We start from the raw sequence: 56168 nt of genomic DNA, 5'->3' as shown, positions 1-56168 counted from the left end.
TCCTCCTCGGCCTGTGGGCCGTGATCGCCGCGGTGATCGTCCTCTACTACGGCGTGCTGGTCGGGTTCTCGTGGGGTCGGGTCGCGGTGGTGATCGCGTTCAGCCTCATCGGCATGGCCGGGTCCTACTCGGTGGCGTGGTTCGGCATCCGCGTCAACACCTACGCGAACTCGCGCACGTCCTTCGCGGCGCTGCGCGGCCGCCCGCTCGCCGTCCACCGGATCCCGCTGCAGGCGGGCATGAGCATCGGCATGGTGCTCATCAGCCTCGAGCTCCTGATGATGCTGGTCATCCTGCTGTTCCTGCCCCGCGACATCGCGGGCGCGTGCTTCATCGGCTTCGCGATCGGCGAGTCGCTGGGCGCCGCCGCGCTGCGCATCGCGGGCGGCATCTTCACCAAGATCGCGGACATCGGCTCCGACCTCATGAAGATCGCCTTCAAGATCAAGGAGGACGACGCCCGCAACCCCGGCGTCATCGCCGACTGCACGGGTGACAACGCGGGCGACTCCGTGGGGCCCTCGGCGGACGGCTTCGAGACGTACGGCGTCACCGGCGTCGCGCTCGTGACGTTCCTGCTGCTCGCGGTCCACGACCCGGGCGTGCAGGCGACCCTGCTGGTGTGGATCTTCGCGGTACGCGCCGTCATGCTCATCGCGTCCGTGCTGTCCTACCTGGCGAACGATGCGTGGGCACGCCGGCGCTACGCGGACGCCGACCGCATGAACTTCGAACACCCCCTCACGTCGTTGGTCTGGCTCACCTCGGCGGTCTCGATCGCGGCGACCTACGCGAGCGCCGCGTGGCTCATCTCCGACCTGGGCGACGGCCTGTGGTGGAAGCTCGCGACCATCATCAGCTGCGGGACCCTGGCCGGCGCGCTCATCCCCGAGCTGGTCAAGGTGTTCACCTCGACCACCAGCCGCCACGTGCGCGAGGTGGTGAAGAGCTCGCGCGAGGGCGGCTCCTCGCTCAACATCCTGTCCGGCCTGGTGGCGGGCAACTTCTCCGGCTACTGGCTCGGCATCGTGATCGTCGCCCTCATGGGCGCGGCGTACCTGATCTCCGGGCTGGGCCTGGACCAGATCATGCTCGCCCCGGCGGTGTTCGCCTTCGGCCTGGTGGCCTTCGGCTTCCTGGGCATGGGGCCCGTGACCATCGCGGTCGACTCGTACGGGCCGGTGACGGACAACGCGCAGAGCGTCTACGAGCTGTCCGTCATCGAGGAGATCGAGGGCATCTCCGCCGAGCTCGAGGAGGACTTCGGCTTCGTCCCCCAATGGGACAGCGCGAAGCGGATGCTCGAGGAGAACGACGGCGCGGGCAACACCTTCAAGGCGACCGCGAAGCCCGTCCTCATCGGCACCGCGGTCGTGGGCGCGACCACCATGATCTTCTCGATCATCATCTCGCTCACGGACGGCCTGACCACGGGGATCGAGAACCTGTCGCTCATCCACCCGCCGTTCCTGCTGGGCCTCATCACGGGCGGTGCGACCATCTACTGGTTCACCGGGGCGTCGATCCAGGCCGTCACCACGGGCTCCTACCGCGCGGTCGAGTACATCAAGGAGACCATCAAGCTCGACGGCGAGACCAAGGCCTCGACCGAGGACTCCCGCAAGGTGGTCGAGATCTGCACGCAGTACGCGCAGCAGGGCATGCTCAACATCTTCCTCGCGGTGTTCTTCGCGACGCTCGCCTTCGCGTTCGTGGAGCCGTACTTCTTCATCGGCTACCTCATCTCGATCGCGCTCTTCGGCCTCTACCAGGCGATCTTCATGGCGAATGCGGGCGGGGCGTGGGACAACGCCAAGAAGATCGTCGAGGTCGACCTCCACGCCAAGGGCACCCCGCTGCACGACGCGACCATCGTGGGCGACACCGTCGGCGACCCGTACAAGGACACCTCGTCGGTCGCGCTCAACCCGGTGATCAAGTTCACCACGCTGTTCGGGCTGCTCGCGGTGGAGCTCGCGGTGGGCCTCGCCGAGCAGGGCAGCCACGCGCTCGTCTACTCGCTCGCGGCCGTGTTCTTCGTGGTCTCCGCCTTCTTCGTCCACCGGTCCTTCTACGGCATGCGGATCAAGGCCTCGCTCGAGGGCGACGAGCCCGAGCCCGTCGAGCGGGCGGACGATGCCCCGGTCGCCCCGCGCGCCGCGGCGAAGGTTACGGTCGGCTGATGGCCGCCCTCGCGATCCTCTGCGACGGCGTCACCGTCGCGGAGGGTCGCGTCGCGGGGCACGATGCGGGCGCCACCCTGGTGCGCCGCCTCCAGCGGCTGTTCCCCGGGGCGGCGCTGGTCGGGCCCCGCGCGCAGCGCGCGGACGGCTTCGACGTGGTGCCGCTCGAGCTGGTCGACCCGCGCGAGACGGTCGTGGTGAACATGGACGTGCTCGGCTCGCCCGCGGTGTGGCGCACGCTCGCCGCGGGCGGCGCGGAGCCGCGCCTCATGAACTTCGTGTGGTGGAACACGTCGCAGTTCACGCATCCCGTCCAGCGCGCCTCGCTCGCGCTGTCCTGCGCGCTGTTCCCCACGTTCGCGAACTCGCTGCGCACGGCCACCGAGGTGCGGGAGATCATCTCCTCGCTCACCGTGCCGCAGCTCGCCGAGCGGGCGCGCATCGACTGGGCGAACCTGGGCATCCGGCTCGAGCACGTGCAGCCGCGCGAGGAGCCGGCGGTGCCCGTGGTGCTCTACCCGGCGATCCGCCTGTCGGAGCGCAAGCAGCCCCAGCTGTTCCTCGACGTGGTCGAGCGCGTCCGCCGGCGCACCCCCATCCAGGTGGAGATGCGCCTGCAGGAGTCGCACCTCATCTCGGAGATGGCGATCCGGCTGTCGCGCAAGGACTGGGCGTGGGTGGGCCCGCTCACCGCGACCCGTGAGGACTACTACTACCGGCTCGCCCGCACCACGGCGTTCCTCGCGACCGCGCGGGACGAGTCATACGGCCTCGAGTACGTCGAGGCGATGGTCGCCGGCGCGATCGGGGTGCTGCCCGATCGGCCCTGGGCGCGCGCGATCCTTCCCGACGGCTACCCGTACCTCTACCGCGACGCCGCCGAGGCGGAGGAGCTGCTGGTGCGCGCCGTCACGCAGCCCGCAGCGTGCCGCGCCGAGCTGGACCGCATCGTCGGAGGCGACTTCGTCGGCTGGCTGCGCAGCCGCCACGACGACACGGAGTTCGAGGACCGCTTCGAGGCGGCGGTGCACCGGTGGTTCCGCGCGGGATGACCTGTCGCGATCAGACGCACTCGTAGTAGCGCATGCCGGCGAACGAGTCGATCCCCAGCACCCAGGCCCCATCGCCCCGCTGCCATGTGAAAAGCGAGCGCGTGTCGAGGAACTCCTGGAACGTCTCGTACGGGTAGACGTAGATCGGGTCGACGAGCTCGCCGTAGGAGCGGTCCCGCTCGAACTCGAAGATCCGGCGCGCGAGCTCGTTCGAGGAGTCCGCCGGCACGTAGACGTCCGTGCCCGCGGAGCTCTCGCCGGCGAGGGTCCACCGGGACGCGTCATGCGCGGCATCGAGCATCTCGTGGCCGCCCCAGCAGGGTTCGTTCGGGCGGGCCACGCCGTCGACGCCCCAGCCGTCCGGGTGCGCGAACGTGTCGACGCCATCGGTCCAGGTCACCGCGCCGGCGCCGTAGCCGGCCGTCGCGGGGCCCACCTGCACGCGGGTGCCCAGCGGGGTGTCGATCGCGTAATGCACCTCGACCGTGCCCTCGACCTCTCCCGGGGTCTCGAGCGCGACCAGCGTCGAACCGCCGAGCTCGGCGATCTCGGTGCGCGTCTGGTCCGTGCGGACGGACGTGGAGGCGGTGCCGTCCGGCAGGACCGCGTACGCGCCGGCGGCCAACGACGCCCAGCCGAGCGCGGTCCCCCCATGGGTGCTCGGATCCAGGGTGCCGGTCGCGATGGTCCACGCCGCCGCAGGCGTCACGCTCCGGGGGTAGGTGAGGCTGTCGTAGTGCGTCTCGCGGTCCTCGGCGGCACCCGCGATCTCGGTGTCGCCGACGCACATGTCGTCCGCGCGGGTGCTGGGGCACACGATCTGACGCGTGCCCGACCCGTCGACCTCGAGCAGCGCCACCACCTGGAAGCCCTCGGTCGTGTAGAACGAGTCATACGTGGTGACCGCCGCCACGATGGCCGCGTCGGCGCGTGCGCCCACCTCGAGGTAGATGCGGTGGTCGGTCGCCTCGACTCCCGCCGGGACGTCGACCTCGACAGGCTCGTGCCACGTCTCGCCCGTCGTGGGGTTCATGAGCCGCTCGAGCACCGCGACGTCGTCGCCGGTCACGAGCGGCACAGACGGGTCCGCCTCGGACTCAGCCGTTCCCGACGGCGAGGCGGAGGGCTCCGGGGCGGGCGAGGCGGGCGAGGTCGGAGACACCGACACCGAGGGGGAGGGCGACGGGGTCCAGGCCGGCGCGACCACCGGGTCCGCGGGAGCGAGCAGCAGCCAGGTCCCGGAGGCGATGACCGCGGCGGCGGCCAGCGAGCTCGAGCTCATGACCACCACGCGTCCGCGCCGATGCGTGCGCACCGCGCGGGTGGCGGCGGCCTCGTCGAACTCGGGGGCGTCGCGCAGGGACGCGGCCATCTCGTGGTGACGCTGGTGGAGGATGTCGCGGAGCTCGCTCATCGGGCGCCCCTCTCGGTCATGGGGGCGGTCTCGGTCTCGACGTCCCGCAGCTCGGTGCCCAGGTAGGCGTTCATGGTCCGCAGGCCGTCCGAGACGTAGCGCTTCACGGCGCCCTCCGACAGACCCAACGTGTGCGCGGTCTCGCGCACGGACAGGTCCTCGAGGTGCCTCAGCACCACGCAGGCCCGGACCCGCGGGGGGAGCTGCGCCAGCGCATCGTCCACCGCGTCGGCGGACGCGACGCGGTCGGTCGGATCGGGGAGCAGCTCCCCGGCGGCGTAGCGGCGCATGCGCTCGCGGTCGGCCTTGTCCTTGCGCAGCGAGTCGATGTAGCGGGTCGCGATGGCTCGGCGCACGTACTGCTCGGCCTGCGGGAGGCTGTCGAAGCGGCGGTTCCTCGAGAACACCGCGACCACGGCGTCCTGCACCAGGTCGTCCGCGAGGCTCGGTCCGGCCAGCATGGTCGCGAACGCGAGCAGCCGGCCCATGCGCTGGCTCGCGAGCTCGTGGAGCATCGGCTCCCACGTGACGGTCATCGTCGTGTCCCCCAGGTCATGCCCTCAGAACGAGGCCGTGGCGCGTTCGGTTGGGAGGAGTCTGGCAGACGCGAGCGGCGCCCCCGGGTGGGCGCGCGCCGCCGACTGGCGCATCGTCCCGTGTCCCAGGTACAGTTGTCCGGTTCCTCGGCGAGGGAGGCCCTCGGGCTCTCCGTGATCGACGCGGCAGATGCGTGTCGCCTGCCTTGCCTTGGCCCCATCTGACGTAAGAGGAGAACAGCATGTCCGACCAGATCACGCTCGCCGCCGAGAAGCGCACCGAGTTCGGCAAGGGCTTCGCCCGCCGCGCGCGCGCCGCCGGCAAGATCCCCGCCGTCATCTACGGCCACGGCAACGACCCGGTGCACATCTTCCTGCCCGGCCACGACACGATGATGGCGCTCAAGCACTCGAACGCCCTCCTCACCATCGAGCTCGACGGCAAGTCGGAGATGGTCATCGCCAAGGACGTCCAGGTCGAGCCCGTGCGCCGCATCATCGAGCACGTCGACCTGCTCATCGTCGCCAAGGGCGAGAAGGTCACCGTCGACGTCCCCGTGCACGTGACGGGCGAGTCCTTCGCCGGCACCATCCACGTGGTCGAGCACGCTTCGATCCAGGTCGCCGCCGAGGCCACCCACCTCCCCGAGTCGCTCGAGGTCTCCATCGAGGGCCTCACCGAGGGTGCGGTCGTGCACGCCAAGGACGTCGTCCTCCCGAAGGGCTCCGAGCTCGTGACCGACGGCGACGTCACCATCGTCACCATCTCGGTGCCGCGTGGCGCCGGCGCGGCCGACGAGGCCGAGGCCGAGCCGACCGAGGCCGCCGCGGAGTAATCTCACCGATGCTCGCCCGGCTCGCCCGACTGTGGGCGAGCCGGGCGTCGTCGTCTGCGGGACAGGGAGAAGAGGGAGCGCACGTGGAGAACCTGGTGATCGGCCTGGGCAACCCGGGTCCCGAGTACGCCGAGACGCGTCACAACATCGGCCAGATGGTGATCGACGAGCTCGCGAGCCGCGGCGCCTCGTCCCTGTCCGTGCAGAAGAAGACGCACACTCGCAACGCCACCGTGCGCCTCGCGGGCCGGCCCGTGGTGATCGGCGTGCCGATGTCCTACATGAACGTCTCCGGCGGTCCCACGTCCTCGCTCATGAAGTACTGCTCCGTGCAGCCGACCGACGTGATCGTGGTCCACGACGAGCTCGACATCCCGTTCGGCACCGTGAAGATCAAGCGCGGCGGCGGGTCCGCGGGCCACAACGGGCTCAAGGACGTCACCAAGGCGCTCGGCACGCCGGACTACATCCGCGTCCGCGTGGGCATCGGCCGCCCGCCGGGTCGCATGGAGGCCGCGACGTTCGTGCTCAAGCCGTTCTCCGCGGCCGAGCGCAAGGAGCTGCCGTTCCTCGTGGACGATGCGGCGGACGCCGTCGAGGCGATCCTCGGCGACGGCCTCGAGGCCGCGCAGATGAGGTTCCACACCAAGGGCTGAGCCCTCAGGCCGCCCCACGGGCGCCGCCCGCGATCAGCGCGGGAGCAGGACGTGGCGCCGCCCGGTCCGACATGGGGGCTGCCGTCGACCCGCATGTCGGAACGAGCGAGTCGCGACCCGATATCGGCGCCGGCCGCTGAGCCCTCAGTCGACGACGGTCGCCCCGAGATGCGCGGCGAGGTCGGGCCCCAGCGTCATCGCCTGCGCGGCCGAGAGCGTGAGCCCCCGCATCCCGCCGGGCTCGAGGATCCGTCCGAGCGCGGTGCGCGAGACGTCGCAGGCCTGGACGTCGCCGCGGGACGGGAGCAGCTCGGCGATGGACCCGCCGTCGACGGTGAGCTCGCGGATCTTCGCGCCGCCGAGGTCGAGCAGCCCGATCTGACAGTCGGAGATCTCGAGGCGGCGGACCTTGGCGTCGCGCAGCGACAGGACGTCGATGCGCGACGAGACGATGCGGTGCACGGACACGTCGGCGCCGTCGAGCAGGAGCGCGCCGATCCGGACCCCCTCGAGCCGGCCCGCGACCACCGTCGCGCCAGGCGCGGCGAACATCGCGACCGAGGAGCCGAGCACGGTGGTCCCCGTGATCCGGAGGTTCGGAAGGCGGCACTCGCGGGCCTGCGTGTCGCTCACCACGCACTCGAGGAGCTCGACGTCGGGCGCCTCGACATCGCCGAGCACGCCGCCGTCGAGGTGGCGCTGCTCGAGCACGGCGCCCGGCACGAGGTCCTCGGCGCGCATCGGCTCGAGCGCTGTGCTGTCCATGCCCTCACTCTAGGTGGGGCCCGGCGGGGTCGACCGGGCGCATCGTCCCGTGGGCGGGACCTTTCTCGACACCGCCGCCGCCCGCGTGGCTACTATCGAGGGGACGTGCCGCGCGTGCCGCCGAAACAATCCTCGGGGTGCGCGCGTTCGACCGAGTGCCTGGCATTCGACCGATCCCACGAGCTGGAGGGAGAACCGTGACGACCACGACCGGCCCCTGGCGCCTGCCGCAGGTGCCCGACGCGAGCTTCGCCGCCGCGCTGTTCGACCTGGACGGCGTGCTCACGCCGACCGCGGACGTGCACATGGACGCATGGCGGCGGATGTTCACCGACTACTTCGAGTCGCACGGGGTGACCCCCGCCTACACGGACGCCGACTACTTCGCGTACGTCGACGGCAAGCCGCGCTACGACGGCGTGCGCTCGTGCCTCGCGTCGCGCGGCGTCACTCTTCCGGAGGGGACGCCGGACGATGCGGCGGGCACCGAGACGGTCTGCGGGCTGGGCAACGAGAAGAACGACATGTTCGCGGCGATCCTGCGCGACGAGGGCGTGACGCCGTACCCCGGCTCGGTCGCGCTCATCGACCACCTCGAGTCCGTCGGGTGTGCGATGGCCGTGGTGTCGAGCTCGCGCAACGCTCCCGCGGTGCTCGCGGCGGCGGGGCTCGCGCACCGCTTCGAGGTGGTGGTCGACGGCCAGGTGGCCGCGGACACCGGCCTGCCCGGCAAGCCCGCCCCCGACACCTACCTCAGGGGTGCCGAGCTGCTCGGCGTGCCCAAGGAGGGCGCCGTGGTGATCGAGGACGCCATGTCCGGGGTCGCCGCCGGGCGCGCGGGGGCGTTCGGGCTCGTGGTCGGCGTCGACCGGGGAGCGGGCGCCGAGGACCTCAAGGAGGGCGGCGCGGACATCGTGGTGCAGGACCTCGAGGAGCTGGTGCAGCGATGAAGGCCGCGCAGCGCGCGCTCGACGACATGAGCGCGCCGGACTACGTCGACCGGCTGCGGTTCCCTGCCGACCCGTGGCGCCTGGTCGAGAGCGAGTTCGACGAGGACGACCTGGGCACCACGGAGACGCTGTTCTCGGTGGGCAACGGCTACCTGGGGCTCCGCGGCAACATCGAGGAGGGGCACGATGCGCACGCGCACGGCACCTTCATCAACGGCTTCCACGAGACGTGGCGCATCCGTCACGCCGAGGAGGCGTACGGCTTCGCGCGGACCGGTCAGACCATCGTCAACGTGCCGGACCCCAAGATCATCCGGCTGTACGTCGACGACGAGCCGCTGCTGCTGTCCGTCGCGGACCTGCCGGAGTACTCGCGCACGCTCGACATGCGCACCGGCGTGCTCACGCGGGACCTGCTGTGGCGCACGCCGGCCGGCAACCGCGTGCGCGTGCGCTCGCGCCGCATGGTGTCGTTCCGTCAGCGCCACCTCGCGATCATGCAGTTCGAGGTGACCCTGCTCGATCACGAGGCGCCGGTCGCGATCTCGTCGCAGCTGCTCAACCGCCAGGCCGGTGCCGACGAGTACCGCTCGAGCCCGGGCGCCACCGCCGGCTTCGACCCGCGCAAGTCGGAGGCGTTCGACGAGCGCGTGCTCGAGCCGCGCCTGCATCGTGCCCACGACGACCACCTGCTGCTGGGCTACCAGTGCGTGAACTCGGGCATGACCCTCGCCGTCGCGATGGAGCACACCTACGAGTTCGACGGCGACGTGGACCACGAGACGGAGATCCAGCCGGACTACGCGAAGGCGGTATACCGCTTCCGCGCCGCGCCCGGCCGGACGTTCACGCTCACCAAGGTGGTGACCTATCACACGTCCCGCGCGGTGCCGGCGCGCGAGCTCGGCGACCGGTGCCACCGGACGCTGTCGCGCGTGCGCGAGGAGGGCGTCGAGAAGCAGTTCGCGGACCAGGAGTCGTGGCTCGAGGACTTCTGGGCGCGGTCGGACGTCGAGGTGGTCGGGGACGACCGCATCCAGCAGGCGGTGCGGTGGAACCTGTTCCAGCTCGCGCAGGCGGCGGCGCGCGGCGACGGCCAGGGTGTCGCGGCGAAGGGCGTGACGGGCTCGGGCTACAGCGGCCACTACTTCTGGGACACCGAGATCTACGTGGTGCCCTTCTTCGTCTACACGTCGCCGGGCATCGCCCGGAACGCGCTGAGGTACCGGTATCGGATGCTGCCCAAGGCCATCGAGCGGGCGGGGGAGCTCGCGCAGCACGGCGCGCTCTTCCCGTGGCGGACCATCAACGGCGAGGAGGCCTCGGCCTACTACGCGGCGGGCACCGCGCAGTACCACATCGACGCGGACATCTCCTTCGCCATCGACAAGTACGTCAAGGCCACGGGCGACGACGAGTTCCTTGCGCGCGAGGGCATCGACATCCTGGTGCAGACCGCGCGCATGTGGGCGGACCTGGGCTTCTGGCGCAACATCAAGGGCGACGGCTCGAGCTTCCGCATCCACGGCGTCACGGGCCCGGACGAGTACACCACCGTGGTGAACGACAACCTCTACACGAACGTCATGGCGCGCTTCAACCTGCGTGCCGCCGCCGCGTCCGTGCGCAAGCTCGCCTCGATGTGGCCCGACCAGTACCGCCGCATGGTGGCGCGGCTCGGGCTCGAGGACGCCGAGGTCATCGAGTGGGAGTCCGCGGCCGAGGCCATGGCCATCCTGTGGGACGACGACCTGGGCATCCATCCTCAGGACGCGCTGTTCCACGAGCGCGAGCTGTGGGACCTCGAGAACACCCCGCCGGAGCAGCGGCCGCTGCTCCTGCACTTCCATCCGCTGGTCATCTACCGCTTCCAGGTCCTCAAGCAGGCCGACGTGGTGCTCGCACTGTTCCTCCAGGGCGACCAGTTCACGTTCGAGGAGAAGCAGGCCGACTTCGACTACTACGACCCGATCACCACGGGGGACTCGACGCTGTCGGGCGTGGTGCAGTCGATCATGGCGGCCGAGGTCGGCTATCACGAGCTCGCCCTGAGGTACTTCTGGGACGGGCTGTTCGTCGACATCGCGGACCTGCACTCGAACACCGCGGACGGCGTGCACGTGGCCTCGGCCGGCGGCGTGTGGTCGGCGCTGGTGCACGGCTTCGGCGGCATGCGCGACTACGGAGGCGTGCTGTCCTTCGACCCGCGCCTGCCCGAGCCGTGGCCCGAGCTGCGCTTCCGGCTCACGCAGAAGGGCACGCGGCTGCGCGTGTCGGTGCGCCCCGAGGAGATCGCCTTCACGGTCGAGGAGGGCCAGGGCCTCACCGTGATGGTGCGCGGCCAGCGCGTGAGCGTGCTGCGCGGCGAGGACGTGGTGGTGCCGCTGCCCGATCAGGGACCGCGCCTGCCGGGAGCCCCGGACGCCGCCGCCTTCCACGGCACGATGCGCGCGGACGGCTCGGTGGTGACGGCCTCGCTCCCGGCGGTGGTGGACCAGGACGTGGACCTGGACTGACCCGCGCCCCGCCAGATTCGCTCCGCACGGTCTGAACGGCGACACGCCGGCCCAGGCCGTGCATCGTGCCCGTTTCCTCGGTGTGTCGGATCTGAGACCGTGCGGAGCGGACTGTGACGCGGTCGCGGTCGGGTCAGCGGTGCGTGACGCGCGCGAGGAACTCGCGCGTCTCGGGGCGCTGCGGGTCGCCGAAGATCTGCTCCGGCGGGCCCACCTCGAGCGGGCGGCCGCTGTGCATGAAGACGATGCGGTCGGCCACCGAGCGCGCGAAGCTCATCTCGTGCGTCGCCATGAGCATGGTCGAGCCCTGCGCCTTGAGGTCGCGGACCAGGTCGAGCACCTCGCCCACGAGCATGGGGTCGAGGGCCGACGTGATCTCGTCGAGCAGCAGCAGCTCGGGATCGGTCATGATCGCGCGCACGATCGCGACGCGCTGCTGCTGACCGCCCGACAGCCGGTCGGGGAAGTCGCGCACCTTCTCGCCCAGGCCGAACTTTTCGAGCAGGCCGATGGCGCGATCACGGGCCACCTCGGGATCGGTGCCGTGCACCTTGCGGGCCGCGAGGGTGACGTTGTCGATCACGCGCATGTGCGGGAACAGATTGAAGTGCTGGAACACCACGCCGATGCGGGCCCGGACCTTGTCGACGTCCACCGCGGGGTCCGTGATGTCGTCGCCCGACAGCAGGATGCGGCCGTCGTCGACCCGCTCGATCAGGTTGATGGTCCGCATGAGGGTCGACTTGCCGGAGCCGGAGGCGCCGATGACCACGACCACCTCGTGCGAGTCGATCTCGAGGTCGACGCCCTTGAGGACGTGGTTGTCGCCGAAGAGCTTGTGGATACCGTGGAGCTCGAGGACGCTCATACGGTCCCTCCCATCTGCTCGCGCTTGGCCATCCGCGCGGACACCGCGTCCGTGAGGCGGATCATGGGGAACGACAGCGCCACGAACATGAGGCCCGCCACCACGTAGGGCGTGAAGTTGTAGGTCTGGGCCTGGACGATCTGCGCCGCGCGGACCGCGTCGACGGCGCCGAGGACCGAGATGAGGCCCACGTCCTTCTGCATCGACACGAAGTCGTTCATGAGCGCCGGCACCACCTTGCGGAGCGCCTGCGGGATCACCACGAGCCGCAGCGTCTTGGCGTGGGACAGGCCCAGCGACCGCGCCGCGATGCGCTGCGACGGATGCACGGCCTCCATGCCGGCGCGCAGCACCTCGGCCACGTACGCCGAGTAGCACAGCGAGATGCCGATGGTGCCGAGGAGAGCGACCGGGACGCGGTCCTCGGGGTTGAGGGCCGGGATGCCGAAGCCCACGAGGTACAGGACGATGAGCACCGGCAGCCCGCGAAACAGGTCCGTGTAGCCGGTGGCGAGGGCACGCAGCGGGAACCACACGGGCCCCCGCAGCGATCGCATCACCGCGAGCAGCGTCGCCACCACCGCGACCGCGATCGTCGCGAAGAACAGCACGCGGATGTTGAGCCACAGGCCCTCGAGGATCTTGGGGAAGGACTTCGCCGCGATCCCGGGGTCGAAGAACGTCTGCTGGACGTTCTCCCAGCCGGGGGAGGTCAGCACCGTCCAGCCGACGACGCCCGCGAAGACTGCCGTCGAGACGAGGGCGACCAGGACCGAACGGCGGGACGCGCGGCGACGCTGCAGCCTACGGTCGAGCTCGAGCTCGCTGGGCTGCCAGGCCTCCACGTCCGTGCCCGCCGTCCGGTCCGTCATCGTCGCTTAGCCGAGGACCGGCACGTCGACGGCCTCGGACAGCCACTCGGACTCGAGCGCGGTGAGGGTGCCGTTGTCGCGGAGCTCGTCGACCGCGGCGGTGACGGGCGCGGTCAGCGACGAGCCCTTGGGCAGCACGAGGCCGAAGTCGTCGCCGCCCTCGGAGCCCGCGAACTGGCCGACGATGGTGCCGTTGTCGACCTCGACGTAGGCCGAGTAGAAGGCGCCCGGGAGGTCGGTCACGAACGCGTCGATCTGGCCGGCGTTGAGCGCCGCGACCACGTCGGCGACGTTGTTGAACACCGCGAGGTCGTCGTCGCCGAGCTTCTCGACGGCGACGTCGTACGAGGTGGTCCCGACCGCGACGCCGACCTTCGCACCCGCGAGGTCGCCGACGCTGGTCGCGTCCGCGAAGGCGGAGCCGTCGACGGCGACGAGCGCCTGGGTGGTCGTGTAGTACGGGCTCGAGAAGTCGACGGCCTGCGCGCGCTCGGGCGTGATCGAGAACTGCTGGATGTTGAGGTCCCAGTCCTTCGCGCCCGGCGCGATCGCCTCGTCGAAGCCCGTGCGGACCCACACGACGTCGGACTCGGCGAAGCCGAGCTCCTCGGCGACCGCGTACGCGACGGCGGACTCGAAGCCCTCGCCGGTCTCGGGCGCGTCGCCGATGACCCACGGCTCGTAGGCGGGCTCGCCGGTCGCGATGGTGAGCTTGCCCTCGGTGACGGTCTCGAGCGGCGCCTCGGCGGCGGTCGAGGTCGCGTCGGTCGCGGCGGCGGTGGGCTCGGCCTCCGGGGAGGAGGAGCAGCCCGCCAGCATCATCGCCGAGACGGCGGTCGTCGCGAACAGGCCTGCGCGCACACGTGTGCTGATCATGATGCTCCTCGAAAGAGTGAAAGGGGGGAGTCTGGGGCCGTCGTCGGCCTCGCGCGCACAGTCTACTCGTGCGCCGCGAGCCTCCAGTCGGCGAAGTCGAAGCCGGGGGAGACCGCGCAGCTCACCAGAACCTCCTGGTCCGTGGCCGGTCGGGCCGCCTGCCAGGTCCCCGCGGGGACGAGCGCCTGCGCGACGTGACCGGCGGCGAGGTCCGGGCCGAGCGTCACCGCGACCGCCGCATCGTCCGGCGCGTCGCCCGCGCCGCCGAGCCGCAGCTCGAGCGCGCCGGGGCCGTGCCACAGCCAGACCTCGTCGGAGCTGACCACGTGCCACGCGCTCTCCTCGTCGGGCGTGAGGAGGTAGTGGATGATCGTCGCGGCGGGGCGGGGGCCGCCCGCCGTGTCGACGGCGGACGATGCGGTGTAGGTGCGGCGGAACCAGCCGCCCTCGGGGTGCGGCTCAAGGCCCAGCAGCGCGGCGGTCGCGGGGATGGCGGTCATGAGAAGGCGGCTCCGGTCCTGTCGGTGAAAGCCCCCGCCGCGTGGCGGAGGCGCCCGGCGATGACGGTGGCGACGGCACGGCCCTCGCCGTGGCGAGCGAGGTCGTCGACGGTGGTGGCGACGTCCGCGACGGGGACGTCGAGGAACGCGAGATCGGCGCGCGCGCCCACCGCGAGGTACCCGGTGCGATCGGCGCCCATGTGCAGGCCCATCGCGCGCGACCCGCCGAGCGTCGCCGCGGCGAGGAGGCGCTCGGCCAGGTCCGCTCCGGAGTAGCCCTGGCCGCGGGCGAGCCGGTGCAGCGCGGCGACGTCGCCCATGAGGTCGAGCGACGGCGCGCTCGACAGGGAGTCGGTGCCCACCGAGATCGGGCTGCCCTCGGTGAGGTAGGCCGCGACCGGCGGCTCGTCGAGGCCGATGACCGCGTTCGAGCGCGGGCACAGCGCCACCGAGGTGCCGCGCGCGCGCAGGAGCGCGCGATCGTTCGCGCTGAGGTACACGCCGTGCGCGATGTGGCAGTCGGGGCCGAGCACGCCGAGGTGGTCGACGTAGTCCGTCGCGGAGGTGCCGTAGCCCGCCGAGCGCAGCTCGGACAGCGAGCCGAGGTTCTTCGCCTGCCACGGCTCCGCGACGGTGTGCGAGAACTCGCGCTCGATCGCGGACTCGCCCAGGTGGATGTGGATGCGGCTGCCGCGCTCGCGGACGATGTCGGGGATGTCGAGCAGAGGCACGATCTCGAGGGAGTACGGCGCGTGCGGGCTGAGGCCCGTCCCCGGCGGCGTCGGGAGCGCGTCCAGCGCCGCCTCGACCTGCGCGCGGCCGCGCTCGCGCCAGGCCGCGTTGGTCCAGTCCATGACCTCCCAGTACGTGATGCCGTGCAGCCCGGCATCGGCGAGCGCGTACATCGCCTCGAGATCCGTGACCACGTCCGCGACGGACGTGGTGCCCGCCTCGAGCGCCATGCGCGCGCCGGCGGCCGCGGCGCCGCGCCAGTCCTGGCCGCGGTCGTACACCGGGTTGAACGCGCGCGCCCAGTCCTCGAATCCCTGGTAGCTGCCCTGGCCCACCTCGGCCATGCCCGTGTACTGCAGGTGGGTGTGGGCGTTGATGAGCCCGGGCATGAGCACGCCGTCCCAGTGCACCTCGGTGAAGGCGTGGCCGCTCTCGCGAAGCGCCTCGACCACCCACGCGCGCTCGCCCACGTGGACGATGCGGCGGCCGCGCACGGCGATCGCGCCGTCCAGCACGGGCGGCGCGGTCATGGGCAGCACCAGGGCCGCGCTGTAGACGACGGTGCTCATGCGCCGACGCCCCGGTAGCGGCGCGAGCGCCAGTCCGGGCCCTCGGCGGGGGACGATGCGCGGCTTGCGTCGAGCGCGAGGCCGCGGGCGGTCGCGGCGGTCGCCGCGACGTGCGCCACCGCATCGTCCGCCAGCGCGTGCACGCCGATCGCGGGGCGCGTCTCGACCAGCTGCCGGATGGCGGCGAGCTGGGTCGCGAAGCTGAGGTCCATGATCTCGATGGGGTTGCCCTCGGCGGCGGTGACGTTGATGCAGCCTCCGCGGTCCAGCACGAGCGTGCCGTGGGCGGTGTCGACGTCGAGGTGAGGCACGGGAGCCCCGGCCACCTCGATGGGTTCGAGCACGGCGGCGTCCAGCTCGACCTCGCCGGGCACGCCGCCCGCGACGGCGACCGCGGCCGCACGCGCGAGGATCTCGGTGGTGACCGTCGCGGCCACGCCGGTGCAGGACACCACGAGCGCGCCGTCGGCGAGGTCCTCGGCCTGGCCCACCTCGTAGCCGTCGTGCGCGGCGAGCAGCGCGCGCAGCGGATCGATCTCCGCGACGCGCACCTCGGCGCCGAGCGCGCGCAGATGCGCCGCGACGCCCACGCCGACCGGGCCGTAGCCGATCACGAGCACCGGCATGTCGCGCACCGTCGCGTCGACGTGCTCGAGCAGATCGGCGATCGCGAGCACGCACGACTGCCCGGTGCCGTAGCGGTTGTCGAAGCCGGTCTTGGTCGCCGCATCGTTGACCGCGACCACGGGCGTCGCAAGCAGGCCCGCCGCCGCCATCGCGCGCAGCGGCGTGAGGCCCGAGGTGGTCTCCTCGGTGACGCCGATCCAGCCGCCGACGATCTCGGGAGCGGCCTCGTGCGCCAGGCGGACCAGGTGCGAGCCGTCGTCCACCACGACGTCGAAGCCGCGCCGCAGCCACGCGAGGGCCGCATCGCGCTCGGCGTCGCCGGAGAGGGTCGCGTCGGCGTCGACCGGCACCCCGCGCTCGCGGAGGACCTCGGCCACGGCCGGGTCGGTCTCGTCGGGGTGCGCGTACACCGCCACGTCGGCGCCCGCGTCGCGCAGCAGCAGCGCGAGGTTGGCAGTCTTGGGCTCGAGCGTCATCGAGACGCCGATGCGCAGCCCCGCCACCGTGCCCGCGGCGGCGAGCTCCGCGGCGAGCGCGGTCGAGACCGGCATGTGGGCGCGGGCGAAGTCGAGCCGTCCGCCGGCGTCGCCGCGGCCGGCCAGGGGCCGTCCGCCCAGGGCGAGGGTCGCATCGTTCCCGTGGACGTCGATGTCGAGCACGTCGGGCCCGGTCGCATCGTCCTCGACCAGACGCGCGCCGAGCGCGCGGGCCATGCCCGCGACGGCGAGCGCGGTGGCGGTGTCCTCGGCCTCCGCGGACACGCGGACGGGCCGTCCTGCGATGAGGAGGTTGGTGTCGCTGGCGAAGCGGCGGAGGATCCGCTCGGCCGTGGCGTGCGGGTCGGTCATGAGGAGAAGTCTAGGAGCGCGCACGCCGAGGACCGCCCGCCACCTCCGCCCCTCCGCTGGACACTTCCAACGGAGCGAGTCCCGGGTCGGCGGCGTGTCGCACGGATATCGCCTCGGATCGCCCGCGTGTCGCTCCGAGATCCGTTGCCAGTGTCCGGGAGGCGGGAGCCGGGCGTGCCTAGGATGTCTGTGCCGGAATCTCCGGTCCGTCGTCATGCCCTGGGAGGACCCCCGTGACCGCTCGCCCGCTCGCCCCCCTGCTCGGAGACTGGGCCGACGCGCGCCTCGGGGACGCCGCCGCGATCCAGGCCCCCGGGGCGGCCGCCGCGCCGCTCCTCGCGCGCGCCGCGGCCACGGACGATGCGCCCATCGTCGTCATCGCGGCCACCTCGGGCGACGCCGAGCAGCTCGCGCGCGCGCTCACCGCGTACCTGGACCCGCTCGAGGTCGCCACGTTCCCCAGCTGGGAGACGCTGCCCCACGAACGCCTCAGCCCGCGCTCCGACACGGTCGCGCGGCGCCTCGCGACGCTGCGCCGCCTGGTTCACCCCGCCGAGGCCGCCGAGGAGTCGGGCCTGCCGGCGCCGCGCGTCGTGGTCGCGCCGCTGCGCGCGATGCTGCAGCCGCTGGTGCCCGGCCTCGCGGACCTCCAGCCGGTGCTCCTCAAGAAGGGCGACGAGCGCGACCTCACCGACCTCACTCAGGCGCTTGGCGCCGCCGCGTACACCCGCGTCGACATGGTCGAGCGGCGCGGCGAGTTCGCCGTCCGCGGCGGGATCGTCGACGTCTTCCCACCCACGGACCCGCACCCGATCCGCGTCGAGTTCTTCGGCGACGAGGTCGAGAGCCTGCGCTTCTTCTCCGTCGCGGATCAGCGGTCGCTCGAGTCCGTGGGCCGACTGTGGGCCCCGCCGTGCCGCGAGCTGCTGCTCACCGAGGACGTGCGCGCGAGGGCCGCGAGCCTCGCCGAGCAGATCCCCGCGGCCGGCGACATGCTCGCCCGCATCGCCGACGGCCACGCGGTCGAGGGCATGGAGTCGCTCATCCCGGTCCTGCTCACGCGCCTCACCCCGGTGACGGACGTGCTGCCCCGCGACGTGCGCATCGTCGCCCTCGAGCCCGAACGCCTCGCGCGCCGCGCCGAGGACCTCCAGCACACCGCGCAGGAGTTCCTCCAGGCCGCGTGGGTGAGCGCCGCCGCAGGCGCCGACTCGCCCATCGAGGCGCAGGGACCGGAGGGTCATGGCGGCTTCCTCTCCCTCGAGGACGTCGAGGTCTCCGCCGCCGAGCGCGGCCTGGGGTGGACGGCCATCGGCCCGTTCGGCACCGCCGCCGCCGAGGTCCCCGGCATCGGCGAGATCGAGGACTTCCGCGGCCGCCTCGCCGCGGTGCTCGACCTCATCAAGGCGCGCCTGGGCGAGGGCTGGCGCGTGGTCATCGCGGCGGCCGGCACCGGGTCCGCCCACCGCATCGTCGAGCAGTGCGGCGAGCGGTCCATCCCCGCGCGGGTCGCGGCGACGGCGGACGATGCGGACGCCGGCGTCGTCGCCGTCCTCGCCGGCGTCGACGCGCGGGGCTTCCAGGTGCCGGACGCGAGGCTCCTGGTGCTCCACGAGAGCGACCTCACCGGTCGTTCCGCGAGCGCCGCCGGCCCCAAGGTCAAGGTCCCCGCCCGACGTCGCACCGCGGTGGACCCGCTGCAGCTGCGCCCGGGCGACTTCGTGGTCCACGAGACCCACGGCGTCGGGCGCTTCGTCGAGCTCACCAAGCGCACGGTGCGCGGCATCGAGCGCGAGTACCTGGTGATCGAGTACGCGGCGTCGAAGCGCGGCGGGCCGGCCGACCGGCTCAGCGTCCCCACCGACCAGCTGGACCTCATCACCAAGTACGTGGGCGGCGAGGCCCCGAGCGTCAACAAGATGGGCGGCGCCGACTGGTCCAAGACCAAGGGCAAGGCCCGCAAGGCCGTCAAGGAGATCGCCGCCGAGCTCATCCGCCTGTACAGCGCGCGCATGGCGACCAAGGGTCGCGAGTTCGGCCCCGACACCCCGTGGCAGCGCGAGCTCGAGGAGTCCTTCGCGTACGTCGAGACCCCGGACCAGCTGTCGACCATCGACGAGGTCAAGGCCGACATGGAGAAGGCCGTCCCCATGGACCGCCTCGTCTGCGGCGACGTCGGCTTCGGCAAGACGGAGATCGCGGTCCGCGCCGCGTTCAAGGCCATCCAGGACGGCACCCAGGTCGCGATCCTTTGCCCCACGACTCTCCTGGTGAAGCAGCACGTCGACACCTTCTCCGAGCGCTTCGCGCAGTTCCCCGTCAAGGTCGCGGCGCTGTCGCGCTTCCAGACGGACAAGGAGGCGAAGGAGATCATCGACCAGCTGGGCAAGGGCGAGATCGACCTCGTGGTCGGCACGCACCGCCTCATCACGGGCTCTGTGCGGTTCAAGAACCTGGGCCTCATCATCATCGACGAGGAGCAGCGGTTCGGCGTCGAGCACAAGGAGACGCTCAAGGCGCTGCGCACCGACGTCGACGTGCTCGCGATGTCCGCGACGCCCATCCCGCGCACGCTCGAGATGGCCGTCACCGGGATCCGCGAGATGTCCACGCTCGCGACCCCGCCGGAGGAGCGGCACCCGATCCTCACGTACGTGGGCCCGCATGAGGACGCCCAGGTGATCGCCGCGATCCGCCGCGAGCTGCTGCGCGACGGGCAGGTGTTCTACATCCACAACTCCGTCAAGACCATCACCCGCGCGGCCCTCAAGATCGGCGAGCTGGTGCCGGAGGCGCGCGTCGCGGTCGCGCACGGTCAGATGAGCGAGAAGCAGCTCGAGCAGGTCATCGTCGACTACTACGACAAGAAGTACGACGTGCTGGTGTGCACCACCATCGTCGAGACCGGCCTGGACATCTCCAACGCCAACACGCTCGTCGTCGAGCGCGCGGACACGTTCGGCCTGTCGCAGCTCCACCAGCTGCGCGGACGCGTGGGCCGCGGCCGCGAGCGTGCCTACGCCTACTTCCTCTACCCGCCGGAGCGCACGCTCACCGAGACCGCGCACGACCGCCTCCAGACCATCGCCGCCAACACCGACCTCGGCTCGGGCATGGCCGTCGCGATGAAGGACCTGGAGATTCGCGGCGCCGGCAACCTGCTGGGCGCCGAGCAGTCGGGCCACATCGAGGGCGTGGGCTTCGACCTCTACATCCGGATGGTCGGCGAGGCCGTCGCGGGCTTCCGCGGCGAGGAGGTCGAGGACCGGGCGCCGATGACGGTCGACCTGCCGATCGACGCGCACCTTCCCACGTCCTACATCGAGCACGAGCGGCTGCGCCTCGAGGCCTACCGCAAGATCGCGGACGCGGACACGCCGGAGACGCTCGCCGAGGTCGAGGAGGAGCTCGACGACCGCTACGGGCCGCTGCCCGAGCCCGTCGCGAACCTCGTCGCCGTCGCGCGCCTGCGCCTCGAGCTGCGCGCGGCCGGGATCCACGACGTGGTCAGCCAGGGCCGGCTCATCCGCTTCAGCCCGCTCGAGCTGCCCGACTCGGCGGCGATGCGGGTGACGCGCCTGTTCCCGGGCACGCTCATCAAGCCCGCGGTACGCCAGGTCCTGGTGCCCGCGCCCATGACCGCACGCGTGGGCGGCAAGCCCGTCGAGGGCCTCGAAGTGCTCGACTGGGTCCGCACCGTCATCCAGGCGACGCGCGCACCGGCGCCGGCGTGAGCGACATTAGGATGACGCCCATGCGCTCGTCTCGACTCGCCGTCCTCGCCGCATCGTCCCTCCTGCTCGCCGGCTGCGCCGTGCCGGGCCAGGCCGCCGCCCCCGGCGTCGCGGTGCAGACGGACGATGCGACGCTCACCTCCGCGGACCTCGACGCCATCGCGGCGGCGTGGGAGGCGGACAGCGACGGGGCGATCGTCCCGGACCGCCAGTCGCTCGCGACGGCCGCGCTGCTGGGCCCCGGCCTGGTCGACGCCGCGGCCGAGAACGGCGCGCAGATCAACGAGGGCGTCGCGACGACGTTCGCCACAGAGTGGCTCCGGTACGCGGGCGTCGAGGACCCCGAGCCGAGCGAGGCCGTGGTCGAGTCCGTCGAGAACGTGCTCGCGCTCTACGTCGCGACCTACGCCGACACCACCGGCACGGTGCTGCGCGCCGCGGTCGACGGGCTCCCGGAGGACGTCGCCGTGTCGCCCCGCCTGGGAGAGCTCTCGGCCGATGCGCTGGTCACCTCCGCGCAGGCCGCGGTGGGCGACGCCGAGGTCCAGGGCCTCGGCAACTACGCCTTCACCGCGTTCATCGGCGTGAGCGGCTTCGCCGACGCGTCGCCGTCCTGGGCGGCGCGTGGCTGACGGTCTCGACCGCTTGGTGGAGGTGATGGATCGCCTCCGCTCACCCGGGGGCTGCGACTGGGACGCCCAGCAGACCCACGAGTCGCTCGCGCCGTACGCCATCGAGGAGGCGCACGAGCTGGTCGAGGCGATCGAGACGGGCTCGCGCGATCACCTTCGCGAGGAGCTCGGCGACGTGCTCCTCCAGGTGGTGTTCCACGCGCGCGTCGCGCAGGAGCATCCGACCGAGCCGTTCGGGCTGTCCGAGATCGCCGACGCGTGCGCCGACAAGCTCGTGGCGCGCCACCCGCACGTGTTCGGGGACGAGTCCGCGGGTGACATGGACGAGCATCTGCGCCGCTGGGACCGCATCAAGGCGGAGACCTCGGGCCGCGAGAGCGCCTTCGACGGCATCCCCGCGACGTTGTCCGCGCTCGCGCGGGCGCAGAAGGTGCTCGGCCGCGCCGAGCGCGCCGGCCTTCCCGGCGCCCCGGCCACCGGTGCCCCCGCCGCCGACGCATCGTCCGACGCCGCCGTGGGCGACGCCCTGCTCGCGCTCGTGGCCCGCGCGCGGGCCGAGGGCGTCGACGCGGAGACCGCGCTGCGTGCCTCCGTGCGCCGGGTCGAGGAGGCCGCTCGCGCGGCTGAGCAGGCAGGACGCCCCGATACCGAAGGTTCACCGGCGTAGGACGTACGTCGCTCAGCGCACCCCCGTGCGCATCGTTAGACTCCCAAGAGGTCCATCCATTCCAAGCGAAGGAGCATCATGGCCAGCATTGAGGCCGTCGGCGCCCGCGAGATCCTTGACTCGCGCGGCAACCCCACCGTCGAGGTCGAGGTAGCGCTCGAGGACGGCACGTTCGCACGTGCAGCCGTCCCGTCCGGCGCATCGACCGGCGCGTTCGAGGCAGTCGAGCGCCGCGACGGCGACAAGGGCCGTTACCTGGGCAAGGGCGTCGAGCAGGCCGTGGACGCGGTCATCGACGAGATCGCCCCCGAGATCGTCGGCCTGGACGCCACCGAGCAGCGCATCATCGACCAGATCATGCTCGACCTCGACGGCACCGACAACAAGGGCAAGCTCGGCGCGAACGCCATCCTCGGCGTCTCGCTCGCGGTCGCCAAGGCGGCTGCGGACTCGTCCGACATCGCGCTGTTCCGCTACGTGGGCGGCCCGAACGCCCACGTGCTTCCCGTCCCGATGATGAACATCCTCAACGGTGGGTCGCACGCCGACTCCAACGTCGACATCCAGGAGTTCATGATCGCCCCCGTCGGCGCGCCCACGTTCCGTGAGGCGCTCCGCACCGGTGCGGAGGTCTACCACTCGCTCAAGTCCGTGCTCAAGGAGCGCGGCCTGGCCACCGGTCTGGGCGACGAGGGCGGCTTCGCGCCGAACCTCGGCTCGAACCGCGAGGCGCTCGACCTCATCCTGGTCGCGATCGAGAAGGCCGGCTTCACCCCCGGCGACGACGTCGCGCTCGCGCTCGACGTCGCCGCGACCGAGTTCTTCAAGGACGGCGGCTACCAGTGGGAGGGCGGCGTGAAGACGCCCGAGGAGATGATCGCCTTCTACGAGGGCCTCGTCGCCGACTACCCGCTGGTCTCCATCGAGGACCCGCTGTCCGAGGACGAGTGGGCATCGTGGACCGAGCTCGTCGCGAAGGTGGGCGACAAGACGCAGATCGTCGGCGACGACCTGTTCGTCACCAACCCGGTCCGCCTCAAGCGCGGCATCGACGAGAAGGCGGCCAACGCCCTGCTCGTGAAGCTCAACCAGATCGGCACCCTGTCCGAGACCTCGGACGCCGTGCAGATGGCGCAGCGCGCGGGCTTCGCGGCCATGGTGTCGCACCGCTCGGGCGAGACCGAGGACGTCACCATCGCGGACCTCTCCGTCGCCTACAACGCGGGTCAGATCAAGACCGGTGCGCCCGCCCGCGGCGAGCGCATCAACAAGTACAACCAGCTGCTCCGCATCGAGGAGGAGCTGGACGACGCGGCGCAGTACGCCGGCAAGTCGGCCTTCCCGCGTCGCTACGGCTTCTAAGCCCCACGACGCTCGACGGACGGGCGCGTCTCCCTCGGGAGGCGCGCCCGTTCCGCATTCCCCGGGTGTTCTGCGCGACTCGCGGGGCCCGGCGTCCGGGGGACGGGCCGCGAGCCTGGACAATAGCCACGTGACCGATCCGACCCGCCGCGAGCCGCGCCCGGCCGCCTCGCCCGCGGGCGGGGCGCGTCGCCCGCAGGCTCCAGGCGTGCGCGCGGCGACGGGGTCGGTCCCGACGGCCGCCCCGCGGGTCCGGTCGACTCCGCGTCGCCGCGCGGCGCCCTCCACGGGCGGCGTGCGGATCCCGAAGGCGCGCGCGTCGAGCAGGCCCGGGCCCAGCACGCGTGCGACGCGGACCGCGGCCACGCGCAACCGCATCGAGCCCGTCCAGCTGCGAGGATCGTGGTTCTCGGCGTTCTCGTTGCGCGTGCTCGTGCTCGTCGGCGTGGTGGTGCTCGCGGCGGCCGTGGTGCTGCCGTCGCTGCGCGCGTACTTCCGTCAGCAGGAGGACCTCCTGCAGCTGCGCGCCGATGCGGTCACCGCGCAGGAGTCGGTCGACGACCTCACGGCAGAGGTCGCGCGCTGGGACGATCCGGCCTACGTCGAGGCCCAGGCGCGTGAGCGCCTCGCCTACGTGTACCCGGGCGAGACCCCGTACCGCGTCATCGACCCGGAGACCGTCGAGGGTGCGGCGGAGGGCTCGCCCGCGGCCGAGACGGACCAGGCGATCGAGGAGTCGGGGACCTGGTACACGCGGCTGTGGGGCTCCGTCGAGGAGGCGGGCGAGGCCGACGTCGACGCCGGCGGGGGCAAGCAGGGCCCCGCATCGTCCGCCGAGGACGCCGACTAGACTCTCAGGGTGACCGACACCCCCGCGACCGAACGTGACGTCGCCGTCCTCGCCGCCCAGCTGGGACGCGAGCCGCGCGGCATCGTGGCCATCGCCGCCCGCTGCGTGTGCGGCAACCCGACCGTGGTCCACACGGCGCCGCGGCTGCCGGACGGCACACCCTTCCCCACGCAGTACTACCTCACGCATCCCGATGCGGTGGCCGCGGTCTCGACGCTCGAGGCCAACGGAGTGATGAAGGACATGCAGGCCCGGCTCGAGTCCGGCGAGGAGCCCGAGCTGGTCGAGGCCTATCGCGCGGCGCACGAGCGCTACCTCGAGGAGCGCTACGCGCTCGGCGACGTGCCGGAGATCCACGGCATCTCGGCCGGGGGCATGCCCGACCGCGTCAAGTGCCTCCACGTGCTGGTGGGCCATGCGCTCGCCGCCGGTCCCGGGGTGAACCCGCTCGGAGACGAGGCGCTCGCGCTCATCGCGGACTCGTTCCGCCCCGACCGCTGCACGTGCGCGGTCGACGTGGCCGGATAGTCTGCAGCCATGCGTGTAGCCGCCATCGACTGCGGGACCAACTCGATCCGCCTGCTCATCGCCGACGTCGACCTCGCCGCCGGCACCCTGACCGACGTGGTCCGCACCATGACCGTGGTGCGGCTGGGTCAGGGCGTGGACCGCACGGGCGAGTTCGCGCCCGAGGCGCTGCAGCGGACCTTCGCCGCCACCGACGCCTACGCCGCGCAGTGCCGCGAGCACGGCGTGGAGGCGATCCGGTTCGTCGCCACGTCCGCCACGCGCGACGCGCGCAACCGCGACGTCTTCCTCGCCGGTATCTCGGACCGACTCGGCGTGGTCCCCGAGGTCATCTCGGGAGCCGAGGAGGCCGCGCTGTCCTTCAGGGGTGCGACGGGCGCGCTCGACGCGGCGCACGATGCGCCGTTCCTGGTGGTCGACCTGGGCGGCGGCTCCACCGAGGTGGTGCTCGGCGTCGAGCAGCCCGAGGCGGCGCACTCGATGGATGTCGGCTGCGTCCGCATGACCGAGCGTCACCTGGCGGGGGACCCGCCCAGCCGCGAGCAGGTCGCCGCCGCCGAGCGCGACGTCCACGAGGCGATCGACATGGCCTTCGCCGGTGTGCCCGTGGAGCGGACGCGCACGCTCGTGGGGCTCGCCGGCACCATCACGACCGTGACCGCGCACGCCCTGGGCCTGCCCGAGTACGACCGCGACGCGATCAACGGCGCCGTCGTCGACATCGACGACGCGATCCGTGCGTGCGACGAGCTGCTCGCGGCCTCGCGGACCGAGAGGGCGGCGCTCGGGTTCATGCACCCGGGCCGCGTGGACGTCATCGGCGCGGGCGCGCTCGTGTGGCGCACCGTGATGACGCGCGTGCGTGACGCGGTGGTCGCCGCGGGAGGCACGTTACCCCACGTCGTGACGAGCGAGCACGACATCCTCGACGGCATCGCGTTCTCGGCGGCCGAGCGGGCCTGAACCCGCGCATCGTCCGCGAGGAAGCCGCCCCCGTAGCCCAACTGGCAGAGGCAGCCGGCTTAAACCCGGCCCAGTGCGGGTTCGAACCCCGCCGGGGGCACGTGTCCGGCATCGGCCGCGCGCGGAGGGCATCGGTGCACGTCTACCGCCGTCCTCGGCGAATTCATGCGAGTCGCGACGCGCCCGCGAGGCGGCGCGGGCGGCGCGGGCGGGCGGCACGTCGAGCCGTCGCGATCTGCATGAATTCGCGGAGCACCGGGGCACGCACCACCGCGAGCAGCGGTGCGCCGCCACCCCGCGCAGGCGGGCCGACCAGGACGTCGTAGGCTGGTGCGCCATGGCTGCCGGCGCGACTGTTCACACGTTCGACATCACCCTCGCGGACGTCGACCGCGGCGTCTACGAGGACCTGTCGCTCCGCGTCGCGCGGCACCCGTCCGAGACCGCGGCGTTCATGATGACGCGCCTGTTCGCCTTCTGCCTCGAGCACGAGGACGGCATCACGTTCTCCGAGGGCATCTCGACCACGGAGGAGCCGGCGGTGCTGGTCCGCGACCTCACGGGGCTCGTCACCGCGTGGATCGAGGTGGGCCAGCCGGAGGCGGAGCGCCTCCACCGCGGGAGCCGCCTCGCATCCCGGACCGCGGTCTACACGCAGCACGATCCGGCCAAGGTCCTCGCGCGCTGGGAGAGCAAGAAGATCCACCAGCGCGAGCGGATCCTGCTCCACAGCTTCGATCCCGGCTTCGTGGAGGCGGCCGCGGCGCTGCTCGAGCGGCGCAACGCGCTCACGGTCTCCATCACCGAGCGGCATCTCTACCTCGAGCTCAACGGCTCGTCGCTCGACTCGGCGATCCACACCGTGCCCCTGGGCTGAGCTCCGCCCGCCGCGTCCCCGCAGGTCTCCCGTGCTTCGGGCGCCGCGCCCTTGACGGATCACTTGCTTATTGCAAGTGTGAGAGGCGTCGATGGACCTACGAAGAGGGGGTCGCGATGACCGCGATGTTCGTCAACCTGCCGGTGACCGATCTGGAGCGCGCGAAGGCGTTCTACACGGCGGTCGGGTTCACCATCAATCCGCAGTTCACCGATCACAACGCCGCGTGCGTGGTGGTCGAGGACGGCCACAGCTACTTCATGATCCTGGTCCGGGAGTTCTTCCAGACCTTCACCGACCTGCCGATCGGCGACCCGAAGGAGGCGGTGTCGGCATCGACCGCGATCTTCCTCGACAGCCGGGAGGAGGTCGATGCTGCGGTCGCGCAGGGCGTAGCGGCGGGCGGCAGCGAGCCGGGCCCGCCCACGGATCTCGGCTTCATGTATCAGCGCCAGCTCGCTGACCCCGACGGCAACGTCGTCGACTTCGGGTACATGGACCCGGTCGCCGCGGAGCAGGGGCCTGAGGCCTTCATGAGCCAGCAGGCCTGAGGTCGATGGCCGCACGCGAGTACGGGCAGTACTGCGGGGTCACCCGGGCCCTCGAGCTGGTCGGCGAGCGCTGGGCGCTGCTCATCGTCCGCGACCTGCTCGTGGGGCCGCGCCGCTACGGCGAGCTGGCGACGGGGCTGCCCCGCATCCCGAGCAACATCCTGGCCGCGCGGCTGAAGGAGCTGCAGGCCGCAGGCGTCCTGCGGCGCGTGCCGCACTCGCGCACGGTGGTGTACGAGCTCACGCCGTACGGGCGCGAGCTCGAGCCCGTGGTGCTGGCGCTCGGCGCCTGGGGCTTCAAGGCGATGGGGGAGCCCCGCGCGGAGCAGGTCATCACCCCCGACTCGATGACCATGGCGCTGCGCACCGCCTTCAGGAGCGAGGTCGCGAGCGCGCTTCCGCCCACGGCCTACATGGCGCATCTGGGTCCTGCGGCGCTTCACGTGCGCGTCGACGGCGCAGCGCTCACTGTCGCGCGGCGCGAGGCGCGCGCGGACCTCGTCTTCTCCGCGGGGCCCGACATCCGGCGCCTCGTCTCGGGCGAGCTCTCGGCCGACCGGGCGATCGCCGCCGGGGTCGTCCAGGTGCTGCGCGGCAGTGATGACCTCGTCGGACGGTTCGCGGACACCTTCCATCTGGCGGCGTGAGGTCGTCAGCGCCCGGGTCCGGCGATCTCGGGCAGTGAGGACCTCCGCGGGATCGGAGCGAGGATGCCACCTTGCGCTTCCAGTATTCAGCGTTACTATGTAGTGGTAGTCAGCAACACTGAGTAGCACGAGGAGACCCGACGTGGGCAAGCAGATGACGGAGATGCTCAAGGGCACGCTCGAGGGCATCGTCCTGGCGCTCCTCGCCCTCGGCCCGGCCTACGGGTACGAGATCACGGCACGGCTGCGCGACCAGGGCTTCGCGGACATCGCGGAGGGCACCGTGTACGCGCTGCTCGTCCGCATCGAGCAGCGGGGCCTGGTCGACGTCGAGAAGGTGCCGTCGGAGAAGGGTCCGCCGCGCAAGGTGTTCACCCTCAACCCCCAGGGCCGCGAGGCTCTGGACGATTTCTGGAGCAGCTGGGGCTTCCTCGCCGACCGGCTCGCCCACCTCAAGACCGAAGGAGGGCAGTGATGCCCTGGATCGAGAAGCTCACGGGCTCGCTCGCGGAGAAGAAGCAGTACAAGGCCGATGTGCGCCGCATGGCCGAGCTGCCCGCGCCCTACATGGAGGCGGCGATGGCGATGCATCGGTACTTCATGTACTACGGCGGCCTCACGGACGGCGACGTGATGATCACGATGGTCGGCGACCTGGCCGACCTGTGGGAGCGCGCCGCCGCGGACGGCACGCCGGTGCGCGACATCGTCGGCGCCGACCCGGTCGACTTCGCAGAGCAGTTCGCCGAGGCCTACACCGGGCGCCGGTGGATCGACAAGGAGCGGGCGCGCCTGGTCAAGGCGATGGACCACGCCGCAGGCGACGCGCCATGACCGCCGCGGCGATCGAGATCAGCGGCCTCCGGCACGCCTACGGCGACCTCGAGGTGCTGCGCGGGGTCGACCTCGACGTCGCGCGCGGCAGCATCGTCGCCCTGCTAGGCTCCAACGGAGCAGGGAAGACCACGCTCATCCGCATCCTCAGCACCCTGCAGAGGGCCGATGCGGGGCGTGCGTCGGTCGCCGGGCACGACGTCGCCGCGGCACCGGCGGGCGCGCGCGCCGCGATCAGCCTCACCGGCCAGCTCTCCGCGGTGGACGAGGTCCTCACGGGCCGCGAGAACATGCTCCTCGTGGCGCGGCTGCGGCGGGTCCCGGACCCGGGCGCCGCCGTCGATCGGCTGCTCGCGCGCCTCGACCTCGCCGGGGCGGCCGAGCGTCGCGCCGGCACCTACTCGGGAGGCATGCGCAGGCGCCTCGACCTCGCCATGAGCCTGCTCGGCGACCCGCCGGTGATCCTCCTGGACGAGCCCACCACGGGCCTCGACCCCGAGGCGCGTCGCGAGGTGTGGGCGGCGGTGCGCGAGCTCGCCGCGGGCGGCACCACGGTGCTGCTCACCACCCAGACGCTCGACGAGGCCGAGCATCTCGCCGACCGCATCGCGATCCTCCACGAGGGCCGCATCATCGTCGACGGGACGCTCGCCCAGCTCCGGGCGCTGCTCCCAGCCCCCACCGTCGAGCTCGTCGAGAAGCAGCCGACGCTCGAGGAGGTCTTCCTCGCGGTGATCGGCGCGAAGCCCGCCAAGGAGGCGTCATGACCGCCCTCGCCGACACCCGGATCCTCACCGGGCGCTCGCTGCGCCACATCACGCGCAGCCCCGACACGATCATCACCACGGCGCTCATGCCGATCGCCTTCCTGCTCCTCTTCGTCTACGTGCTGGGAGGCGCGATCGAGGTCGGTGCCGACTCGTACATCACGTATCTGCTTCCCGGGATCCTGGTCATCACCATCGCGTCGAGCGTGTCCTACACGGCCTTCCGCCTGTTCATGGACCTGCAGGGCGGGATCTTCGAGCGCTTCCACTCGATGCCCGTGGCGAGGCCGGCGATCCTGTGGGCGCATGTGCTCACCTCGCTGCTCGCGACGTACGTGTCGCTCGCGGTGGTGGTCCTCGCGGCGCTCGCGATGGGCTTCCGGTCGGGTGCGGGGATCGGTGCGTGGCTCGCGGTGGCGGGGATCCTCGGGCTGCTCACTCTCGCGCTCACCTGGCTCGCGGTGATCCCCGGGCTCACCGCGACCTCGGTCGACGGGGCGAGCGCGTTCGCCTACCCGCTGATCCTCCTGCCCTTCGTGAGCTCGGCCTTCGTGCCGACCGACACGATGCCCGGGCCGGTGCGATGGTTCGCCGAGCACCAGCCCGTGACGGCCATCGTCGACTCCGTGCGGGGACTGCTCGCCGGTGAGACCGCCGGCTCGGAGCTGTGGGTCGCGCTCGCATGGGTGGCGGCGATCCTGGCGGTCGCCTACGCGCTCGCGATGAAGGCCTATCGCGCGCGCATCGCGAGGACCCGCTAGGCCGGCTTGGTCGCCTCGAGCGGCAGGGTCCGCTCCGCGGCGCTCGCGATCCACGCCGAGGCCGCCTGGACGTCGCCGAACGCGTAGACGTGCAGCCGGATGTCGCCGTGGTGCGCGAGGTCCAGACGCCCGGCGAGCTCCGCGACGAACCGGTCCGGCGTCGCCGTGCCCATGAGGTTGGCGAGCGAGAAGCCGTACTTGCGGGCGATGCCCGCGCTCGAGCCCACGCCGCACCGGCGCGCGAAGGCGAGCAGGCGCCCGACCCCGGCGGGCCCGGGCACGCCCACCCGGATCGGCACGTCGATGCCGGCGGCGCGCACGCGCTCGATCCACCGGATCACCGCGTCGGCGTCGAACGAGAACTGTGTCGTCAGCGTCGCGGTCATGCCTCGCTCCTGGACCGCCGCGACCTTGGCTTCGAGGGCCGCCCACAGCGCATCGTCCGCGATGGCGGGGTGCCCCTCCGGGTAGCCGCCGATCCCGACCTCGCGCACCCCGTGCTCGGCGAGGATCCCGGTGCGGATGAGGTCCTCGGCGGACACGTACGGTCCCGCCGGGGTGCGCGGGTCGCCCGCGACGATGAAGACGCGCTCGTGGGCGCCGCGCTCGCGCAGCCCCGCCAGCGCCTCGCGTGCGCCGCTCGCGTCGGCGAACCGGCGCGCGGCGAGGTGCGGGACGGGTGCGAACCCGGCGGCGCGCGCGGCCGCGGCGGCGTCGAGCCGATCGTCCGCGCTCTCGGTGCCCAGGTGGGTGATGCTCACCCGCGTGCCGCCGCGGAGCGCGGCCCCTGACAGGGACGCGCGGTCGCGGGCGGTCACCTCGAGCGAGATGTCATGTACGAGCGCGGTGGTCCGGTGCAACGACGGGCCTCCTTCGGTCCGTTGAAGCGGGAGTGCGCGACCATTCTAGCGAGCGCGTCGGACCGGTGCCCGGCACCCTGCCCCCACCGGACACTGGCAACGGATCTCGCCGCGACGCGCCGTGCGTGCGCCGCCCGGAGGCGGCGACACGCCGGCGACCCGGGACCACGTCCGTTGGCAGTGTCCGGGTGGGGGAGGGGCTAGAGGATCGCGGCGAGCTCCTCGCTCGCCGCCGCGCGCACCGCCTCGCGGGCGTCCGCCGCGGAGCGCGCCTCACGTGCGACCCCGGCGAGCGCCCGGCACTCCTCGAGAGAGTGCCGCGATAGCGCGAAGCGCACCGCCGGCACCTTCGTGGGCGCCATCGACAGGCTCGACACCCCGAGCCCGGCGAGCACGAGCGCCAGCAGCGGATCACCCGCCGACTCGCCGCAGACCCCCACGGGCTTCCCGGTCTCGGCGCCGCCGGAGCAGGCCGCCGCGACCACGTCGAGCACGGCCGGCTGCCAGGGGTCGAGCAGATCGGACAGCTCGCCCTCCATGCGGTCCGCGGCCATCGTGTACTGCGCGAGATCATTGGTGCCCAGGGACCCGAAGTCGACCTCCGCGAGCACGTGCCGCGACCGCAGCGCCGCCGCGGGCACCTCGATCATCACGCCGGCCTTCGGCAGCCCCGCCGCGGCCACGCGGGAGGCGAACCACGCCGCCTCCTCCGCCGTGGCGACCATCGGCGCCATCACGCGAACGTCCGCGCCGGTCTCGCGCGCGGCCTGGGCCAGTGCGGCGAGCTGCGAGTCGATGAGCTCAGGCTTCGCCTGGCACAGCCGCAGCCCGCGGCGCCCGAGCGCCGGGTTCTCCTCCTCGCCGAGGTCGGCGAACGCGAGCGGCTTGTCGGCGCCCGCATCGAGCGTGCGCACCACCACGCGGCGGTCGCCGAACGGCTCCAGCACCTTGCGGTAGATCTCGGCCTGCTCGTCGACGCTCGGCAGCGCCGCGGCGGACAGGTAGAGGAACTCCGTGCGGAACAACCCGACGCCCTCGACGTCCTGGGCGCCCGCGGCCACCGCATCGTCCACCCCGCCGATGTTCGCGAGCAGGGCGACGGCGTGGCCGTCGCGCGTGGCACCCGGCCCGGAGACGGCGGCGAGCGCGGCGGCGCGGCGCTCGCGGCGCACGCGCTGCGCCTCGAGCAGGTCGAGGTCGGGGTCGAGCGTGACGGCGCCGGCGTCGCCGTCGACGGCGACGGTCGTGCCCGCCGGGATGTCGGTGGCGCCGTGCAGCTGCACCACGGCGGGGATGCCCATCTGTGCGGCGAGGATCGCCGTGTGGGAGGTCCGGCCGCCGGCGGCGGTGACGATGCCCACCACGCGGGCGCGGTCGAGAGTCGCCGTCTCCGCGGGGGCGAGGTCCACGGCGACGATGACGGACGGACCCGACAGCGGCGGCACGCCCGGCGCGGGCACGCCGAGCACCGCCGCGATCGCGCGGTCGCCGACGTCTCGCAGATCCGCGACGCGCTCGGCGAAGTACCCGCCCAACGCCTCGAACTGCGCGGCGTAGTCGGCGACCGCAGCCTCGATCGCGTGAGCCGGGCCCAGCCCCGCGCCGAGGTGCTTGCCGGCGGCCTTCGCGAGGCCCTTGTCGCGAGCGATCATCGCGGTGGCCTTGAGGATCGGGGCCGCGTGCTCGTCGGCGGCCGCGACGCGGGCGTCGAGGTCGACCGCGACCGCCTCCAGGGCCTCGAGCACGTGCGCGAGGGCGGCGCCCGCATCGGCCGGTGCGGGCTCGTCGGCCGGGGGCCGGACCGGCGGCGCGACCTGCACCACCGGTCCGACGGCCGTGCCGGGGCTGACGCCGACGCCGTGACGGGTGTCGCCGGACATGTCAGCCCTCCTCGGCGTCCAGGTCACGCGACAGGAGCGCGACCAGGGACTCGAGGGCGGCGTCCGCGCCGTCGCCCTCGGCGGTGAGGATGACCTCCTCGCCGTGCTTGGCGCCCAGGGCCATGACGCCCAGGATGCTGGTGGCGTCGACGGCCTCCTCGCCGGCTCGGCCGATCTCGACGTCGAGCCCGGTCTCCTGGGCCGCCTCCACGAAGAGGGCGGCGGGGCGGGCGTGGAGCCCGACGGAGGAGGCGATGGTGACGGTGCGCTGGGACATGAGAGTTCTCCTTGGTGACGGGTTCAGACGGTCGCGACCGCGTCGACGGTGTCGAGCTTCTTGTCGCGGGACTTGAGGGTGAGGACGATGGCGGTCATCACCGCGACGCCGGCGGCGAGGGCGACCAGGAACCACAGGAACCCGCCCATGAGGGGGAGCACCCAGATGCCGCCGTGCGGGGCGCGCAGCGTGACGCCGAACACCATGACCAGGCCGCCGGTGAGGGCGGAGCCGATGACCGACGAGACGATCACGCGGAACGGGTCGGCCGCCGCGAACGGGATCGCGCCCTCGGAGATGAACGAGGCGCCGAGCAGCCAGGCCGCCTTCCCGTTCTCGCGCTCCGGCTCCGAGAACAGCTTCGGACGCAGCGTCGTGGCGAGCGCCATCGCGAGGGGCGCGACCATGCCGGCCGCCATGACCGCGGCCATGATGGTGAGCGCCGGCGCATCGGTCGCGGTGCCCGCGGCGGCGAGCCCCGCAGTGCCGAAGAAGTACGCGACCTTGTTGACTGGACCGCCGAGGTCGAAGCCCATCATCGCGCCGAGCACCAGGCCCAGGATGAACGCCGAGCCGCCCTGCAGGCCGGTGAGCCAGTCGTTGAGGCCGTCGGACAGCGCCTTGATGGGCGTGCCGAGCAGCGTGATGAACAGGCCCAGGGTGATGAGGCTCGACAGCAGCGGGATCACCACCACCGGCATCACGCCGCGCACGCCCTTGTGGACCTTCCAGCTCGCGATCCAGCGGGCCGTGAGGCCGCCGAGCACGCCGGTGACGATGCCGCCCAGGAAGCCCGCACCCATGGTCGCGGCGATCGAGCCGCCCACGATGCCGGGCACCAGCCCGGGCCGGTCCGCGATCGCGAACGCGATGAAGCCGGACAGGATCGGCACCAGGAACCCGAAGGCCGCGCCGCCGATGACGAACAGCAGCGCCGCCCAGCTGGTGAGCGACAGCACGTCGAAGTGCTGCGCGACGTTGTACGCGTCGTCGGACGTGAGGTTGTACTGCGTGATCTCGATCGCGCCGCTCTCGCCCAGCGCGATCTGCGCGAGCATGAAGGACAGCGCGATGAGGATGCCGCCCGCGGCGACGAACGGGATCATGTAGCTCACACCCGTCATCAGCCACTGGCGGATCTGGGTGCCGATGCCTGCCTTGCTGTCGACCTTGGTCGCCAGGCCGGACGATGCGGCGGGCACCGTGGCCTCGGCCTGCGGGTTGGTCCTCCACTCGGAGGCCTTCGCGACCGCCTGGGAGATGAGAGCCGGACCGTCGGAGATCGCCTTCTTCACGCCGACGTCGACGATCGGCTTGCCGGCGAAGCGCTCGGCGCTCCGCACCTCGACGTCGTGGGCGAAGATCACGGCATCGGCCGCCGCGATCTCCTCAGCGCTCAGCGGCGTCGCGCCGGCGGAGCCCTGCGTCTCGACCTTCATGGTGTGCCCGGCGTCCTTCGCCGCGCGCTCGAGCGCCTCGGCCGCCATGTAGGTGTGGGCGATGCCGGTGGGGCAGGAGGTGACGCCCACGAGCGTGAGGCTGGACGATGCGGCGGTCGGGGGAGCGACGGACTCCGGCTGCGCCGGCGGGACGGGCGCCACGACGATGTCGCCCACCTCGGCCTCGACGATGGCGACGACCTCCTGCGCGGTGGTCGCGGCCCGCAGCGCGCCCGTGAACTCCTTCTTCATGAGCGCCTTGGCGAGCTTGGGAAGCACCTGCATGTGCGCCTCGGCGGCGCCCTCGGGGGCGGCGATGAGGAACACGAGCGAGGCCGGTCCGTCCTTGGCGCCCCAGTCGATGCCGTCGGCGCGCCCGAAGGCGAGCGTCGGCTCGGTGATGGCGGCGCTGCGGGCGTGCGGGATCGCGATGCCGCCGGGGAGCCCGGTCGCCATCGTCTCCTCGCGCTTGCGGACGTCCGCGACGAAGGCCTCGACGTCCGTGCAGCGCCCCGTGGCGGCAAGCGTGCCGGCCAGCGCGCGGGTGGCCGCGTGGCGGTCCTCCTCGGCGAGGTCGAGGATGACCTGATCTGCGGTGATCAGTGACATGGGGGTGTTCCTTTCGGGGTCAGCGCTGACCGAGTGCCAGGGCGGCTGAGGGGGAGTGCGTGAGGTCCACGGGGATGCCGTGGAGATCCGCGGGGGTGGGGACGCGGCTGCCGGGAAGGGTCACGGCGGCGGCGCCCCAGAGGACGCCCTCCGAGAGGGAGTCGGCGGAGGGCAGGCCTCGCGAGAGGCCGTGGAGGAGCCCGGCGAGCATGCAGTCGCCCGCTCCTACGGTCGAGACGGGCGCGCCGATGGTGGCGCGCGCGTGGACGGCGTGGTCGCGGTCGACCAGCAGGGCGCCGTCGGCGCCGAGGCTCACCGCGACCGTGGCGATGCCGTGAGACACCAGGTCTCGCGCCGCGGCGAGGACGTCGCCCAGCGTCGGGAGCGGATGGCCCACCAGCTCCGCGAGCTCCTCGTGGTTGGGCTTGATGAGATCGGGCGTGGATGCGACCGCGGCGGCGAGCGGGGCGCCGGAGCTGTCGATCGCGACGCGCACGCCCGCACGTCGGGCGTCGGCGATGAGCCGCGCGTAGAGGTCCTCGGGGGCACCCGGCGGAAGGCTCCCGCAGCCGACCACCCACGTGGCCCCCGCCACCGCCGCGGCGGTCGCGAGCAGCTCGGCCGTCTCGTCGGCGTCGAGCACGGGGCCGGGCTCGTTGAGCTTGGTGGTGGTGCCGTCGGGCTCGAGCACGGAGATGTTCATGCGCGCGGAGCCGCGCACGGGAACCGAGCGGCGCGGCACGCCCGCGGCGTCGAGCAGCTCCTCGAGCAGGTGGCCCTCGGGGCCGCCCACGGGGAGCACGGCGATCGCCTCGCCTCCCTGCGCGGTGATGGCCCGAGCGACGTTGACGCCCTTGCCGCCCGCGTCGACCCGCACGTCGGTGGCGCGGTTGACCTCGCCGCGCTCGAGGGCCGCGAGCGTCACGGCGCGATCGACGCTGGGGTTGGGGGTCAGCGTGACGATCATGCGGCCACGACCTCGGTGCCGGCGGCGCGGAGCTCGTCGGCGACGTCCTCGGCGAGCTCCGCGTCGGTCACGATGAGGTCGACCTCGTCCAGCGCCGCGAAGCGGTGGAGGTGGTCGTCGCCCGCCTTCGACGAGTCCGCGGCGACCACGACCCGGCGCGCGGCGGTGACCATCGCCCGCTTCACCCGCGCCTCGTCCTGGTCGGGCGTGGTGAGGCCGCGCGCCGCGGAGAAGCCGTTGGTGCCCAGGATCGCGACGTCGGCGACCAGGCCGGCCAGGGCATCGGTCGCCCAGTCGCCCACGGCCGCGGCGGTGAGCCCCCGCACGCGCCCGCCCAGCATGTAGAGCGAGATCCCGGGACGGGTCGACAGCGCGGTGGCGGCCGGGAGCGAGTCGGTGATGACGGTGAGGTCGAGGTCGATCGGGAACGCGTCGACCAGCGCCTGCGTGGTCGAGCCCGCGTCAAGGATGACCGTGCCGCCGACGGGGAGCTCCGCGAGCACCCGTGCCGCGATGCGGCGCTTCACGTCGGGGCGGTGGGAGGAGCGCGAGGCGAGGGTCGGCTCGAGCTCGAGCCGCTCGACGGGGATCGCGCCGCCGTGGACCCGGCGCAGCGATCCGCGGCGCTCGAGGGCGGTGAGATCGCGGCGGATGGTCTCGGTGGTGACCGCGAGGGCCTCGGCGAGCGAGGCCACCTCGACGCGGCCCGCGGCGCGTGCCTCGGCCAGGATGCGCTGCTGTCGCTCCGTCGCGTACATGGATGACTCCTTTGTCCGGATTCCCACATCACAACACATAAACAAAGGAAAAGCAACACGAACAAAGAAAAACGGGCACCCTCCCCTCTGACACTGGCAACGGATCTCGCCGCGACACGCCGGGCCCGCCCGCGCATCGTGCCCACCGCGACGGCGTGTCGGACCCGATTCCGTTGTGACTGTCAGCGGGGCGGGAGCGTGGCCGCTGCCTGGCGCGTTGTCCTCTCGACGGTCCCGCCGGCGCGCGTAGGCGCGCGTCTAGACTGGGGCGGTCACCCACTGAGGAGGAAACGTGGCAAGTCCGGTGTTCAGCAACGCCCAGGAGTTCAAGGCCGATCCGCTGCTCGCGCAGCCGACCGCGACGGAGCTGGACCAGCAGTTCCAGGCGCCGTCGGCGGCCCCGGGCTACGTGACGGCCGAGCGCATGAGCTACCGCGGCGTCATCAACAAGACCGCCGGGCTCGGCATCGTGACGCTCGGGCTGGGCGCGGCGTCGTACGTCTACGTGGCCCAGCAGCCGTCGGCGCTGCTGTTCGCGATCGGCGCGGGCTTCGTCGCGATGATCGTCGGTCTGATCGCCGCGTTCAAGCGCACGCCGGGCCCCGCGCTCGTCGGCACCTACGCGGTGGCCGAGGGCCTGTTCCTCGGCGCGATCACCGTCGCGATCGAGACGTGGGCCAACGTCCCCGGCGCGGGTGTGCAGGCGCTCGCCGCGACCGGCATCACCTTCATGGTCTGCCTCTGGCTCTACCGCTCGGGCAAGGTCCGCTACACCGCGAAGCTCAACAAGATCTTCATGATCGGCGCGATCTCGTACCTCGTGTTCAGCCTCGTGAACCTGGGCTACATGATCTTCAGCGACTCGAACCAGATGTTCGGCCTGTACTCCGTGGAGATCGCCGGCATCGGCGTCCCGCTCGGCGCGATCATCGGCCTCGTCGCGATCCTGCTCGCGTGCATCTCGCTCATCGGCGACTTCGACTTCATCGACAACGGCGTCAAGCGCGGCCTCGACAAGAAGGTCGAGTGGAAGGCCGCGTTCGGCCTCATCGTCACGCTCGTGTGGCTGTACACCGAGTTCCTGCGCCTCATCGCGATCTTCTCCGGTCGCGACTAGCGCGTCACGCACGAACGCCCCGACCGGACGGTCGGGGCGTTCGTCGTTCCCGAGGACGATGCGCGGGCTCGGCCCTACGCGAAGCTCACCTGGCAGAACCCGTGGTTGCAGTAGCCGTCCGGGTTCTTGTGCAGGTAGCCCTGGTGGTAGTCCTCGGCGTAGTAGAAGACGCCGTCGCCCGCCTCGTCCGCGCGTGCGATCTGCGTGGTGATGGCTCCGTAGCCCTGCTCCGTGAGGCGGGCCTGGTAGCGCTCGCGTGAGGACTCGGCGGCCGCGAGCTGGGCGTCCGTGGTCGCGAAGATCGCGCTGCGGTACTGCGTGCCGATGTCGCCGCCCTGGCGGTTCGCGGTGGTGGGGTCGTGGTTCTCCCAGAACGCCGCGAGCAGCGTGTCGAGGTCCACCGCAGCGGGGTCGTACACCACCTCCACCGTCTCGGTGTGACCCGTGAGCGAGGTGCAGGTCTCCTGGTAGTTCGGGTTGCGGGTCCAGCCGCCCATGTAGCCGACCGCGGTGACGTGCACGCCGGGCAGCTGCCAGAAGATGCGCTCCGCACCCCAGAAGCAGCCCATCGCCACGTAGAGCACCTCCGTGCCCTCGGGCCACGGTCCCTTGAGCTCCGTGCCGAGCACCACGTGACGGTCCGCGATCTGCATCTCCGCGTCGCGGCCGGTCAGCGCCTTCTCCGCGGAGATCATCCTGGTCTTGTCGATTCCGAGCATCCGTTGCTCCCTTCCCCTGTGACGAACGTCGCCGCGCCTCGCCGTGTTCCGCGCGTCCGCGGACCGGATGCCCGGGGCGGCTAGGCTCCGAAGCATGGCAGATCGGCCCGACCCCGCGGAGCACGAGGGTGCGCGTCACGGCGACGGCAGCGCCGACTACGTGCCGCTGTGGCTGCGCGTGTCGGCCGCGTGGTCCTGGCGCCTCATCGTCGTCGGGATCATCGCGTGGATCCTGTTCACGGGATTCACCAGCTTCGCGTCGATCGTCCTGCCGCTCGCCATCGCGATGCTCATCGCGGCGCCGCTCGAGCAGGCCGTGAGCCGGCTCCAGAAGTGGGGGGTCCCGCGCGCGCTCGGGGCGGCGCTCGCGATCATCGCGCTCGTCACGGTGGTGCTCGGGCTGATCTTCGCGGCCGGCAGCTCGATCGTCGCGGGCTTCGGCGACCTCCAGGAGGCCGCGGTCAAGGGCTTCGACCAGTTCCTCGACTGGCTGGTCGACGGCCCGATCCACATGTCGCGGGAGCAGATCGACGAGATCCTGGGCAACGCCACCAAGACCGTCCAGGACAACGCCTGGGGCGTGGCCACCGGCGCGTTCTCCGTGACCGGCACCATCGGGTCGCTGTTCGCCGGGTCGATCGTCGCGCTGTTCTCGCTCTTCTTCTTCATGAAGGACGGGCGCCGGCTGTGGCTGTGGTTCGTCGGGCTCGTGCCGGCGTCGCGCGGCGAGCGCGTCGACCACGCCGGCATGACGGCGTGGCTCACGCTGCGCCGCTACACCGAGACGAGCGTCTTCGTGGCGTTCATCGACGCGGTGGGCATCGGCACCGGCGCGTGGGTGCTCGGCCTGCCGCTGGCCTTCCCGATCGCGATCTTCGTCTTCCTGCTGTCCTTCATCCCGCTGTTCGGCGCTACGCTGTCCGGCGCGATCGCGGTGCTCGTCGCGCTGTTCGACGGCGGGTGGCCCACCGCGCTGTGGATGCTCGCGATCGTGCTCCTGGTGCAGCAGATCGAGGGCAACGTGCTGTACCCGTGGCTGTTCGGCAAGGCCGCGTCGCTGCATCCGCTCGTCATCCTCCTGACCGTGTCGATCGGCACGCTCATGCTCGGCCTCATCGGCGCCGTCATCGCCGTGCCCATCGTGTCCTTCGTCTACGCGTTCGGGCGATCCCTCCATGCGCAGATGACGGCGGAGCCGGAGGCCGACACGGATACCGGGGCGGTGCTCACCGAGCATCCCCGGGAGGCGCTCAAGCGCGCGCGCGAGGTCATCGCCAAGACCGGCGAGATCCGCGTGCGCCGCCGCCACCCCGAGGGCCACGACGACGACCACGGCGACGATGCGCCGCACGCCTGAGAGCCGCACGCGCCTACACTCCTGAGGTGCGCTGCGCCTACTACGACTCCGGGGTGTGCCGCTCGTGCACGCTGATCGAGACGCCCCACGAGGCGCAGATCGCGGACAAGCAGGCCCACCTCGCGGGGCTGATCGCGGACGCGGTCCGTGAGCGCGCGGACGGCATCGACTGGCTCGAGCCTCTGGTCAGCCCGGAGCAGGGGTTCCGCACCAAGGCGAAGATGGTGGTCGGCGGCACGAGCGATGCGCCCACCATCGGCATCCTCGACGCGGAGGGCCGCGGCGTCGACCTCCGCGAGTGCCCGCTGTACCCGAAGCCGCTCGCCGCATCGTTCCCGGTCCTTGCGGACTTCATCCATGTCGCCCGCCTCGAGCCCTACGACGTCCCGGCGCGGCGCGGCGAGCTCAAGCACGTCATCGTCACGCTGGCGCCCGACGGCTCGCTCATGGCGCGCCTGGTGATGCGCTCGACCGAGGGACTCGCGCGCATCCGCAAGCACCTCCCGTGGCTGCTCGAGCGGCTGCCCGCGCTCGCGGTGGTGACGGTCAACGTGCTTCCCGAGCACAAGGCGGTGCTCGAGGGCGAGCGCGAGATCGTCCTCACCGAGCGCGCGTCCCTCGCGATGGCGATGGGCGACGTGGTGCTCCACCTGCGCCCGCAGAGCTTCTTCCAGACCAACACCGCGGTCGCGCGCGAGCTCTACGCCCAGGTCGCGGGCTGGGTGGACGATGCGGCGCCGGCCGCCGTCTGGGACCTCTACTGCGGCGTGGGCGGCTTCGCGCTGCACTGCGTGGCGCCGGGCCGGACCGTGGTCGGCGTCGAGATCAGCGAACAGGCGATCGAGAGCGCGCGGCTCAGCGTCGAGGAGCTGGCGGTCGCGGGCAGGACCGGGGTCGACGATGCGGCGTTCGTCGCCGCGGACGCGACCGCCTGGGCGCTCGCGCAGGAGCTCGTCCCCGACGTCGTGATCGTCAACCCGCCCCGCCGCGGCATCGGCCCGGAGCTCGCGGCCTGGCTCGAGCGGTTCGACGTGGGCACCGTGGTGTACTCGAGCTGCAACGCCGTCACGCTCGCGCGCGACCTCGAGGCCATGCCGTCGCTGCGGCCCGTGCGCGGCCGCCTGCTCGACATGTTCCCGCACACCTCGCACTACGAGGCCTTGGTGCTGCTCCAGCGAGGGTGACGGTGCCCGACCTCATCGACGACCTCGAGCCCGGCGCGCGGTACTACTCCGGAGGCTGATGCCTCGCGCGTGCGGTCGGCTCAGCCGCTGAAGGGCTCCGCCGCGAGCACCTTGACGGCGATCTCCTTGCCGTTGGGCGCGACGTAGGACGTCTCGTCGCCGGCCTGGTGGCCGAGCAGCGCGGCGCCCAGGGGCGACTCGGCGCTGAACACGTCGAGGTCGGTGCCCTCGGCGATCTCGCGCGAGCCCACGAGGAACTTCATCTCGCGGCCCATGACCTCGGCGGTCACCACGGTGCCGGCGGCGATGGTGCCGGAGAACTGGGCCTCGCCCACCTGGGCGGTCTCGAGCTTGCGTCGCAGCTCCTGGATGCGGGCCTCCATCTTGGCCTGCTCGTCGCGGGCCGCGTGGTAGCCGCCGTTCTCCTTGAGGTCGCCCTCCTGGCGGCGCTCGTCGATCTCCTTGGCGATCTCGACGCGCCCGACGTTCACCAGGTGGTCGTACTCGGCCTGGAGGCGGTCGAACGCCTCCTGGGTCAGCCAGGTTCCGGTGGTCTCGGTCACGGTTCATCCTCCTCGGGTGACAAGGTGAGCCACCTTATCAAGCGGCTGCAAGCGTGCCCAAGCCGGTCGCGCCTGGGTCGCCGGGCGTCAGTCCACCGGCTCGCAGTACTGGACCTGGCCCGTGTTCGCCTCCTCGGTGGTGACCAGGGTGGTCTCGAGACGCTGCTGCGCGCCGTCGGCGTACGCGACGCGCTGGGTGGTGACGCCGACCTCGGTGAAGCGCGTGTTGAGCGCGCGCAGGGTGCAGTCGACGTCGACCTCGTCGTAGAGGTACACCTCGTAGGTCACGGTGATCTCGGTGGGGGAGACGACCGAGAAGCCGACGTCCTTCCACCGCACGGCCTCGTGCGACGCGACGAACGCGTACCACGCCGTGACCGCGACGAGCGCGGTGATGCCCGCGATGACCAGCGTCCAGGCGCGCGTGGTGAGGCGCGGCAGCGCTCCGGTGCCCTCGTCGGGTTCTGGGGTGCTCATGATGAGGCAGGATAGTCCGGTCAGAGAGGTGGACATGGATTCCGACTTCACCGGCGGCCCGGGCTTCCTCGCCTTCGTCGCCACGTTCGCGATGGTCGCCGCGGCCATCCTGCTGTTCCGATCGCTGGGCAAGCACCTGCGCAAGGTCCGTACCCAGGACGCGCGGGACGCGCGCGCCGCCGAGGCGGCGGTGGACGATGCGCCCGACGGGGCCGACGCATCGTCCCCCGAGGACGCGTCAGGCGACGCGGAAGGCGGCGAGGGAGGCGGCGACGAAGTGACAGGCGAAGCCGGCGATCGTTAGCGCGTGGAAGATCTCGTGGAAGCCGAAGTAGCGCGTTGAGCCGCGGGGCCACTTGGTCCCGTAGATGATCGCGCCCACGGTGTAGCACAGGCCGCCGACGATGATGAGGGTGACGACGGCGGCGCCGCCGGCCTCGTAGAACGGCTTGATGAAGCCGATCGCGACCCAGCCGAGCGCGATGTAGATCGGCACGTACATCCACCGCGGCGCGCCGAGCCACAGCACACGGAACAGCAGGCCGAGCAGGGCGCCGCCCCAGACGACGCCGAGCACCCACACGCTCGTGGGCGGTTCGAGCAGCAGCACCGTGAGCGGCGTGTAGGTGCCCGCGATGATGAGGAAGATGTTCGCGTGGTCCATGCGGCGCAGCACCGCGCGCGTGGTGTCCGACCAGTCGCCGCGGTGGTAGATCGCGGACGTGCCGAACAGCATCACCGCCGTCAGCGTGAAGATCGCGAACGACACGCGTCCGGCGAGCGTGGGTGCGATCGCCGTGAGGATCAGCCCTGCGATGAGGGCGAGCGGCGCGGCGCCCAGATGCAGCCAACCGCGCATGAGGGGCTTACCAGGCACGGGGAGGTTCTCGACCATGAACCTACGATACCGTAGGTTATGCGGCCGGGGTACGGTTGACCCAGCCTCTGCCGGTGAGCGAGAACGGATGTCGATGGGCCTGAGCGCGCTCCTGTACGGGACCTATGAGAAGCGCCTCGCGCGCGAGCTCAAGCGCACCGGCGCCCCGCCGCGCCACATCGGCGTCATCCTCGACGGCAACCGCCGCTGGGCCCGCCAGGCCGGCGCCTCGGCCTCCCACGGGCACCAGCGCGGCGCCGACAAGATCACCGAGGTGCTCGAGTGGTCGCAGGACGCGGGCGTCGAGGTGGTGACGCTGTGGATGCTGTCGACCGACAACCTCGAGCGCGATCCCCAGGAGCTCGCGCCGCTGCTCGAGATCATCGCGACCGCCATCGAGCGGCTCGCCGACGACGGCCGGTGGCGGCTCCGGCACGTGGGCGACGCGTCGCTGCTGCCCGACGGCACGGCCGCGCGCGTGGCCGCCGCGGTCGACCGCTCCGCGGGCGCGACGGGGCTGCACGTCAACGTGGCCGTAGGCTACGGCGGCCGGCACGAGATCGCCGAGGCGGTGCGCAGCTTCCTCAAGGCGGGCGTCGAGGCGGGGCATTCGCTCGAGGAGGTCGCGGAGAGCTTCTCGGTGGAGCACATCGCGGACCACCTCTACACCAAAGGTCAGCCCGATCCCGACCTGGTGATCCGCACCTCGGGCGAGCAGCGGCTGGGCGGCTTCCTCCTGTGGCAGAGCGCCCACTCGGAGTTCTACTTCTGCGAGGTCTACTGGCCGGACTTCCGGCGCATCGACTTCCTGCGCGCGCTGCGCGACTTCTCGCAGCGCGAGCGCCGGCTCGGGCGGTAGCCCGCGCATCGTCCCGGCGACGGCTCCCGGCGTGTCGCGCGCGACACGCCGCACGGCGCCCGTGCGGGGGTCGCGACGATGCGATGCGGCGCCGGGGGCGTCGTCCCTGGATGCCGCCGCCGCGGCGGTGAAAAGGGACACGCCCGAGCGCGGGAGGCGAGTTACATCTATGTGAATTCTGCCCGGCGCGCCTCCCTGACCTGGTGTCAACAGGCGTAGCGTCGGCCTCGTGGGAACACAACGCCGTCACATCCGGGAGATGTCGACGTAACCAATCGCCGCAGGGCGACTGGCGCCCTGCGGCCCGACCGCTGGGAGCCCTGTTGACCACCTTGCCTCGCTCCGTCCCCGCCACCGCGACCGAGAACGCCGACTCCACGGCGGTCCGCACCTTCGTGCTGGACACCTCGGTCCTCCTCTCGGATCCGCGTGCCATGAAGCGCTTCGCGGAGCACGCGGTGGTGCTGCCCGTGGTCGTCATCACGGAGCTCGAGGCGAAACGGCACCACCCCGAGCTCGGCTACTTCGCGCGCTCCGCGCTGCGGATGCTCGACGACCTCCGCGTGCTGCACGGCAAGCTCGACGAGCCGGTCGACGTCAACGAGGTTGGCGGCACGCTGCGCGTCGAGCTCAACCACACCGACACCGAGGTGCTGCCGTCCGGGTTCCGCCTGGGCGACAACGACACCCGCATCCTCGCGGTCGCGGCGAACCTCGCCGCCGAGGGGGAGTCCGTGGTGGTGGTCTCGAAGGACCTGCCGATGCGCGTCAAGGCCTCGGCGCTCGGCATCGAGGCGGAGGAGTACCGCGCCGAGCTGGCGGTCGAGTCCGGCTGGACCGGCATGCGCGAGATCCAGATCAGCGACGAGCAGATGGCGTCGCTGTGGGAGCACGAGTCCCTCACGGCGCCCGACCCGGCGCTGTCCGGGGAGGACCTCGCCTCGCTGCCGGTGCACACGGGCCTGGTGATCCACGGGGCGCGGGGCAGCGCGCTCGGCCGCGTCACGGAGGACGGCTCGGTGCGGCTCGTGCGCGGCGACCAGGAGGTCTTCGGGGTCCACGGGCGCTCCGCCGAGCAGCGGATCGCGATCGACCTGCTGCTCGACGAGTCCGTGGGCATCGTCTCCATGGGAGGCCGCGCCGGCACCGGCAAGAGCGCGCTCGCGCTGTGCGCCGGCCTCGAGGCCGTCATGGAGCGCCGCCAGCACAAGAAGATCATGGTGTTCCGGCCGCTGTACGCGGTGGGCGGCCAGGACCTCGGGTACCTGCCCGGCGACGCGGGCGAGAAGATGAACCCGTGGGCGCAGGCGGTCTTCGACACGCTCGGCGCGATGGTGAGCTCCGAGGTGGTCGAGGAGGTCATGGCCCGCGGGATGCTCGAGGTGCTGCCGCTCACGCACATCCGCGGGCGCTCGCTTCACGACGCGTTCGTGATCGTGGACGAGGCGCAGTCGCTCGAGCGCAACGTGCTGCTCACGATGCTGAGCCGCATCGGCCAGGACTCGCGCGTGGTCCTCACGCACGACGTCGCGCAGCGCGACAACCTGCGCGTCGGCCGTCACGACGGCATCGCGGCGGTCATCGAGGCGCTCAAGGGTCACCCGCTCTTCGCGCACGTCACCCTCGAGCGCTCCGAGCGCTCGGCGGTGGCGGCCCTGGTGACCGACATGCTGGAGCGGCTCGACCTCTAGCCGACGCCCGCGCCGGATGCGACGATGCCCGGCTCCCCTGGGCGACCAGGGGAGCCGGGCATCGTGCTGCCGGTGGGGTGCTACTCGGCGGTCTTGCCCTCGAGAGCCGTCTCGAGCAGCGGCACCATGCCGTCGATCGTGTAGAGGATCGACGAGGGCGAGTTGGCGAAGAACGCGCCCTCGAGGACCGTGTCGGTGAGCCACACGTTGCCGTTGGTCTCGGTCGCGTTGAGCGACGCGAACAGCGGCAGCGCCTCGAGCTCGTCCTTGGCCTCGGGCGTGGTCGCGACCTGCCACACGACGGAGTCGAGGTCGCCGAGCGTCGTGTCGAGCTGCTCCGCGCTGATCTGCAGCCACGCGGCGTCCGTGCCCTCGACCGCGGTCACGTCGAGGCCGACGTTGGCGAGGAACTGGTTGCGGGTGTCCGAGGCGGCGTAGACGAACGCCTGACCCTCGTAGAAGCCGCCCACCTGCGAGGTGAGGCCCTCCCACTCGGGGTGCGCGTCGCGGACCTCGGCGAACGCGCCGTCGAGCTCCTCGATGATCGACGCAGCCTCGTCCTCGGTGCCCGTCGCCTGCGCGAGGAGCGAGAGCTCGTCCGCGAGCGTGACGCCCCACTCGACGGTCTCGGCGCCGTCGGAGCCGGTCGCCGGGCGGGTCACCACGGGGGCGATGCCCGAGAGGAGGTCGTACTCCTCCTGCGTCATCGTGTGGTTGGGGTAAGTCGCGATGATGAGGTCCGGCTCGAAGGACGCGATGAGCTCGGCATCGTACGTGGTGGTTCCCGGCTCGAAGGTCTCGGGGGCGTCGCCGGCGGCGTTCATGTCGGCCTCGGCCCACGGGCCGGTGCCGTTCTCGTAGCCCTGCCAGCTCACGGGCACGGCGACGGGCGCGACGCCGAGCGCGTAGAGGTACTCGTGCTCGTGCGAGCCGAGCGTGACCACGCGCTGCGGCTCGGACTCGACGGTGACCTCGCCCATCGCGGTGTCAAGGGTGACGGGGAACGCCGCGTCGGCGGCGACGGCGGTCGGCTCCGCGGAGGCGGACTCCGTGGCCTCGTCCTCCGAGGCGCTCGACGAGCAGGCGGCGAGCGTGAGGGCCGCGACCGCGGCGAGGCCGATGACGCCTGCGCGTCGCTGGGTGGTGGTGTGCATGCTGGTCCTTTCGTGGGGATCAGTGGGGGGCTGGTGGTGGTCGGCCGCGCCGGGCGCGACCTGCTGGGACGTCGGTGCGGGGCGGGCGCTCATCGCGCTCCGCCGGGGCCGTGCGCGGGCACCACCATGGGGGTGCCGGTCACGGGGTCGGTGAGGACGCGCGCCTCGAGGGAGAACACGTCGCGGATGAGGTCCTCGGTGAACACCTCGGCGGGGGCGCCTGCCGCCGCGACCACGCCGTCGCGCATCGCGATCACGTGGTGGGCGTAGCGGGCCGCCTGGTGGAGGTCGTGGACCACCATGACGATGGTGCGGCCCTGCCGCTCGTTGAGGTGGTGGAGCAGGTCCATCACGTCGTACTGGTGCGCGATGTCCAGGTACGTCGTCGGCTCGTCCAGGATCATCAGCGGGGTGTCCTGCGCGAGCGTCATCGCGATCCAGGCGCGCTGGCGCTGGCCGCCGGAGAGCTCGTCGACCACGGCGTCCTGGATGCTCGTGAGCGCCGTCGAGTGCAGCGCCGAGGTCACCGCCATCTCGTCCTCGGCGCTCCAGGGGCGCAGCACCTTCTGGTGCGGCGTGCGGCCGCGCGCGACCAGCTCCTTCACCGTGATGCCCGCGGGGGCGACGGGGGACTGCGGCAGCAGCCCCACCCGGCGCGCGACCTCGCGCGTGTGGATGCGGTGGATGTCCTCGCCGTCGAGCAGCACGGTGCCGCTCGAGGGGGACAGGAGGCGCACCAGCGCACGCAGCAGCGTCGACTTGCCGCAGCCGTTCGGGCCGACGATCGCCGTGATCCGGCCGTCCGGGATCTGCACGTCGACGCCGTGGACGATGGTGGTGTCGCCGTAGCCGATCACCGCCTGCCGGGTCTCGAGCCGAGTCATGACTGACCTCCTCGCGAGGCTCGCCACACGAGCCACATCAGGTACGGCGCGCCCACGGCGGCCGTGAAGACGCCGACGGGCAGCTGAAGCGTCGCGGGCATCGCCTGCGCCACCTGGTCGGAGGCCAGCAGCAGCAGGGCGCCCATGAGCGCGGACGGGATGAGGGTGACGCCGGCGTTGCGCGTGAGGCGCAGCGCGATCGCCGGCGCGACGAGCGCGATGAACCCGATGGGACCCGTCACCGCGACGGCGCCCGCGGCCAGCAGCACCGAGCAGGCCGCGAGGGTTCCGCGCGCCGCGGTGACGCGGACGCCCAGGGCGCGCGCCGCATCGTCGCCCATCTCCATGGTGCGCAGCGCGCCCGTGTTCCACAGCACGATGGGCATCAGCACCGCGAGCATCACCGCGCACGCCTCGACGTGGGTCCACGTGCGGCCCGTCACCGAGCCGACCAGCCACCCGAGCGCGTTGCCGGCGTCGTGGACGTCCATGCGGGTGATCGCGTACTGCGTCACGGCCTGCATGACGAAGCCGATGCCGATGCCCGCGAGGATCATGCGCAAGGGCACGATGCCGCGCCGCCAGGACAGGATCAGGATGAGCGCCGAGGTGAGGAGCGCGCCGGCCACCGCCCCCGCCGCGGTGACCCAGAGGGACGAGGCGCCGACGAGCCAGAGGGTGAGGACCGCGCCGGCGCCGGCGCCCATGCTGATGCCGATGAAGTCGGGCGAGGCGAGCGGGTTCCGCGTGAGCGACTGCAGGATCGCGCCCGAGACGCCGAGCATCATCCCGACGAGGATCGCGGTGAGCGCCCGCGGTGCGCGGACCTGCCCGACGATGAAGTCGCCGGGCGAGCCGATCGAGATCCCGACCATGCCCTTGAGCGAGTCGAGGATCGTGAGGTTCGACTGCCCGTGCGCCATGGCGTACACGAGCAGCGCGGCGAGGGCCGCGAGCATGAGGAGGCCCACCGCGAAGGTGCGGCGGTGGGTGGTGATCCCCAGCGGACCGATGCGGAGGATCCTCACAGCTCGACCACCTTCATGCGCCGGGCCATGAGCGCGAAGATGAGTCCTCCGATGAACGCGGTGGTGATGCCGACGCCGATCTCGCCCGGGGGGGCGACGACGCGACCGATGACGTCGCACACGAGCACGAGCGCCGCGCCCCCGAACGCGCTCACGACGAGCAGCGACGGCAGCGAGGCCCCGACGAGCGCGCGCGCGAGGTGCGGCACCGCGAGGCCGACGAAGATGATGGGGCCGGCGGCGGCGGTCGCGGCCGCCGCGAGGAGCGTGACCAGCACGATGACGACGGCCCGGATGGCGCCGATGTTCACGCCGAGCGCGCGCGCGGCGTCCTCGCCGAGCGCGACGGCCTCGAGCTGACGCGACGCGATGAGCGCGGCGGCGATCGCGACGAGCACGATGGGGATGAGGGGCATGACGTCGTCGAGGTCGCGCCCCGTGAGGGAGCCGGCCACCCACATGCGGTACTGGTCCAGCGTCGCCTCGTCGACCATGAGGATCGCGTAGGTGATCGACGAGATGAGCGAGGTCAGGGCGACCCCGGCGAGCGCGAGGCGCACCGGCGCCCCCGCGGCGGCCCCTCGCGCGCCGATGGCGTAGACCAGGATCGCGGCGAGCCCGGCGCCCACGAAGGCGATGGGCACCTGGGCCGCGAACCCCGTAGCGAGGCCCGTGCTGAGCGCGACGACCACCGCGAGCGACGCGCCGGCGTTGATGCCCAGCAGGCCCGGATCGGCGAACGGGTTGCGCGTGAGGGACTGCATGAGCGCGCCGGCGACGCCGAGCGCCGCGCCCGCGAGCATGCCGATGACGCTGCGCGAGACCCGCAGGTCGCTCACGATGAGCTGCTCGGGGTCGCTCGGGTCGAGGTCGACGAGGGCCTGCCACACCGTGCCGAGGTCGATCGATCGTGCGCCGATCGCGAGCGAGAGCGCGACCGCGATCACCAACGCCGCGACGGCGCCGATCGCGACCAGGGCACGCGTGCGCATCGGTCTCCTCAGGCTGGGGTGCGCGCACGCCGAGGTGCGCGGTAAGGCCCGCCTAACCTAGCGCATTCGAGGGTGATTAGGAAACGTGAGGGTTCCCTAAATCCGCCCGCACCGGGGGCGGGCGGTCAGCCGTGCGTCGAGCCGTTGTCGATCTCGGTGACCGGGCAGGCGTCGTCCGGCACGGCGACGTCGATGCCGTAAAGCGCGCGGATCGCCTCGAGGTACTGCGTCGCCTCGCCCGCCTGGGCGTGCTCGCGCGCCCGGACCGTCGGCGTGTGGAGCAGCGTCTTCGCGAAGCGGCGCAGGGCGGCCTCGGTCTCGTCGGCGCGGTCGATCGCGTCCTGCGGGGCGCCCGCGCCGGGCCGGATGCGCGCGACCTCACGCTCGAGCAGGCCGAAGACGTGCTCGCGCAGCGCGACCACGGCGGGGTCGAGCGAACGCGCGGCCTCGCCGTCGCCGAACCGGGCGACCGCGTGCGCGACGATCGAGCGCGCCGCCTCGATCGCGCCGACGGACTCGCCGGGTGCGGAGGCGCCCACGTCGTCGAGACCGACCACGGTCACGCCGCGCAGCTCGCCCACGCCGGGGGCGATGTCGCGATGCAGCGCGAGGTCGATGAGCGTGAGCGGCGTGTCGAGGCCATGGCGCGCCGACGCGACCAGCGCGGGCGTCACCACCACGGACTCGCCGCCCGAGCAGGCGAACACCACGTCGGCCTGGCGGATCGCGAGCTCGAGCCCGTCGAGGTCGACCGCCTCGAGGCCGTGACGCAGCGCGAACTCCTGCGCGCGCCCCGACGGGGAGAAGACCGTGTCGACGCGCGCGCCGCGCCCATGGAGCGTGCCCACGGCGGTCTCGGCGAGCGCCCCGGTGCCGATGAGCATCACGCGGGCGCCGTCCCAGTCGACGGAGGCGTCGGCGAGGTCGAGCGCGACCGACACGACGGAACGGCCGGACGTGCCCAGCCCCGTCGACGCGGCGACCACGCGCGAGGTGCGCAGCGCGGACTGGAACAGGCGGTCGAGCCGAGGGCTGATCTCCTGGCGCTTCTGCGCCTCGATGTGCGCGCGGCGCACCTGGCCGCTGATCTCGCGCTCGCCGACGACCATGGACTCGAGGCCCGAGGTCACCGCCAGCAGGTGCTGGATCGCATCGTCGTCCTCGAACGGGGTGAGCGCCTGGGCGACCGTGACGGGGTCCAGCGCGCTCGCGTGCGCGATCGCGTCGACGATGGCCTCGCGGGCCGCCTCGGGATCCTCCGTCTCGACGTAGACCTCGAAGCGGTTGCACGTCGGCAGCACCACGGCGCCGGCCACGGGACCGCCCTGCGCGACCAGGCGCGCGGCGAGCGAGTCCGCGCCGACCTGGAGCTGCTCGAGCACGGCGAGCTCGCGGTTGCGGTGCGAGGCGACGAGGGACAGGAACGACACGGCCTCAATTCTGACACGGGACCACGACAGGGCAGAATCGTGAGCATGCCCGTCCTGCCCGACCCCCACCCGCTCTCCACCGGCATCGTCGCCGACGCCCCCCTCCTGGCCGCGCTGCGCGGCGACCGTCCCGCGCATCGTCCGGTGTGGTTCATGCGGCAGGCCGGCCGCTCGCTGCCGGAGTACCTCGAGGTGCGCAAGGGCACCACGATGCTCGAGTCGTGCCTCGACCCCGCGCTCGCGGCGGAGATCACGCTCCAGCCCGTGCGCCGCTACGGCGTCGACGCCGGCATCTTCTTCTCCGACATCGTGGTGCCGATGAAGGTGGCGGGCGTGGGCGTGGAGATCGCGCCCGGCGTCGGGCCCGTGTTCGCGCGCCCGATCCGCGCGATGGAGGACGTCGAGGCGCTGCCGGCGCTGGGGGAGCCCGGCGACGGCGGCACGTTCGACTCGGGACTCGACGCGATCCGCGAGGCGGTACGCCTCACCGTCAACCAGCTCGGTTCGACGCCGCTCATCGGCTTCGCCGGTGCGCCGTTCACGCTCGCCGCCTACATGGTCGAGGGGCGCCCCTCGCGCGACCACCTGGGCGCGCGCCGCCTCATGATCGAGGCCCCCGAGGTGTGGGACGCGCTCACCGCGTGGACCTCGCGCGCCGCGGGCCTGTTCCTGCGCGCGCAGGTGCTCGCGGGCGCCTCGGCCGTGCAGCTCTTCGACTCGTGGGCGGGCTCGCTCGCCCCGGCGGACTACGTCGCGCACTGCCAGGCGGGCTCGGCGGCCGCGCTCGCGGCCGTCGCGGACCTGCCGGTCCCGCGCATCCACTTCGCCGCGCACGGCTCGCACCTGCTGCGTCCCATGGCCGACGCCGGCGCGACCGCGATGGGCGTCGACTACCGCCTGCCGCTCGACGAGGCGAACCGCATCCTCGACGGCGCCTTCCCGCTCCAGGGCAACATCGACCCCGCGCGCCTCACGGCTCCGGCCGCTGTGCTCGAGGCGCACGTCCTCGACGTCCTCGCGCGCGGCTCCGAGGCGCCCGGCCACGTGGTCAACCTCGGCCACGGCGTGCCCCCGGAGACGGACCCCGACGTGCTCCACCGCATCGTCGATCTGGTCCACGCGCGTGGCTGAGCGCGTCCTCGTCGTCGGCGGGGGCGTCGCGGGGCTGCTCGCGGCGCGCCGTCACGCGCGGCGCGGCGCCGTCGTCACCGTCCTCGAGGCGGGGGACGGCTGGGGCGGCCGCGTGAGCGCGCTGTCCCTCGCGGGGCTGCAGCTCGACGCGGGCGCCGAGTCCTTCGCGACGCGCACGCCTCACGTCGAGGCGCTCGCGCGCGAGCTCGGGCTGGGCCCGGACATCGTCGCGCCGACGCGCGCACCCGCCTGGGTGGTCGGCCCCGACCGCTCCTACCCGCTGCCCACCACGGGTTGGCTGGGCATCCCCACGCGCCCGCTCCACCACGAGGTGCGGCGGATCATCGGCTGGGGCGCCGCCGCGGACGCCGCGCTCGAGCGCTCGCGGCCGCTGGGCGAGGTGGCGGACGATGCGACGGTCGGGTCGCTCGTCCGGTCGCGGCTGGGCGAGCGCGTCGCGGACATGCTCGTCGCGCCCGTCCTGACGGGCGTGTACTCGCGGCCGCTCGACGAGCTGCCCCTCGCGGCGATCGATCCGACGCTGCCGCGCCAGCTGCGCGAGGCGGGCAGCCTGCTCGCGCTCGCGGAGCGCCGCCGCCGCCTCGCCCCGGCGGGTGCCGCGGTGATGGGGCTGCGCGGCGGGATCTGGCGGCTCACGGCCGCGCTCGCGGACTCGGCGCGCGAAGCCGGCGTCCGCCTCGTGGCCGCCACGCGGGCGGAGTCGGCGGAGCACGTCGACGGTGCGTGGCGCGTGCGCGCGGGCGGAGGCACGCTCGTCGCGGACACGCTGGTGCTCGCGGTGCCGCGGCCCGCGGCGCGCTCGCTGGTGCCGGAGCTCCCCGAGGCGCCGCCGGAGCGCCGCGTCGCGCTCGCGACGCTGGTGCTGCGGGCCCCCGAGCTCGACGCGTCCCCGCGCGGCACCGGCGTGCTCGCGCTCGGCGGCGTCACCCGTGCCAAGGCGCTCACGCATGCGACCGCGAAGTGGCCGTGGCTGCGCGACGCGGCCGGCGGCCGGCACATCGTCCGCCTGTCCTACGCCGTCGCCGACCCGGCCGAGGACCTCCTCGCCCACGCCCTGCCCGACGCCAACCGGCTGCTCGGCGTGGACCTCCCGCAGTCGCGCGTGCTCGCCTCGACCCTGGTCGAGTGGCTCGACGCGTCGCCCGCGGCGGTCGCGGATCGCCGCCCGCTCGCGGGGCTCGAGCTCGTCGGCTCGGCGGCGGGGCTGTCGGGCCTCGCGGCGATCGTGGGCGCCGAGACACCCGGGACCTAGGACCTATCGGTTTCCCTTCTGGGACCGATCCATCGTTAGATGGAGGGCATGACCGAGAACCCCTCAGGCTTCACCCTGTTCGCCGTCCTCGACGGCATGCTCCACGCCCCCGACGAAGAGCTGGCGGAGGTGGTCGAGCACTTCGACGCCGCCGTCGCCGAGATGGCGGATCACGACGTGGTCCTGCGCGGCATCTACGACGTGTCGGGCCTGCGCGCCGACGGCACCGTGATGCTGTGGCTGCACGGCCCCGTCCTCGAGGACCTCCAGCTCGCGCTGCGCGAGCTGCGCGCGACCGAGCTGCTCGCCGAGACCCAGCTCACCTGGTCCGCCGCGGGCGTGCACCGCGACGCCGAGTTCAACAAGCGCCACGTGCCCGGCTTCCTGCGGGGCGAACGTCCGCGCAACTGGCTCACGGTGTACCCGTTCGTGCGCTCGTACGAGTGGTACCTGCTGCCGGAGGAGGAGCGCTCGCAGATGCTGCGCGACCACGGCATCAAGGGCGCCGCGTTCAAGGACGTGGTCGCCAACACCGTCGCCGCGTTCGCGCTCGGCGACTACGAGTGGCTGCTGCCCATGGAGGCCGACGAGGTCACGGACCTGGTCGACATGATGCGCGAGCTGCGCTACACCGAGGCCCGTCGCCACGTCCGCGAGGAGCTCCCGTTCTACACCGGCCGCCGCGTCACCACCGCGGAGGCCGTGGAGGTGCTCGCGTCGTGACCGCCGCATCGTCGCTTCCCCCGCTCGCCGCATCGTCCCGCGTCCTCGACGCGACCACCTACGACGCGATCCTCCTCGCCGGCTTCGGCGGACCCGAGGGCCAGGACGACGTGATCCCGTACCTGCGCAACGTCACGCGCGGTCGCGGCATCCCCGACGAGCGCCTCGAGGAGGTGTCGCACCACTACCGGCACTTCGGCGGCATCAGCCCGATCAACGAGCAGAACCGCGACCTCAAGGCCGCGCTCGAGGCGGAGATCGCCTCGCGCGGGCTCGGCCTCCCCGTCTACTGGGGCAACCGGTTCTGGGCGCCGTACTTCTCCGACGCGCTCCGGGAGATCCACGCCGACGGGCACCGCCGCGTCCTCGTGCTCGTCACCACCGCGTTCTCGAGCTACTCGGGCTGCCGTGCGTACCGCGAGGACCTCGCGACCGCGCTCGCGGAGACGGGCCTCGAGGGCGTGCTCGAGCTCGACAAGGTGCGTCAGTACTTCGACCACCCCGGGTTCGTGGACCCCAACGTCGACGCGGTGCGCGCGGGTCTCGCCTCGCTGCGCGACCAGGGCCTGCTCGACGGCGCGCACGTGATGTTCGCGACGCACTCCATCCCGACGGCCGCGGCCGACGTGTCCGGACCGCGCGAGGCGCTGCCGTCCGGTGCTCCCGTGCCGACGGGCGGTGAGAACGAGTGGTACGCGGGCGGCGGCTGGTACGTCGAGCAGCAGCGGGCCGTCTCGGCGCTCGTCATGGACCGCGTGGCGGACGAGTTCCCCGGCGTGCCGTGGTCGCTGGTGTTCCAGTCGCGGTCGGGCTCGCCCGAGATCCCGTGGCTCGAGCCCGACATCAACGATGCGATCGAGGCGCTCGACCCGGACGTGAAGGGGCTCGTGATCTCGCCCATCGGCTTCGTGTCCGACCACATGGAGGTCGCCTGGGACCTCGACAACGAGGCCGTGGAGACGTGCGAGGAGCGGGGCATCGTCCCCGTGCGCGTGCCCACGGTGGGCGTGGACCCCGCGTTCGTCGCGGGGCTGGTCGACCTGGTCGAGGAGCGGCACGTCGCGCCCGGCGGCACGCCGCGCTCGCGCGAGGCGCTCACCGGGCTGGGCCCGTGGCAGGACGTGTGCCCCACGGACTGCTGCCTGGGCCGCGCGGCGAAGGCGACCATCGCCTCCTGCTGACCACTCCTCTGTCCCCACCTCTGACAGTGCCAACGGAACTCGCGGCGCCACGCCGCGGGCGCGGGCACGATGCGCTTCCTTGCACGGCGTGTCGGGTCCGGATCCGTTGGCACTGTCAGTTCCGGGGCTTCGCTTATAACGCAACGACGGTGTTGCATTAATCGCTCGTGGCCGTCTACAGTGGCGGCCATGACGATGACCCGTGAGGCACTCACCGACGTCGCCGCGATCGCCGGCGCCGCGCCGCTGTCGCAGGTGCGCCTGGCGACCACCCACGGTCACGCGGTGGTGGTGGGGGAGCACCCGCACGGCGCGATGTGCGTGGACGGCTTCCGCCAGCTCATGGCCGCGTGGGTCGAGGGCTGCGAGCCGCACGTCGAGTCGGTCGACTTCGTGGGCGCCACGTACGCCGGCGGCATGCTCACGTGCGGCGGGATGCGCTACTTCGCCACGCGCCTGAGCGCCCAGGAGACGGCGGCGTGCCTGCGCGAGCGAGGGGACTGGCCCGAGGAGGCGCACGCCGTGGTGCGCGAGGACCTGCTGCTCGACGTGAGCGTGGTCCAGGTGCTCTCCGCCGAGCTGGACGAGGACGCGCTCGAGGCGGCCGCGCGCGACGCGCAGGCGGCGTGCCTGGTGGAGGAGCTGTGCCGCGAGGTGTCCGCGGCGTAAGGACCTCCTCCCGGCACTGGGACGGTCGGCGAGGACGGAAGAAGGGCCCCGGGGAGCACCCCGGGGCCCTTCGGCGTCCCCGCCCCACCCTCCACG

At 72.4% G+C, this 56168-nt stretch carries 55 protein-coding genes and 1 tRNA gene (1 of these 56 running past the window's edge); 32 read left to right on the top strand and 24 right to left on the bottom strand.

The window, feature by feature from the left end:
• Positions 1–2183: the 3' portion of a sodium-translocating pyrophosphatase gene (locus tag AOM09_RS13165; RefSeq protein ID WP_082099182.1), read on the top strand. Its footprint begins 319 nt before the window's first position; the window shows 2183 of its 2502 coding nt (coding positions 320–2502); the start codon falls outside the window, past its left edge; it ends in the stop codon at positions 2181–2183.
• Positions 2183–3235: a glycosyltransferase family protein gene (locus tag AOM09_RS13160; protein ID WP_062389395.1), complete on the top strand. Its 1053-nt coding sequence runs from the start codon at positions 2183–2185 to the stop codon at positions 3233–3235. The genes AOM09_RS13165 and AOM09_RS13160 overlap by 1 nt, the downstream gene beginning before the upstream one ends.
• Before the next feature lie 10 nt (positions 3236–3245).
• Here AOM09_RS13160 and AOM09_RS13155 read toward each other — a convergent pair whose 3' ends face one another.
• Together AOM09_RS13155 and AOM09_RS13150 are read right to left on the bottom strand one after the other, a co-directional pair.
• Entirely contained in the window at positions 3246–4649 is a 1404-nt protein-coding gene (locus AOM09_RS13155; protein WP_062389392.1) for a hypothetical protein, read from the bottom strand.
• Positions 4646–5185, bottom strand: coding sequence for a sigma-70 family RNA polymerase sigma factor (locus AOM09_RS13150; protein ID WP_062389390.1), 540 nt, complete (start codon positions 5183–5185; stop codon positions 4646–4648). The genes AOM09_RS13155 and AOM09_RS13150 overlap by 4 nt, the downstream gene beginning before the upstream one ends.
• 242 nt (positions 5186–5427) lie before the next feature.
• Here AOM09_RS13150 and AOM09_RS13145 point away from each other — a divergent pair, with 242 nt between their 5' ends.
• Positions 5428–6021, top strand: coding sequence for a 50S ribosomal protein L25/general stress protein Ctc (locus tag AOM09_RS13145; protein WP_062389388.1), 594 nt, complete (start codon positions 5428–5430; stop codon positions 6019–6021).
• Between the two features lie 83 nt (positions 6022–6104).
• Entirely contained in the window at positions 6105–6677 is a 573-nt protein-coding gene (gene pth / locus AOM09_RS13140) for an aminoacyl-tRNA hydrolase (RefSeq protein WP_062389385.1), read from the top strand.
• Positions 6678–6821: 144 nt separating this feature from the next.
• Here pth and AOM09_RS13135 read toward each other — a convergent pair whose 3' ends face one another.
• Positions 6822–7442 (bottom strand): hypothetical protein, encoded by a 621-nt coding sequence (locus AOM09_RS13135; protein ID WP_062389382.1) that lies wholly within the window; start codon positions 7440–7442, stop codon positions 6822–6824.
• A 197-nt stretch (positions 7443–7639) separates the two neighbouring features.
• On the opposite strand from AOM09_RS13135, the gene AOM09_RS13130 reads away from it, so the two are divergent.
• Positions 7640–8392: an HAD family hydrolase gene (locus AOM09_RS13130; RefSeq protein WP_228375146.1), complete on the top strand. Its 753-nt coding sequence runs from the start codon at positions 7640–7642 to the stop codon at positions 8390–8392.
• The gene (locus AOM09_RS13125; protein ID WP_062389380.1) at positions 8389–10908 is read left to right on the top strand and encodes a glycoside hydrolase family 65 protein; all 2520 of its coding nucleotides are present in this window, start codon (positions 8389–8391) and stop codon (positions 10906–10908) included. Before AOM09_RS13130 ends, AOM09_RS13125 begins: the two co-directional genes overlap by 4 nt.
• Before the next feature lie 133 nt (positions 10909–11041).
• Here AOM09_RS13125 and AOM09_RS13120 read toward each other — a convergent pair whose 3' ends face one another.
• The 6 genes from AOM09_RS13120 to AOM09_RS13095 all read right to left on the bottom strand — a co-directional run bounded on the left by AOM09_RS13120 (position 11042) and on the right by AOM09_RS13095 (position 16800).
• A complete protein-coding gene (locus AOM09_RS13120; protein WP_062389377.1) occupies positions 11042–11776 on the bottom strand; it encodes an amino acid ABC transporter ATP-binding protein in 735 nt (244 codons plus the stop codon).
• A complete protein-coding gene (locus AOM09_RS13115) occupies positions 11773–12648 on the bottom strand; it encodes an amino acid ABC transporter permease (RefSeq protein ID WP_062389375.1) in 876 nt (291 codons plus the stop codon). Before AOM09_RS13115 ends, AOM09_RS13120 begins: the two co-directional genes overlap by 4 nt.
• A 6-nt stretch (positions 12649–12654) precedes the next feature.
• Positions 12655–13524 carry an ABC transporter substrate-binding protein gene (locus tag AOM09_RS13110; protein ID WP_062389369.1) on the bottom strand — a complete coding sequence of 290 codons (870 nt, stop codon included), beginning with the start codon at positions 13522–13524 and terminating at the stop codon, positions 12655–12657.
• Between the two features lie 62 nt (positions 13525–13586).
• Positions 13587–14024: a cupin domain-containing protein gene (locus AOM09_RS13105; RefSeq protein WP_062389366.1), complete on the bottom strand. Its 438-nt coding sequence runs from the start codon at positions 14022–14024 to the stop codon at positions 13587–13589.
• Entirely contained in the window at positions 14021–15325 is a 1305-nt protein-coding gene (locus AOM09_RS13100; protein ID WP_062389362.1) for an amidohydrolase family protein, read from the bottom strand. The genes AOM09_RS13105 and AOM09_RS13100 overlap by 4 nt, the downstream gene beginning before the upstream one ends.
• Positions 15322–16800 (bottom strand): adenosylhomocysteinase, encoded by a 1479-nt coding sequence (locus AOM09_RS13095; protein ID WP_062389359.1) that lies wholly within the window; start codon positions 16798–16800, stop codon positions 15322–15324. The genes AOM09_RS13100 and AOM09_RS13095 overlap by 4 nt, the downstream gene beginning before the upstream one ends.
• 233 nt (positions 16801–17033) lie before the next feature.
• Here AOM09_RS13095 and mfd point away from each other — a divergent pair, with 233 nt between their 5' ends.
• The 15 genes from mfd (at position 17034) to AOM09_RS13020 (ending at position 29973) form a co-directional block, all read left to right on the top strand.
• Entirely contained in the window at positions 17034–20534 is a 3501-nt protein-coding gene (mfd, locus tag AOM09_RS13090; protein ID WP_062389357.1) for a transcription-repair coupling factor, read from the top strand.
• Positions 20535–20554: 20 nt separating this feature from the next.
• Positions 20555–21166 carry a hypothetical protein gene (locus AOM09_RS13085; RefSeq protein ID WP_062389355.1) on the top strand — a complete coding sequence of 204 codons (612 nt, stop codon included), beginning with the start codon at positions 20555–20557 and terminating at the stop codon, positions 21164–21166.
• Positions 21167–21191: 25 nt separating this feature from the next.
• The gene (locus AOM09_RS13080; protein WP_062389353.1) at positions 21192–21833 is read left to right on the top strand and encodes a nucleoside triphosphate pyrophosphohydrolase; all 642 of its coding nucleotides are present in this window, start codon (positions 21192–21194) and stop codon (positions 21831–21833) included.
• Positions 21834–21911: 78 nt separating this feature from the next.
• Positions 21912–23195 carry a phosphopyruvate hydratase gene (gene eno / locus AOM09_RS13075; protein ID WP_062389350.1) on the top strand — a complete coding sequence of 428 codons (1284 nt, stop codon included), beginning with the start codon at positions 21912–21914 and terminating at the stop codon, positions 23193–23195.
• Positions 23196–23325: 130 nt separating this feature from the next.
• The gene (locus AOM09_RS15580; protein WP_062389348.1) at positions 23326–24045 is read left to right on the top strand and encodes an FtsB family cell division protein; all 720 of its coding nucleotides are present in this window, start codon (positions 23326–23328) and stop codon (positions 24043–24045) included.
• 9 nt (positions 24046–24054) lie between these two features.
• Complete coding sequence (locus AOM09_RS13065; RefSeq protein WP_062389346.1) at positions 24055–24573, top strand: DUF501 domain-containing protein; 519 nt, start codon at positions 24055–24057, stop codon at positions 24571–24573.
• Positions 24574–24582: 9 nt separating this feature from the next.
• On the top strand, positions 24583–25536 hold the full coding sequence (locus tag AOM09_RS13060; protein WP_062389344.1) for a Ppx/GppA phosphatase family protein: 954 nt from the start codon (positions 24583–24585) through the stop codon (positions 25534–25536).
• A gap of 26 nt (positions 25537–25562) precedes the next feature.
• Positions 25563–25636, top strand: a tRNA-Leu gene (locus AOM09_RS13055).
• Positions 25637–25873: 237 nt separating this feature from the next.
• Complete coding sequence (locus AOM09_RS13050; RefSeq protein WP_062389341.1) at positions 25874–26413, top strand: YaeQ family protein; 540 nt, start codon at positions 25874–25876, stop codon at positions 26411–26413.
• Positions 26414–26529: 116 nt separating this feature from the next.
• Complete coding sequence (locus AOM09_RS13045; RefSeq protein ID WP_062389338.1) at positions 26530–26964, top strand: VOC family protein; 435 nt, start codon at positions 26530–26532, stop codon at positions 26962–26964.
• Positions 26965–26969: 5 nt separating this feature from the next.
• Positions 26970–27611, top strand: coding sequence for a winged helix-turn-helix transcriptional regulator (locus AOM09_RS13040; protein WP_062389336.1), 642 nt, complete (start codon positions 26970–26972; stop codon positions 27609–27611).
• Positions 27612–27753: 142 nt separating this feature from the next.
• Entirely contained in the window at positions 27754–28086 is a 333-nt protein-coding gene (locus AOM09_RS13035; protein WP_062389333.1) for a PadR family transcriptional regulator, read from the top strand.
• Complete coding sequence (locus AOM09_RS13030) at positions 28086–28445, top strand: DUF1048 domain-containing protein (RefSeq protein WP_062389331.1); 360 nt, start codon at positions 28086–28088, stop codon at positions 28443–28445. Before AOM09_RS13035 ends, AOM09_RS13030 begins: the two co-directional genes overlap by 1 nt.
• Positions 28442–29212 (top strand): ABC transporter ATP-binding protein, encoded by a 771-nt coding sequence (locus AOM09_RS13025; RefSeq protein ID WP_062389329.1) that lies wholly within the window; start codon positions 28442–28444, stop codon positions 29210–29212. Before AOM09_RS13030 ends, AOM09_RS13025 begins: the two co-directional genes overlap by 4 nt.
• Positions 29209–29973, top strand: a complete 765-nt coding sequence (locus AOM09_RS13020) for an ABC transporter permease (protein WP_062389327.1) — start codon at positions 29209–29211, stop codon at positions 29971–29973. The genes AOM09_RS13025 and AOM09_RS13020 overlap by 4 nt, the downstream gene beginning before the upstream one ends.
• On the opposite strand, the gene AOM09_RS13015 is transcribed toward AOM09_RS13020, so the two are convergent.
• The 6 genes from AOM09_RS13015 to AOM09_RS12990 all read right to left on the bottom strand — a co-directional run bounded on the left by AOM09_RS13015 (position 29970) and on the right by AOM09_RS12990 (position 36763).
• The gene (locus tag AOM09_RS13015; protein WP_062389325.1) at positions 29970–30833 is read right to left on the bottom strand and encodes a methylenetetrahydrofolate reductase; all 864 of its coding nucleotides are present in this window, start codon (positions 30831–30833) and stop codon (positions 29970–29972) included. The two genes, AOM09_RS13020 and AOM09_RS13015, sit on opposite strands and share 4 nt — an antisense overlap.
• A gap of 200 nt (positions 30834–31033) precedes the next feature.
• Entirely contained in the window at positions 31034–32713 is a 1680-nt protein-coding gene (ptsP, locus tag AOM09_RS13010; RefSeq protein ID WP_062389322.1) for a phosphoenolpyruvate--protein phosphotransferase, read from the bottom strand.
• A gap of 1 nt (position 32714) precedes the next feature.
• On the bottom strand, positions 32715–32990 hold the full coding sequence (locus tag AOM09_RS13005; protein WP_062389320.1) for an HPr family phosphocarrier protein: 276 nt from the start codon (positions 32988–32990) through the stop codon (positions 32715–32717).
• A gap of 23 nt (positions 32991–33013) precedes the next feature.
• Positions 33014–35038, bottom strand: a complete 2025-nt coding sequence (locus AOM09_RS13000) for a PTS fructose transporter subunit IIABC (protein ID WP_062389317.1) — start codon at positions 35036–35038, stop codon at positions 33014–33016.
• A gap of 19 nt (positions 35039–35057) precedes the next feature.
• Entirely contained in the window at positions 35058–36005 is a 948-nt protein-coding gene (gene pfkB / locus AOM09_RS12995; protein WP_062389314.1) for a 1-phosphofructokinase, read from the bottom strand.
• Complete coding sequence (locus AOM09_RS12990; RefSeq protein WP_062389306.1) at positions 36002–36763, bottom strand: DeoR/GlpR family DNA-binding transcription regulator; 762 nt, start codon at positions 36761–36763, stop codon at positions 36002–36004. The genes pfkB and AOM09_RS12990 overlap by 4 nt, the downstream gene beginning before the upstream one ends.
• A 292-nt stretch (positions 36764–37055) precedes the next feature.
• Here AOM09_RS12990 and AOM09_RS12985 point away from each other — a divergent pair, with 292 nt between their 5' ends.
• Entirely contained in the window at positions 37056–37880 is an 825-nt protein-coding gene (locus tag AOM09_RS12985; protein ID WP_082099175.1) for a Bax inhibitor-1/YccA family protein, read from the top strand.
• A 74-nt stretch (positions 37881–37954) separates the two neighbouring features.
• On the opposite strand, the gene msrA is transcribed toward AOM09_RS12985, so the two are convergent.
• Positions 37955–38599: a peptide-methionine (S)-S-oxide reductase MsrA gene (msrA, locus tag AOM09_RS12980; RefSeq protein WP_082099172.1), complete on the bottom strand. Its 645-nt coding sequence runs from the start codon at positions 38597–38599 to the stop codon at positions 37955–37957.
• 94 nt (positions 38600–38693) lie between these two features.
• Here msrA and AOM09_RS12975 point away from each other — a divergent pair, with 94 nt between their 5' ends.
• Together AOM09_RS12975 and rlmC are read left to right on the top strand one after the other, a co-directional pair.
• Complete coding sequence (locus AOM09_RS12975) at positions 38694–39956, top strand: AI-2E family transporter (RefSeq protein WP_062389301.1); 1263 nt, start codon at positions 38694–38696, stop codon at positions 39954–39956.
• A gap of 26 nt (positions 39957–39982) precedes the next feature.
• On the top strand, positions 39983–41140 hold the full coding sequence (rlmC, locus tag AOM09_RS12970; RefSeq protein ID WP_062389298.1) for a 23S rRNA (uracil(747)-C(5))-methyltransferase RlmC: 1158 nt from the start codon (positions 39983–39985) through the stop codon (positions 41138–41140).
• Positions 41141–41220: 80 nt separating this feature from the next.
• Here rlmC and greA read toward each other — a convergent pair whose 3' ends face one another.
• Both greA and AOM09_RS12960 read right to left on the bottom strand, forming a co-directional pair.
• Entirely contained in the window at positions 41221–41703 is a 483-nt protein-coding gene (gene greA, locus AOM09_RS12965; RefSeq protein ID WP_062389295.1) for a transcription elongation factor GreA, read from the bottom strand.
• An 87-nt stretch (positions 41704–41790) separates the two neighbouring features.
• Entirely contained in the window at positions 41791–42180 is a 390-nt protein-coding gene (locus AOM09_RS12960; protein ID WP_169747665.1) for a DUF4307 domain-containing protein, read from the bottom strand.
• A gap of 34 nt (positions 42181–42214) precedes the next feature.
• Between AOM09_RS12960 and AOM09_RS15260 the strand changes: the two genes are divergently transcribed.
• Complete coding sequence (locus AOM09_RS15260) at positions 42215–42484, top strand: hypothetical protein (RefSeq protein ID WP_062389290.1); 270 nt, start codon at positions 42215–42217, stop codon at positions 42482–42484.
• Here the strand turns inward: AOM09_RS15260 and trhA are convergent.
• Positions 42419–43075 carry a PAQR family membrane homeostasis protein TrhA gene (trhA, locus tag AOM09_RS12950; protein ID WP_062389287.1) on the bottom strand — a complete coding sequence of 219 codons (657 nt, stop codon included), beginning with the start codon at positions 43073–43075 and terminating at the stop codon, positions 42419–42421. The two genes, AOM09_RS15260 and trhA, sit on opposite strands and share 66 nt — an antisense overlap.
• Positions 43076–43151: 76 nt before the next feature.
• On the opposite strand from trhA, the gene AOM09_RS12945 reads away from it, so the two are divergent.
• Together AOM09_RS12945 and phoH2 are read left to right on the top strand one after the other, a co-directional pair.
• Positions 43152–43916, top strand: a complete 765-nt coding sequence (locus AOM09_RS12945) for an isoprenyl transferase (protein ID WP_062389458.1) — start codon at positions 43152–43154, stop codon at positions 43914–43916.
• Positions 43917–44350: 434 nt separating this feature from the next.
• Entirely contained in the window at positions 44351–45607 is a 1257-nt protein-coding gene (gene phoH2, locus AOM09_RS12940) for an RNA 5'-3' helicase PhoH2 (protein ID WP_439645000.1), read from the top strand.
• A gap of 80 nt (positions 45608–45687) precedes the next feature.
• Here phoH2 and AOM09_RS12935 read toward each other — a convergent pair whose 3' ends face one another.
• From AOM09_RS12935 to AOM09_RS12915, 5 genes are all read right to left on the bottom strand, one after another.
• Positions 45688–46761: an ABC transporter substrate-binding protein gene (locus tag AOM09_RS12935; protein ID WP_062389282.1), complete on the bottom strand. Its 1074-nt coding sequence runs from the start codon at positions 46759–46761 to the stop codon at positions 45688–45690.
• Between the two features lie 89 nt (positions 46762–46850).
• Positions 46851–47645 (bottom strand): ABC transporter ATP-binding protein, encoded by a 795-nt coding sequence (locus AOM09_RS12930; RefSeq protein WP_062389280.1) that lies wholly within the window; start codon positions 47643–47645, stop codon positions 46851–46853.
• Positions 47642–48673, bottom strand: coding sequence for a FecCD family ABC transporter permease (locus AOM09_RS12925; protein ID WP_062389277.1), 1032 nt, complete (start codon positions 48671–48673; stop codon positions 47642–47644). Before AOM09_RS12925 ends, AOM09_RS12930 begins: the two co-directional genes overlap by 4 nt.
• Complete coding sequence (locus tag AOM09_RS12920; protein WP_062389275.1) at positions 48670–49665, bottom strand: FecCD family ABC transporter permease; 996 nt, start codon at positions 49663–49665, stop codon at positions 48670–48672. Before AOM09_RS12920 ends, AOM09_RS12925 begins: the two co-directional genes overlap by 4 nt.
• A 125-nt stretch (positions 49666–49790) precedes the next feature.
• Positions 49791–51095 carry a glutamyl-tRNA reductase gene (locus AOM09_RS12915; protein WP_062389273.1) on the bottom strand — a complete coding sequence of 435 codons (1305 nt, stop codon included), beginning with the start codon at positions 51093–51095 and terminating at the stop codon, positions 49791–49793.
• Between the two features lie 45 nt (positions 51096–51140).
• Here AOM09_RS12915 and hemE point away from each other — a divergent pair, with 45 nt between their 5' ends.
• The 5 genes from hemE to AOM09_RS12890 all read left to right on the top strand — a co-directional run bounded on the left by hemE (position 51141) and on the right by AOM09_RS12890 (position 56072).
• On the top strand, positions 51141–52226 hold the full coding sequence (hemE, locus tag AOM09_RS12910; RefSeq protein ID WP_062389271.1) for a uroporphyrinogen decarboxylase: 1086 nt from the start codon (positions 51141–51143) through the stop codon (positions 52224–52226).
• Positions 52219–53499 (top strand): protoporphyrinogen/coproporphyrinogen oxidase, encoded by a 1281-nt coding sequence (locus AOM09_RS12905; protein WP_062389268.1) that lies wholly within the window; start codon positions 52219–52221, stop codon positions 53497–53499. The genes hemE and AOM09_RS12905 overlap by 8 nt, the downstream gene beginning before the upstream one ends.
• 48 nt (positions 53500–53547) lie before the next feature.
• On the top strand, positions 53548–54222 hold the full coding sequence (hemQ, locus tag AOM09_RS12900) for a hydrogen peroxide-dependent heme synthase (RefSeq protein ID WP_228375144.1): 675 nt from the start codon (positions 53548–53550) through the stop codon (positions 54220–54222).
• Entirely contained in the window at positions 54219–55403 is a 1185-nt protein-coding gene (locus tag AOM09_RS12895) for a ferrochelatase (RefSeq protein ID WP_062389264.1), read from the top strand. The genes hemQ and AOM09_RS12895 overlap by 4 nt, the downstream gene beginning before the upstream one ends.
• 189 nt (positions 55404–55592) lie before the next feature.
• The gene (locus tag AOM09_RS12890; protein ID WP_156162368.1) at positions 55593–56072 is read left to right on the top strand and encodes a hypothetical protein; all 480 of its coding nucleotides are present in this window, start codon (positions 55593–55595) and stop codon (positions 56070–56072) included.
• Positions 56073–56168 lie beyond the last annotated feature (96 nt).

Origin of the sequence: Demequina iriomotensis (assembly GCF_000971395.1) — a bacterium.
In the GTDB taxonomy this organism is placed as follows: Bacteria; Actinomycetota; Actinomycetes; order Actinomycetales; family Demequinaceae; genus Demequina; species Demequina iriomotensis.
The sequence above is the reverse complement of the archived record's forward strand: the minus strand, read 5'-3'. Positions and strand labels throughout refer to the sequence as shown.

What these genes read in the sequence shown, in the direction of transcription:
- AOM09_RS13045 (WP_062389338.1), top strand. Translation starts at nt 26,530, where the DNA reads ATGACCGCGATGTTCGTCAACCTGCCGGTGACCGATCTGGAGCGCGCG.
- AOM09_RS13120 (WP_062389377.1), bottom strand. Translation starts at nt 11,776, where the DNA reads ATGAGCGTCCTCGAGCTCCACGGTATCCACAAGCTCTTCGGCGACAAC.
- AOM09_RS13000 (WP_062389317.1), bottom strand. Translation starts at nt 35,038, where the DNA reads ATGTCACTGATCACCGCAGATCAGGTCATCCTCGACCTCGCCGAGGAG.
- AOM09_RS13115 (WP_062389375.1), bottom strand. Translation starts at nt 12,648, where the DNA reads ATGACGGACCGGACGGCGGGCACGGACGTGGAGGCCTGGCAGCCCAGC.
- AOM09_RS13080 (WP_062389353.1), top strand. Translation starts at nt 21,192, where the DNA reads ATGGATCGCCTCCGCTCACCCGGGGGCTGCGACTGGGACGCCCAGCAG.
- trhA (WP_062389287.1), bottom strand. Translation starts at nt 43,075, where the DNA reads ATGGTCGAGAACCTCCCCGTGCCTGGTAAGCCCCTCATGCGCGGTTGG.
- AOM09_RS13160 (WP_062389395.1), top strand. Translation starts at nt 2,183, where the DNA reads ATGGCCGCCCTCGCGATCCTCTGCGACGGCGTCACCGTCGCGGAGGGT.
- AOM09_RS12945 (WP_062389458.1), top strand. Translation starts at nt 43,152, where the DNA reads ATGGGCCTGAGCGCGCTCCTGTACGGGACCTATGAGAAGCGCCTCGCG.
- AOM09_RS13125 (WP_062389380.1), top strand. Translation starts at nt 8,389, where the DNA reads ATGAAGGCCGCGCAGCGCGCGCTCGACGACATGAGCGCGCCGGACTAC.
- AOM09_RS13020 (WP_062389327.1), top strand. Translation starts at nt 29,209, where the DNA reads ATGACCGCCCTCGCCGACACCCGGATCCTCACCGGGCGCTCGCTGCGC.
- hemE (WP_062389271.1), top strand. Translation starts at nt 51,141, where the DNA reads ATGCCCGTCCTGCCCGACCCCCACCCGCTCTCCACCGGCATCGTCGCC.
- eno (WP_062389350.1), top strand. Translation starts at nt 21,912, where the DNA reads ATGGCCAGCATTGAGGCCGTCGGCGCCCGCGAGATCCTTGACTCGCGC.
- AOM09_RS12975 (WP_062389301.1), top strand. Translation starts at nt 38,694, where the DNA reads ATGGCAGATCGGCCCGACCCCGCGGAGCACGAGGGTGCGCGTCACGGC.
- AOM09_RS13005 (WP_062389320.1), bottom strand. Translation starts at nt 32,990, where the DNA reads ATGTCCCAGCGCACCGTCACCATCGCCTCCTCCGTCGGGCTCCACGCC.
- AOM09_RS12935 (WP_062389282.1), bottom strand. Translation starts at nt 46,761, where the DNA reads ATGCACACCACCACCCAGCGACGCGCAGGCGTCATCGGCCTCGCCGCG.
- AOM09_RS13030 (WP_062389331.1), top strand. Translation starts at nt 28,086, where the DNA reads ATGCCCTGGATCGAGAAGCTCACGGGCTCGCTCGCGGAGAAGAAGCAG.
- AOM09_RS12930 (WP_062389280.1), bottom strand. Translation starts at nt 47,645, where the DNA reads ATGACTCGGCTCGAGACCCGGCAGGCGGTGATCGGCTACGGCGACACC.
- AOM09_RS13050 (WP_062389341.1), top strand. Translation starts at nt 25,874, where the DNA reads ATGGCTGCCGGCGCGACTGTTCACACGTTCGACATCACCCTCGCGGAC.
- AOM09_RS15260 (WP_062389290.1), top strand. Translation starts at nt 42,215, where the DNA reads ATGGATTCCGACTTCACCGGCGGCCCGGGCTTCCTCGCCTTCGTCGCC.
- AOM09_RS13060 (WP_062389344.1), top strand. Translation starts at nt 24,583, where the DNA reads ATGCGTGTAGCCGCCATCGACTGCGGGACCAACTCGATCCGCCTGCTC.
- phoH2 (WP_439645000.1), top strand. Translation starts at nt 44,351, where the DNA reads ATGAAGCGCTTCGCGGAGCACGCGGTGGTGCTGCCCGTGGTCGTCATC.
- pfkB (WP_062389314.1), bottom strand. Translation starts at nt 36,005, where the DNA reads ATGATCGTCACGCTGACCCCCAACCCCAGCGTCGATCGCGCCGTGACG.
- msrA (WP_082099172.1), bottom strand. Translation starts at nt 38,599, where the DNA reads ATGCTCGGAATCGACAAGACCAGGATGATCTCCGCGGAGAAGGCGCTG.
- AOM09_RS12990 (WP_062389306.1), bottom strand. Translation starts at nt 36,763, where the DNA reads ATGTACGCGACGGAGCGACAGCAGCGCATCCTGGCCGAGGCACGCGCC.
- AOM09_RS13025 (WP_062389329.1), top strand. Translation starts at nt 28,442, where the DNA reads ATGACCGCCGCGGCGATCGAGATCAGCGGCCTCCGGCACGCCTACGGC.
- hemQ (WP_228375144.1), top strand. Translation starts at nt 53,548, where the DNA reads ATGACCGAGAACCCCTCAGGCTTCACCCTGTTCGCCGTCCTCGACGGC.
- AOM09_RS13110 (WP_062389369.1), bottom strand. Translation starts at nt 13,524, where the DNA reads ATGATCAGCACACGTGTGCGCGCAGGCCTGTTCGCGACGACCGCCGTC.
- AOM09_RS13095 (WP_062389359.1), bottom strand. Translation starts at nt 16,800, where the DNA reads ATGACCGACCCGCACGCCACGGCCGAGCGGATCCTCCGCCGCTTCGCC.
- AOM09_RS13040 (WP_062389336.1), top strand. Translation starts at nt 26,970, where the DNA reads ATGGCCGCACGCGAGTACGGGCAGTACTGCGGGGTCACCCGGGCCCTC.
- AOM09_RS13085 (WP_062389355.1), top strand. Translation starts at nt 20,555, where the DNA reads ATGCGCTCGTCTCGACTCGCCGTCCTCGCCGCATCGTCCCTCCTGCTC.
- AOM09_RS12960 (WP_169747665.1), bottom strand. Translation starts at nt 42,180, where the DNA reads ATGAGCACCCCAGAACCCGACGAGGGCACCGGAGCGCTGCCGCGCCTC.
- AOM09_RS13100 (WP_062389362.1), bottom strand. Translation starts at nt 15,325, where the DNA reads ATGAGCACCGTCGTCTACAGCGCGGCCCTGGTGCTGCCCATGACCGCG.
- ptsP (WP_062389322.1), bottom strand. Translation starts at nt 32,713, where the DNA reads ATGTCCGGCGACACCCGTCACGGCGTCGGCGTCAGCCCCGGCACGGCC.
- AOM09_RS13145 (WP_062389388.1), top strand. Translation starts at nt 5,428, where the DNA reads ATGTCCGACCAGATCACGCTCGCCGCCGAGAAGCGCACCGAGTTCGGC.
- AOM09_RS13155 (WP_062389392.1), bottom strand. Translation starts at nt 4,649, where the DNA reads ATGAGCGAGCTCCGCGACATCCTCCACCAGCGTCACCACGAGATGGCC.
- AOM09_RS13135 (WP_062389382.1), bottom strand. Translation starts at nt 7,442, where the DNA reads ATGGACAGCACAGCGCTCGAGCCGATGCGCGCCGAGGACCTCGTGCCG.
- AOM09_RS13105 (WP_062389366.1), bottom strand. Translation starts at nt 14,024, where the DNA reads ATGACCGCCATCCCCGCGACCGCCGCGCTGCTGGGCCTTGAGCCGCAC.
- AOM09_RS12890 (WP_156162368.1), top strand. Translation starts at nt 55,593, where the DNA reads ATGACGATGACCCGTGAGGCACTCACCGACGTCGCCGCGATCGCCGGC.
- AOM09_RS13150 (WP_062389390.1), bottom strand. Translation starts at nt 5,185, where the DNA reads ATGACCGTCACGTGGGAGCCGATGCTCCACGAGCTCGCGAGCCAGCGC.
- AOM09_RS12920 (WP_062389275.1), bottom strand. Translation starts at nt 49,665, where the DNA reads ATGCGCACGCGTGCCCTGGTCGCGATCGGCGCCGTCGCGGCGTTGGTG.